This window comes from Enterococcus sp. DIV0901a, from assembly GCF_051711525.1.
Taxonomy (GTDB): Bacteria; Bacillota; Bacilli; order Lactobacillales; family Enterococcaceae; genus Enterococcus_B; species Enterococcus_B faecium.
The window spans coordinates 1,835,172-1,892,842 of sequence record NZ_JBIOMW010000001.1; the positions used below are offsets into that span (position 1 = coordinate 1,835,172).

Genomic DNA, 57,671 nt, shown 5'->3' on the forward strand with positions numbered 1-57,671 from the left:
AAGCAAACGTTGGTTTTGGTGCGGCACGCGAAGGTGTTACTCGTTCTGTATTGAACCAATTAAACAACTACTTTACACCAGAATTTCTGAACCGTTTTGACGGGATCATCGAATTCAGTGCATTATCAAAAGAAAACTTGATGACAATCGTCACACTAATGCTAGACGATGTCAACCAAATGCTGGCAGCACAGCAACTTCACATCGAAGTTCCTACGAATGTCAAAGAAAAATTAGTTGACTTAGGCTATGATCCATCTATGGGTGCTCGTCCTCTTCGACGCACGATCCAAGAACAAATCGAAGATGGTATCGCTGAATTTTATCTTGATCACCCTTCTATCCATGAGTTGAAAGCAAAACTGGATAAAGATGGAAAAATCATCGTTACTTCTAAACCAGAACGTTTGGCTAAAGAATCAGCCGAAGAAACGGCTGAATAAATCCAGTTTTATAGCGTGAGACGGTATTTCTTTGAGAAATGCCGTCTCATTCTTTTTTCAGAAAAGTCAAAATACTGTTCATTTTATAAAAAAGAAATTATAATAAGAGAAACAAGCAATTAAAAATACATAAAAGAGGTGAGCGCCATGAAATTGGTAAATGTAACAAACAGCCATTCCCGTCTTGTATTAAACCAGCTTGAAAACACTGATGCCCATCTAGTCAAGGTCTACACAGCCGGAAATACCACTATTGTCTACACTGAAGCCCCTGAACATAATGAAATTCTGCTGATCAATGACAAACGTAAAATCCAGCCGAAAGAAATCGAAGATGCTAAAAATTATTTCTTAGATAAAATCAAAGACGCCGTTTACCACGAGGATGAAATCAAAGTAATCGAATTGGCAGGCCTTGTTGAAATCTCGATTCCAAAACATGAATTAGGCGCTACATTAGCCGTGTAAACAAATTTTGAACATAATAATTAAAGAGCGTGGGACAAAAGTAAAGAACACTTTTGTCTCACGCTCTAAACACGTATAAACGGCGGAAGCAGAAGCAACTCCTTCGGAAATAAGCTAAAATTCACGAAAATTGCTTTTCAAATTTTTGTGAATTCCAGCTTATTTCTTGGAGTTAAACGCTTCTGTCTCAGCCTCTTTTTCTTTCTAGCTTTTTGATTTTTCTCTTTTCTTTTGTACTTTTCTCTTTTCATTTTCAGTTCTACGTGTGTCTTTATTTTTAACTTTTTCCTCTTTATGGATGATTGATCGTACTTTTTGTGCAATTTGCTCGTTTTTGTCCCAGTCTTTTACATCTAATAATCGACATAATCGTAACATCTCTTCTTTTTTCTGTTTTTTTCTTTCACGTCTTTGCCATTCTGTTTCCATGTGTCACACTCTCCTTTCTTTAATCATATGTACGCAAAATAATTTTTATATTTTTTTGATTAGACATTTCTATGATTTTAAATGGTTCAGTATAAATTCTTGTGTAAATAGAAATTAGATAACAAAAAAAGAAGGGTTGTCCCTTACAATGTTAATAACGACAAAAACATGGGGAGCCCTTCTTACTATGAATTATACAGAACTGTCAGTTACTACTCAAGATGTTATGCCTAACAAAGGTGTCTTATCCTTTAATTCTGGTCTTACCGACTTTATTCAAGTTGGCGAGCCAATTCAAAATGAAGGTGGATTAACCTTTGTAGGAAAGCTAGATGAGCGTGGTGATACCTTCTGTCCTAATTGCTCAAGAAAACTAGTTAAAAATGGGTCTTTAGAATCTACCCTTAAGCACGTCGCTATTGGTGGAGTACACACCAATATCAGAGTGTCCTATGCACGTTTTCGTTGTCTTAACATTGATTGCCAATTCAACACTAGAAGCCAGTCTATCCCTTTTAAAGCTGATGGTTATCGCATCACCAAACCTTTAAAAGAATACACTGAGAAACTGTTAAGCTATGGCCTTACTCTAAAGGCAGTGGCTTGGCTTACTGGCTTGGACAAGATGACTGTAAAGTCAATTCACAAGTCTCTTCTACTGTCTAAATTTACAACTGATGGCAAGACACTCATAAAACCTGAAAGGCAGGCAAAATACTTAGCCATTGATGAGTTTAAGCTCCACGATGGCCATAAGTACGCCACCGCAATCATAGACTGGGAAACAGGGTATATTCTCTACTTAGCCCATGGCAAGAAGAAAGCCGTTGTTTTCGAGTTTATGGATCATGTTGGCGATGAGTGGATGTCAAAAGTTGAGGCGGTGGCTTGCGACATGAATTCAGACTTCGAAGAAGCTTTTAAAGGGCGCTATCCCAAGCTAGACATCGTCTATGATCGCTTCCACATTATCAAGAATTTCAACGATAAAGTGGTTTCAGAGATCAGAAAGGATGAACAAAGACGGCTGGCTGAAGAAGGCTCTCCAGAGGCTGCTAAGTTGCTTAAGAACTCACGTTACATCTTGATGTCTAAGAGGTCCACATTAGTTCAGAAGGACGAGGATGCCCGTCAAGGCAAGCTAGTGTCTACTGCTGGTGAAATATTCAATACACCAGAAATAAAGGCTTATGGCGGTAATGAAGCATGGTATGACGAGCTGTTGGAAGAAAACAAGCTCTTCTTCACAATAGACCTCGTCAAAGACTTGCTAGACCAGGCATACAACTCACATGACGAGGTGGAAATGTGCGTTAGACTTGAAGGGATCATAGACATCTGCAAGGCAACTGAGAATAGCCACTTTATTTGGTTTGCGCGTCTCTTAAATAACCATTTGAGAGGGATCTACACGTTCGCCAAATACGGGATATCAACTGGCAAACTTGAGGGTATCAACAATAAGATCAAGACTGAGAGACGTAAGGGTTATGGGTATCCAGATGATGAATACTTCTTTCTGCGATTAATGGAAATATCCCGAAAGGCATCCTAAATCTCACAGCCGTTTACACAAGAATTTATACTGAACCTTTTAAATAGTAAAAAGAGCCGTCACGGAAAATCCGTCACGGCTCTAAACAAAATATGAGAGGCTGTTTTTGTTTGGCTATTCTTATTACTTGATGCAGGGCAGCTTGTGTCAAGACTTCTTTACATCAAACTTTTTAATTTTACATTAGGATATTTATCCGCAAACCAGCGTTCTGCAAATTGGTTCTCGAATAAGAACAATGGTTGGTCGAAACGGTCACGAGCCAAGATATTGCGACTTGAACTCATCTTCTCATCCAAATCTTCTGGATCGATCCAGCGAGCGATTTTGTGTCCCATTGGAGACATGATTACTTCGGCGTTATACTCATTTAACATACGATATTGGAATACTTCGAATTGTAGCTGACCAACAGCTCCAATGATATATTCTTCCGTTAGATATGTTTTATAAAGCTGAATCGCTCCTTCTTGAACTAATTGATAGATTCCTTTGTGGAAGGATTTTTGTTTCATGACATTTTTTGCAGTCACTTTCATAAACAGCTCTGGAGTAAATGAAGGGAGTTCTTCATAAGCAACTTTTAGTTTTCCTTCGAACAATGTATCCCCAATCTGATAATTGCCTGTATCATATACACCGATGATATCGCCTGCTACTGCTTTTTCGACGTTTTCTCTCGAATCTGCCATAAATTGTGTGACATTGCTTAATTTCAGTTTTTTATTTGTACGTTCCAACCAGACATCCATTCCTCGTTCGAATGTTCCAGAACAGATTCGGACAAAAGCGATTCGGTCACGATGGGCTGGATTCATATTTGCTTGGATCTTGAATACGAAACCTGAAAATTCTTCCTCATAAGGACTTACCATCTGATCATCTTGTGTTTTGTGTCCATAAGGAGCTGGTGCCAATTCAACGAAAGTCTCTAAAAAAGTCTGTACACCGAAGTTAGTCAATGCAGAACCAAAAAATACTGGTGTCTGATCGCCACGAGCAATTTTTTCTTGATTAAATGCATCTCCAGCCTCTTTGATTAGTTCTACTTCTTCTAAGACTTGTTCATATAAGGAATTTTCAGTTAGAGGATGATTTTCGGGAAGCAGTCCATCTTCATCCAATTCTACTAATCGTTCATCCTGATAATTTTCCGGACGATAAAACTCTACACGATTATGGTAGATATCATAAAGACCTTCTAGCCCTTTACCCATACCGATTGGCCAATTCATCGGATAAGATTCGATATCTAATAGCTCTTCTAATTCTTCTAACAATTCCAATGGTTCACGACCATCACGATCTAGTTTGTTGATAAAAGTAAATATCGGGATGCCACGTTTTTTTACAACTTGGAATAATTTCTTTGTCTGTGCTTCGATCCCTTTTGCACTATCGATTACCATGACCGCACTATCCACGGCCATCAAAGTACGATAAGTATCTTCAGAAAAATCTTCATGTCCTGGTGTATCCAAGATATTTACTCGTTTCCCTTGATAATCAAACTGCATAACAGAACTAGTAACAGAAATCCCACGTTGTTTCTCGATTTCCATCCAGTCTGATTTGGCAAAATTACCTGTTTTTTTGCCTTTTACGGTCCCGGCTTGACGGATAGCCCCACCAAACAATAGTAATTGTTCTGTAATCGTTGTTTTCCCAGCATCCGGATGGGAAATGATCGCAAAAGTTCTGCGATTGTCCACTTGTTGCTTTAATTCTGGATTATTCATAACCTAACTCCATTTCTTCCATTCAATTATTTATATTTTCTCTAGGCACAGATTGTCCGATCTCTTAAAGAAAGACAATTTCATATAGGGCTGTGACAAAAGCCGTGTAGCAGTCTCTTTTTCCGAGTAAACGGCGTTCTAGAGACAGCCTATCAGCAATAAGCCCACCCAAGCCAAAAATACGAAAAGCTGTTTTTGCTTGGCTGCTCTTATTACTTAATGCAGGATAGCTTTTTCACAACCTTTGTCAACTACTACAACTGAATCAGTATAGCATGGATTCAGCGAATGAAAAAGCCACCAAACCATAAGAGTCAAATATTTTTTTGTCAGCTGACTAAAAGAAAAGACGTGTTGCTTGTTTATTCAAGCAACACGTCTTTCATAACCAAGTTTCCAATTATCTTCTTGGCTCGTCATCTTCGAATTCTTTTCTGAAGTATCTTCGTTCTTCTTCAGGTTCCGCTTCTGTTTCTTCCGGATCATGAAAAATGACACGGATTTTAAGGATTCGAGAACCTTCCATTTCTTCAGAAACCAACGTAATATTATCGACATCAAACGATAACTTTTCGCCTTCATCCGGAATCATGCCTAATGCTGTAATCAAATAACCAGCCATCGTATCTACATCACTCATATGCAGATCGCTGTCAAAAGCTTCATTGAACTCATCAATCAGCATACGTCCTTGGATGATATATTCGTGTTCATCGATTTTTTCATAAAGATTCTCAACTTCATCTGATTCATCATCGATTTCTCCGACGATTTCTTCTAAAAGGTCTTCTAGTGTTGCTAACCCAACGACGCCGCCATATTCATCTAATAAAATAGCCATCTGATTCTGCGTCTTTTTCATTTCATATAACAGATCATCAATAAAGACCGTTTCAGGAACGAATAAAGGCTCCTGCATGATTTTCTTGATATCTAAATTATCAAAGCCGAATTTATGGGCAGCTTTTAGTAAATTCTTTGTATGAAGGATTCCGACTACTTTATCTTTGTCTTCGTTATAAACAGGGATTCTTGAATAGTTTTCGGATAAAACTTCATTCACATTTTCTTCCACAGTGTCGTTGATATCAATCATAAATGCATCCGTTCGTGGGACCATGACTTCTCGGGCAACTTTCGTATCAAGAGAAAAAACCCCTTGGAGCATTTCTAATTCTTCATTATTCAATACGCCTTCGTTTTCAAGCATATAACGCATTTCATCTCTGGTCATTTTTGAATCTTCATCATCAAAAGTCATCGGCGTGATACGCGCCAATAAACTTGTGGAAGCAGAAAGCAGCCAGACGAAGGGCTTAGCTACTACACCAATCAAGCGTATCAGCCCTGAAGTGAACTTTGCGACTTCTTCTGATTTATTTAAAGCAATACGTTTAGGGTACAATTCTCCAAAAACAATCGATACATAGGTCAAAATAGCCAGCACAATGATATTTGCAATATTTTTTGCCGCTGTGCCGCCACCTAATACCGGAGCTAACCGTTCCGATAAAGTATTAGCTAGTGAAGCACCAGACAAAATGTTGACCAAAGTGATTCCTACTTGGATTGTCGATAGGAAATTATTTGGATTCTGCAATATTTTTAAAAGCTTTTGAGATTTCACATCTCCTTCATCAGCTTTTTGCTCGATTCGATTCTTATTGATCGAAACAACAGCAATTTCGGAAGCTGCTAAAAAAGCATTGATCAATGTCAAAACGATCAATAATAAAATCTGCGCTAACAGCGACTGACTCTCAGGGTCAGCATTCATAATCGCATTCTCTCCTTATAAAATTAATTTTTAGTTTACGATAGAAAAAAACGTGGCACTATAGCCACGTTAAAATGGTATCACAAAGCAATTTTCTTTGCAATAAAAACAAGTGTACTAAAACTACCTACGAGGTCGTAGCAATTTTCTTCTTGTTTTCATTTTGCTTGTCTTCTTTGACGATTTTGATTATATAGGAAATGATCGTCTTGCAGATTGCGTAAAAAGGAACACCTAAGAAGATACCAAGCAATCCGGCAATATTTCCAGCTACTAGAAGAACGATAATGATCGTTAATGGATGGATTTTCAGTGATTTCCCAATTACATTAGGATAAATGATATTCCCATCCAACTGTTGAACGATTAGCACAACCACACAACAAAGTAATGCTTTTACCGGATCATTGAAGACTGTTACTAGAAATGCAGGTGCTAGTCCTAGATAAGGTCCTAAATATGGAATTAGGTTTGTCAATCCCGCAATGACCCCAAATAAGAAAGCATAATCCACACCAATTACCATATATCCTAAAAATGTGAAGGTACCAACGAATAAACATTCGATTGCTTGTCCGCTAATGTAATTAGCCAATGTTTTATTCAGTTGCCCCAATAACTCCACAATTTGGTTTCTTCTTTTTTCTGGGAAAAACTGTTGGATGTTTGGGACTAGTTTTTCTCCGTCTTTCAACATATAGAACAAGATGAATGGTGCTGTAATGATTACTACGGTTGCCGAAGCGATCGTTCCAACGATCGAACCTAAACTATTGGATACTCCACTAAGGAATTGCTGAATGATTGTCCCGTAAGAAATGTCTAATTGCTCAAAATATTTATTGATATCTACTTCCTTGAACAAAGGCAATTCGGCTACCTCTTTTAACCAGCTTTCTACCTGTTTGATGAAATCAGGCATATTAGATGCCAATGAGGAAATTTGCTGTACTAGACTTGGGATGACACTAAGTAAAATCCAAATAATTGCTGCAACTAAAAGGAGCAGCACAATTGCGACAGCCCATATTCTTTTGATTTTTGCTTTCATCAACAGCTTGACAATAGGATTCAATAAATAGTAAAGAAAGCCTGCAATCAGTACAGGTGCAAATAACGTGGAAAAAAATGTCCCGATCGGTTCGAAAATAAAGTTTATTTCTGATGAAATCATGATCAATGCAGCTATGATCAATAATTCAAGCGACCAAAACATTAGTTTAGACTGTCTAAGTTTTTCAAACAATAGATTTCCTCCTTTCTTTCTTACTAGTATATATTATATTCGTTAAAAATTCTTTTATTCTTTTTTTATTTTTCTTAATTGTCAAATTAAGTTAGACAAATCATCAATACTTACGTAACTCAAAAATACTTCCAAAGGTGTTCGATAATTCAGTGATTTTCTAGGAATATTATTTCGTTTCGATGCGACAGATTGAATAAAAGATTCATCTACTGAATTGAAATCCATAGATTTCAATAAACCATCTCTACGTAACAATCCGTTAGAATTCTCGTTTAGGCCTCTTTGAGACGGCGTTCCTGGATCAGCGAAATAAATGGCAATATCATTGGCATTACTGATCTGTTTCCAATTTGAAAATTCCTTTCCACAATCAAAAGTGATGGATTTGAATAGATTTTTCGGTACAGATTCAAACCAATGATTTAATTTGTTTTCAATATCAATCGCTTGTCTACCACACGGTTTCAATGTGATGATAACTTTTGATAATCGTTCAACTAAGGTAATTACAGCACTTTTATGTTTCAAACCTACGATAGTGTCACCTTCAAGGTGACCAAACTCATTTGAGAATTGGCTATAATCTTTTTCACGTTCATGAATAGAGCGACGGAAAGCTTGTTTTCCACGTCTTTCTTGATGTCCATTTGGTTTACGCTTGCCTTTCATCGGTAAGTCAGAAGGATTAAATAGCCCCTTTTTGAACATACGATAAATGGTACGAGCAGAACAACGAATAGGAAACGCTGCACGACCAACAATCACATCGGGTGTCCATCCTTGAACAACCTTTCTTTGAATATATTCTGATTGTTCCTCAGGTAAAACAAGCGGGCGTCTACCACAGTTTGATTTGTTTTTCTTATACTGTTGATAGTACTCTAAGGCTGATCTTCCTTGCTTGAAGAACAGGTATACTTTATGGATCGTTTGTCTTGAACGATTCAAGCAATGCGCAGTTTTCGCAACAGATTGATTTATTTTGAAATAAGACTCTATCATTACAAGTTCATCCGTTGTAAGATGGGTATAGGTCATTTGTACTCACTCCTTATAATTCTTTGGACGGAACTATTTTGAGTGTAGCACAAATGACTTTTTTAGTTGTCTAGCTTAATTTTACAATCGGCGTTTTGAAAACTTGCCATACTTTTTATTTGTTTTATTTTCCAGTATACTATACGAAAGGAAGGTGGCTAGACCATGAAAGTTGTACAAACAAAAGATACAATGAGCAATATTTACTTAGATGCTGTACGGATCAGGCATCAAGTTTTTGTAGTCGAACAGGGTGTGCCTTTGTCTCGAGAAATAGACAAAGATGAAGCCCATTGTATCCACTTCGTCCTGTACTCAGATAAAAAAGAACCGCAAGGAACTGTACGTCTTTTGCCTTTAGAAAACGGAAAAATGAAATTACAGCGGATGGCGATTCTTTCTGAATACAGACACCAAGGGTTAGGAAAAATATTGATTGAAGAAGCAGAAAACTTTGCTAAGAATCAAGGCTATAATACGATTTTATTAGGGGCACAGTCCACAGCTGAAACTTTTTACGAAAAACTAGGATATACAGCTTACGGCGATCCTTTTGAAGATGCTGGCATGCCTCATATTTATATGAAAAAGACTTTATAAAAATTTATTTCGAAAAAAGCAAAAAACAGCAAGCTTTTGAGAAAAATCTCTCACTGGCTTACTGTTCTTTTTTGTGTTTACTTACGCGACAATTGCTTGTAACGGTTATACCAAATATCAATATAGCCTTCCGAGAACGGGCCATCTCCATTATTGATCCAGTCAACCAGAATCTTCACATTTTCTTTTAGGATGAAGTCAATATCGTTCGGATAATTCATCATTTTGCTGTGCATCTCATATTCATCGACATCCAATAGTCGTTTCTCGCCGTCAGGAAATACCTTGATATCCAAGTCATAGTCGATATATTTCAAGGCCTCATCGTCCAGCAAAAAAGGTGAAGCTAGATTACAATAATAGGAAACCCCCTTTTCTCTGATCATTGCTATTACATTGAACCAGTATTTTTTATGAAAATAAACAATCGCTGGTTCGCGCGTTACCCATCGGCGTCCATCAGATTCAGTGACTAATGTGTGATCATTCACGCCGATCATAGAGTGTTCGCTTGTTTTTAATACCATGGTATCTCGCCACGTTCGATGCAATTTGCCGTCGTGCTTGTAACTTTGGATCGTCACAAACTCTCCTTCTTTTGGAACTCCCATAGCAACCCTTCCTTAAGCAGCATTTTGTGCTTTGTGTTTGGGTGTTCATTACACCGACATCATAATTATTATATCAATAAAAATGAGCTTTGCCTAGAAAGGATTCCTATTGTTTCGATTTTTCTCTAACTGATCTACCAGTTTCATTTGGACCTTAGGAAAAACGACCGAATCAAATGCATCAGGCTTCAACCACTTCGAAGTTTTGTTCTCGGTAAATTCTTGTTCTGCTCCCTCGGTTGCCCGTCCGTAAAAAAGGAGAACATGCCATTTCAGATGACTAAAAATATGAGTAACTTCTCCTAAATGTCGTGTCTGCCAAACAAAGAGTTCCTGCTTTTCAAATGGGAGATTTTGCTCTTCTTCTGCTACTAGGTCATCAAACAGATCGATTTCTGGCTTTGTTTCCCATTCTTTTTTCAATCGCTCATACTCCTCTTGTGTCACTTCCATCATTGGAAATGTCCACATATTCGCCAGCAATTTTTGGCTATCTCTTTCTTCAAAATAATACGCTCCAGAATGATTTTGAAGAGCCGCACTGATATAATAAACGTCTTTTGGCTTTGCTTTTTTTGTTTTTACAGGAAAACTCGTTTGGATTCCTCGTTTGTTAGCTAAACAAAAGGCTTGGATCGGACAAGTCTCACACTTTGGAGAAGTTGGTGTACAGATAGCTGAACCTAGATCCATCATTGCTTGGTTGAATTCACCTGGATGCTTTTCATCAATGATTTTCCGCATCGCTTCATCAAAGATTTTCCTGCTAGAAGCTTTTGCGATGTCTGCTTCAATGCAAAACAATCTGCTGACTACTCGCATCACGTTGCCGTCAACTGCAGGTTCTGGAAGTCCAAATGCGATACTTGCAATCGCGCCTGTCGTATATGGTCCTATTCCCTTCAATGAGCTAATTTCTTCAGGCGTTTGCGGCATTTCCCCATCAAATTCTGACATGATCTGTTTAGCAGCAGCTTGGATGTTTCGGGCTCTTGAGTAATAACCAAGGCCCTCCCATGCTTTTAAAAGCTTTTCTTCTGGAGCATTTGCTAGCTCTTCAATTGTAGGAAACCATTCCATGAAACGATAAAAATAATCGATCACTGTGTCTACTCTGGTTTGCTGAAGCATGATCTCAGAGATCCAGATACGATAAGGATCACGATTATAGCGCCAAGGCAGGTTTCTTTTTTCTTGTTCATACCATTGAATGAACTGATCTTGAAATTCTTTTGTTTCTTTATCTGTCCATTTTTCCCATTCTTTATTCACTTTCCTCTTCCTTTTCCGTAATGAATCGCTGGATCATATCCAAATCAAATCCTTTTTGATATAAGCTTTGCTTTACTTTTAGATTTCTTTTTTTAGGTTCAAACCTTAAATTTCTTCGCCATAGTTTATCTCCTTGTTTGACTAAATAATCATATTCTATTTCTTGATCTGCTTCTTGCGGAAGATCAGCTATCGCTTGTTGGATCACTTCTTGAGAAAAGCCTTTCGTCATCAATGTTTGTTGGATTTTTCTCAATAATTCTTTTTGGCTTTTTCCGTGATTTTTTCCAAACGCTTTTTCGGCTGTCTGATGTGCATTTTGAACTTGGTCTTCAAATGTATATTGGCTGAGCGCTTGTTCAATGATTTCAGGTTTCAAACCTTTTTGCTGCATCTGCTGCGCTAATTTCTTTGGTCCTTTGTCACTTAAGCGCATATTCGTACGCACATAACTTTCCCCATAGACCAAATCATCGACAAGGTCCAATTCTTTTAAGCGGGCTACGATTTTATTTCGATCTTCTTGAAGGATTTCCTTTTCTTTTAAGTATGTTCGGATTTCTTTTTCCGATCGCAACTGATAACTTAAGTAATTCATTGCTAGGTGAAAACCGAAATCAGCTCCGCTACTCTTCTTGATCTCTTGGATAGTTTCTTCGTCTAATTCCCGTCCTTTTAATAATCGATAGCGTACTAATACATCTTCAGATACTTGTAAAGCTTCTCCTTCAGATAAATCTACGCGATAGAAAGGGCCTTTGCCTTTACTGATTCTCGTAACGGTTAACATAAACATCCTCCTCGAACATATATTCTCTATCATACCACAGAAAATCCCCGTAATCAGGTATTATATGTTAGAATAAACCACAGAAAAAAGAAAAAGGGAGATACTTATGGCAGAAACAATTGTCAAAACTGGACAAACGGTTCCTTTGAAAATCAAGCGTTTAGGCATAAATGGTGAAGGAATCGGTTATTTCAAACGGTTGATCATATTTGTTCCATATGCACTACCAAAAGAAGAAGTACTAGTGAAAATCACGAAAGCAACTCCTCGCTATGCAGAAGGAGAATTAATAAAAGTCAAAAAAACAAGCAAAGATCGCGTAGTGGCACCATGTCCTGTTTACTATGAATGCGGTGGCTGTCAATTACAACACTTAGCTTATCAAGCTCAATTGGATTTTAAAAAGGATCTGCTTTTGCAAGCATTGGAAAAATTCAAACCAGCAGGCTTTCGATCTTATCAACTTTTGCCGACGATCGGGATGGATGAGCCTTGGCATTATAGAAACAAAGCACAATTTCAGTTACGAAAAAATAAGCAGACTCAAAAAATTGAAGCTGGTTTATACGAAGCAAACTCTCATCAGTTAGTCCCTATAACAGACTGCTTGGTTCAAGAACCTCGAACACAAAAAGTAATGAATACTGTTGTTCAACTATTGAATAAATTTGATGCACCCATCTATGATGAACGGACAAACAGTGGAATCTTCCGCACAATCATGGTTAGAATCGGTGTCAAAACTGGGGAGTTACAAGTTGTTTTTATTACTCGCAGTAAAAAATTCCCGCAAAAAAACGCAATGATCCGTGAGATCAATGAACGACTGCCCGAAGTTGTTTCAATCATGCAAAATGTCCAGGCACAAAAAACGTCTCTCGTGATGGGGGATGAAACGATCCACTTATGGGGAAAAGAAGCCATTGAAGAACAAATCAATGAAGTGACTTTCGATCTTTCTCCTCGTGCCTTCTTTCAACTCAATCCTCAGCAGACCGAATTGCTTTATGGCGAAGGAATTAAAGCATTAGATGTCCAGCCTAATGAAACGATCGTGGATGCTTATTGCGGAGTTGGGACGATCGGCTTAAGTGTAGCAAAACAAGCCAAAGAAGTACGGGGAATGGATACCGTTCCTCAAGCAATCGCTGATGCAAAAAAAAATGCGGAAAGATTAGGATATCACAACACTCGATATGAAGTCGGGACAGCAGAGCAAGTTCTGCCTAAATGGTTGAATGAAGGTTTTCAGCCTGATGGTATCATCGTAGATCCACCACGTACGGGTTTGGATAACGCATTGATCCAATCATTATTGAAATACCCTCCAAAAAAACTTGTTTATATCTCCTGTAATGTTTCTACACTTGCCAGAGATCTGGTTAATTTAAGTAAAAAGTTCAAGATTGAATATTTACAGTCTGTCGACATGTTTCCTCAGACTGCACGTTGTGAAGTTGTCGTGAAGATGACGAGACTCGCTGACTAAATGAAAGAGGTTGTGAAAAAGTCTGCCCTGCATCAAGTAATAAGAACAGCCAAACAAAAATAGCTCTTCATGTTTTATGAATACTGTACTTGTGACCGAAGAGTTAACAGGAGGACACTATTTATTTAAAAAAAGGGTTGTGACATAGTTTTTGTCACAGCCCTTTTTGATTATTATTGGATATTCACGTCTATCACTTGATAAAATGCATTTGTCGTATCGCTGATATTCCATACTGCTAAAATCACATTATATCCTTTTCGATCCTGCGGAAGTGTGATCGTTTGGTTGACTGTTTTTGGTGGAACAGTTGCTTTGTCGTCTATTTTTGTGATCAATTCAAAATCACTAAATTTCAAAGGTTGATTAGGATTCCAAGTTGGTTTGGTAATGTAGTAATCCCAAGTACTTGTCCGATGTTGTGCTGTTAAATTCCAAGTAATATTTAATGTTCCTGGATTAACCATGTTTTTATGCCATCTGTTAGATGTCTGTTCATCTAAAGGCTCAAAGCCGCTGACTCCTGCACTAGCAATTTTTCCATCAATGAATGTATTTTTGGTAGCTTCGATACTTTGCGGTTCCCATTGTGCTCTTCCGACATTTTGATTTAAGTTTCCTGCTGCTGATGTTCCTAGGTATGCACGGCTTCCTGGAGAAGTAATATAACCATGCGCAAAACCTGGAATGCTAAAACCGAACAACCCTAAACTAACTAACCCAATAAACAATAACGTACTAATCTTTTTCATGTAGAAACCTCCTTCATTTGATAACCACATTGTAAACGCTTTATTGCATTAACACAAACATTATGCTTTTATAATTTTATGTTGAAGTAAAAAAGGTGAAAAAAGTAAGATGCAGATTATAACAGAAGTAGACGAGAAAAGTACAAATAGAAAACATGAGAATCAAATCATATGATCTTTTTCAAAAACATCATTCATATAAACAAATGTTCAACTTTTTAATAACAACAATCATCAATTTTTTTCTTACTTCACAAACTAAATACAGGTCTTGCTGTGAGCCTTCATGGTAAACTAATATTATAGAAAGGAGTTAGTAAAATGAAGATGATAAAAGATATTCGTTTTTGGGTTTGTGTTATAGGAATTGTCATATTAGGCTTTTTATCAGGGTTGCTTAGCGGAAATCCCGGAGAATATTACTATTCTTTGCAACTTCCACCATTTGCACCACCTAGCTGGATATTTGGGCCGATGTGGACCTTACTGTATATATTGATGGGTATTTCTCTTTATTTGTTACTTAATCACAACAACAAAAAACAGCGAAACAATCTTGTCGGTCTTTTTGTGATTCAGTTCATTTTTAATTTTATATGGTCTGCTCTATTTTTTAATTTAAGAAATATTTTCATTGCAGCAATCGATATTACACTTTTAGTTATTTTCTTGTCAGTGCTTATGTATCAGTTGTGGCTGCATCATCGCCTGGCAATGTGGCTCATGATTCCTTATTATTTATGGGTACTATTCGCAACTCTATTGAATTATTCAATTTATTTTTTAAACTAAGCGCTAAAAAGAGACGTCCTGTAATTTAACACATAGAAAAAGTGCCACCTAAGTTAGATTTTTTGTCTAATTTAGGTGGCACTCTTTATTAACCAAACTATTTTTTTCTAGTACCCACTTGTTGTTCCATACTCATTATTCTGGTCATAACCATAACCATTTTGTTCCTGTCCAGCGTAAGGATCATAACTTTGAGTATCTTGACTTGGTGTATAGTACTGACTTGTATCTTCTGTTTGCTGATAATAGGTATTCGGATCTTGGTACTGATCATATGTGTTTTCTGAATAGGAAGAATAATCGGTGTACCCTTCACTATTCGATCCATCACCGTTTGTCGAATCGCCATCTTCCGAATCATCAAAGAACATCATTGAAGCATTCTCATTTTTCAAATTAGGTAATGTATCGCTTGTTTTTATATTTAATTGTTTCTTCAGTTCATTTTGGATCGAAAGAAGATCATTTTTTCCTAAAATTTGATAGTAGATATCATTGATCATTTGTCCTTCGCCTTGCAACTGGTCTTGTTTGATTGTTTCAAACGCCGGGGTGTAGTTCGTCGCTACATCAAGCATGTCATCCCAATCTAAGTCCGTCGTCACATTGTTCTCAACTGCTTTTAAAATTTTTCTATAATTGCTTACGCCATCTAAACTTAAAACTTTATTGACGATTTTCGTCACTACTTCCCGCTGACGACGTTGTCGACCGATATCGCCTTCTGGATCTTCGTGTCGCATTCGAGAATAGGCTAAACCTTTTTCTCCATTCAATGTTTGTTCACCTACTGGTACATGGACACCATCCAAAGTAAAGTCAATTTTATTATTCACTTTGATGCCACCGACCGCATTGATCAAATCTTCCATGCCATCCAAATTGATCGTTACATAATGATCAATAGGAATATCGAGCAGTTGCTCAATTGAATCCATGGCCATTTCGACACCACCAAATGCATAGGCATGATTTAATTTATCTACCGTTCCATAACCTACGATATTCGTATAAATATCTCGGTCCAAACTGATGATCGTTGATTTTTTTTGTTTCGGATTAACTGTTACTACCATCATCGTATCAGAACGTCCTTGTTCCGTTCTTCCTAATCCACCGGTATCTAAACCTAATAGCAAAACCGAAAAAGGTTCTTTGTCATCAATGCTTACTCTCTCAGAACGTTTGGAGGATATTCGATTAGAGTTTTTAGAAATTTTGTTTACTGTTTGGCTCGCTTCTCCCATAAATCTGATTCCGTATGCTGATAATCCGGCAATCAGCAAAACGAATACCCCTAACAAGGTTAATAGAACTTTTTGCCATCGCTTCATAATACACCTCTGTTTCACATTTTCTAAAATATTGTCTCATATAACTGTTCAATCAGCAAATTCACTTTTTAATCATAAGAAAACTTTAAAAAACATTTTTGTGTAACGATTATTATTTTTTAAAATTTCTCAAAATTCTTAACTATCATACCATACCGTGAAAAAGATCGAAAGACCGAATACACGCAGTTCGCAATCGTTTTATCTTTTTTTATGTATTTTTTCCAGAAAAAGCGAACAACAAGGTATTTTCCAAATAATCGTGCAGTAAAATGATCGCACATACCTTTCTCATCTTTTTAACAGTCTTTGCCTACCGTTCAGATTATCATTCGATTTCACGAAAATTTCTTCCTATGACTGGTCCTTTTGTTAAACCCATCTTCTATTCGTTTTATTTCCAGCTCACTGCATGGCTATTAAAATGACTCGAACTAGTGATTGCATTACCATCATCTTTTAATGGATAGATATGCTCCTCTTCAAAGTAAAACGATTTTCTTTTAAAGTAATAGAATTGACATGGTAATGAGTATGTATACTAGTGGTTTCACAAATGGTCTTTTATTCAACATCCAAAAAACTGAAATTTCTTTAAAATCTATTACTAACGAAGAAAATGTTCCTTGCTTGATAATTAGTTAGGACATGTCAAGTGAACAAATGCATTTACTTAGCCAAAAAATCTAAAAACTTCATAAATAGACAAAAAGACACGACTCTCTAAGAAGTCGTGTCTTTATTCAACAAATTATTATAATTTAGTCACTTCAGCAGCTTGAGGTCCGCGTGCACCTTCAACAATCGTGAATTCTACTTCTTGACCTTCTTCTAGGCTCTTGAAGCCTTCTCCTTGAATTGCTGAGAAATGAACAAATACGTCATCTCCGCCGTCTACTGTAATAAACCCAAATCCTTTTTCATTGTTGAACCATTTAACCGTTCCGTGTTCCATAAATGTATAGCCTCCAAAAAAGTTCTTGCAAGTAACCTTGCAAGAACATTATACCCAATTTAGAAAACGCTAGCAAGCTTTCGCTCTTTTATTTTCCAAATTATTTTTAAGACTGATATGACGGAGGAAATGGTTATTTTGCTGCTTCGAAACGTTTGTTTACTTCATCCCAATTAATAACATTCCAGAATGCTGCAATATAATCTGGTCGGACATTTTTATATTTCAAATAATAAGCATGTTCCCAAACGTCCAAACCTAGAATTGGTGTCTTTCCTTCCATCAATGGAGAATCTTGATTTGCAGTAGAGGTAATAGCTAATTTTCCATTTTCCATTACAAGCCAAGCCCATCCAGAACCAAATCGTCCAGCGGCTGCTTTTTTGAATTCTTCTTTAAAAGAAGAAAAATCACCAAAAGCTTCATTAATCGCTTCTTTTATTTCTCCTGTAGGTTCGCCACCAGCATTTGGTGCCATGATTTCCCAGAAAAATGAATGGTTAGCATGTCCGCCACCATTGTTACGTACAGCTGTCTTGATATCTGTTGGAATAGCGTCCATATCAGATAATAATTCTTCTATTGTTTTTTCGCCTAATTCTGGGTATTTCTCAATTGCTGCATTTAAATTCGTCACATAAGTATTGTGATGCTTATCATGATGCAGATGCATCGTTTCTTCGTCAATATAAGGTTCCAATGCGTCATATGCATAAGGTAGATCTGGTAATGTGTAAGTCATAAAAAAATTCCTCCTCAATGTTTTCTTAATAATGTCTACATTACAAAGAGTAACAAAGAGAAGGAAATTCTTCAATTGTTATGCCTAGTCGTCTTTTTCACTTTGACCTACTTCTTCTTCAAAAACCTCAGTTTCTTTAAAAATAAACAACTTGCTGAAAATATAGTTCGCAAGGATAACAATAATTTGAGTGATGATTTTCGCCACATACTCATTGCTGTTCATAACATTGATCAACAATACCATTGCCCCCATGTCCAATCCGTAAGAAAGGATACGGTAGAAGAAGAACTTACCGCATTCAATAAGTGCATGTGTAAAATTCGGTGATTTTGAATGGAATACCCAAAGTTTGTTCGTTACAAAAGCAAACAATACAGAACAAAACCACGAAATAGAATTGGATAAGGCCATACTTAAATCAAAATATTGGCGTGCGAGAGCAAAACTAACAAAATTTACAATCGTAGCCAAACCACCAAAAAAGAGATAGACTAGTATCTCCCAATATCCTTTTGCTTCTAAATATCCTTTTAACTGTCGATACTGCTTCATGAGCCAACCTACCTTATTAAAAATTCTTATTTATCATACTCTATATTTCAATAACTTTCATCTTTATTTAAAAAAATTAATTTTTTTTGATCCTTTGCCTTTGTCTCTGCTTGGATCGTCACATGTGAGTCAAGTCCATAATCCTGTGTAAAATACTATACAATGTTTTACCGGTCTCTCATTGATCAAACTTAATATATTTTCTTGTAGAACTGAGCCATTCGTCATGAAGGTCCATAAGGACAGCTCCAATTAATCGATTGGCAGACGTTCGGTTGGGAAAAATCCGAATAATCTTTTCTCTTCTGCGGACTTCCTGGTTCAGTCGTTCAAGAAGGTTGGTGCTTTTTAGCCGATTATGACTATTTCCGATAACCGTGTATTGAAAGGCATCTTCGAAGCCATTATCCAATATTTCGCAGGCTTTTGTATATTTAGGCTGGTCGATATATTCACCGACTAAGGCATTCTTAGCTGTTCGAGCGAGTTCAATATCCGTAAACTTAAAGATCGCTTTTACTGCTTCTCTAAACGGTTTTGAATTCTTTTTTGGAATGGAACTGAAGATGTTTCTTAAAAAATGGACCTGGCATCTCTGCCAACTTGCGTTGGTAAATGACTTACGAATCGCAGACACTAGGCCTTTATGGGCATCAGAAATGATGAGTTCTGTCCCCTTTAGGCCGCGTTCTTTTAAGTATTCAAAGAAGATGGACCATGTGTCATCACTTTCTTCATTTTGAATCATGAAGCCAATGATTTCACGGTCGCCACCTTCTGTTATCCCGATCGCAATATGGCAGCTTTTAGAAAGCACTCGATGGTCCTCACGGACTTTTATGTAGAGAACATCAGTCATCAGATAAGGATAATTCGTACCTGAGAGTGAACGGTTCTGCCATTCGTTGACCATCGGGTCTAACTGCTCAGTCAGGCTAGAAACAAAAGATTTCGATACAGATTTTCCACATAGCTCTTCAACAATCTTTGAAACTTTACGTGTCGAAACGCCCGAAACATACATCTCAAGCATTGAAGCGAGCAGTGCCTTTTCATTTCGCTGATAACGCTCAAACACCGTCGGTGAAAATTCACCATCACGTGTTCTAGGCACTTTTAATTCGAGTGTACCCACACGAGTCGTAAAGTCTCGCTCATAATAGCCATTTCTTTGACTCTGACGACTTTCTGAACGTTCATAGTCATCGGCTTGAATATATTCTGTTCGTTGATTTTCCATCAATTGGTTGAAAACAGTGGTTAAAATATTTTTAGAAATATCATCTTTTACCGAATGTTCAATAATACTTTGAACCTCTTCGTTGTTCAGTGTAAAATGTACTTGGGTCATGTAACGTCCTCCTGGGTATGTTTTTGTGGTTAAAAACATTGTACCGTAAAAGGGCTGTTACATGGCCTTTTATCTTTTACACAATTATATGGACTTTATCCACATGTGTAATACCATATTTTAATTTTAATAAAGAAATTATACGAGGATATATCTTTTCAATCTCGCTTAGTAGCTGATCTTCAAAATCAATATGTCCGTCGAAAATAATTATCTTTTCGCTATACTGCCAAATATGGACATGATGAACATCCTTTACCCCATCGATTGCTTCAATTTCTTGTTCCATTTTTTCATAGTCGATAGCAGGTGCACTTTGTATCAAAATAGCGGCAGCTTTTTTGATCACCATTATCGCTTCTATCAATATATATATCGAAATGATCAGTGTAATAACTGGATCGATCCAGTAGATATCGAAAAAACGGATCAAAATTGCTCCGATAATCACACTTACCGAAGACAGTGTATCACTTAACAAATGCAAATAACTAGATTTTATATTCAAACTTTCATCTGCTTCTTGTCGTAATAATAATACTGAGAACAAATTCGCGAGCAATCCAATAACTGCTACTGTTAGCATCAAATGACTATTTATCTTTTCTGGTGAAGTGAACCGCTTGAATGCTTCAACGGTTAAAAATAAGGATAATATGATCAATATGAATGAGTTGATGAAAGCACTCAATATTTCTAAACGCTGGTAGCCATACGTACGTTTTTTATTTGCTTCTTTTCGGGCCATTTTTTGTGCCCCGTAAGAAAAAATAATTGCCAATGTATCACTAAGGTTATGGAAAGCATCTGAAACAAGAGACAAACTCCCTGACATAATCCCTCCAATAAATTCTGATAAAGTGATCACCGCATTCAAAACCACTACTCCAAATAGTTTTTTTGATGATCTCTGTGGCTGTGTAGGCACTATTCCTTCCTCCATTTTATTTATATTGGATAGTCTTTAGACAAGAATAACATTTTTTTGATATTTCACCAATCATTCAGCTGTTTCCCTAAAGCACTTGTATTTCACTTGATACTTCGCTAGAATTGCAAGTGATGACACTACTAGATGAGGAGTACTTATGACAACAAAACAATTAATTATCAGTTCCTTTATACGATTCAAAGACCTAAAGGAGGCGAGAAATGTCCCATTTTGGAAAGCCATTGTCTATCTTTTAGTTTTGAGTATATTTATGGCTTTGCCAATCTCTTTTCAAGTTTTTCAAGTCTTAAACAACATTCAATTGGATGGGCAAAAGATTGCTATTCGCATTCCTGATTTTACAATCCAAAACGGGCAGCTTCAAACCGAAGAAAAAGAAGGATTCATTTACCAAACAAACTCCATTATCTTCACATTTGATCCAGAGGGAAAACGAACAGAACAGGACATCTCTACTGATTTGATGGGGAATTTTGTTAGTGTCGGGATGTTAAAAAACAAACTTATCATAGCTCTTCCTAATACAGGCACGACTTCTGCTTTGTTGAACAATAACCAATTAGAACTTCCCTACACCAATGAATCTTTAAAAAACTTAACAGGTAAGCAGCTCCGTTCTTTTTTAAGTGAAGCATCTATACCACTTTGGATAAAAGTCCTGACATTTATATTTTCTATTTATCCTAGTTTTCTGAATCTGCTGATCACTTTGCTATTTACCAACATTGCTGCTTTTCTCTATGCACGCTTTCGACTAACAAAAGCTACTTTTCTTGATTGTTTAAAAACATTGATCTATTCAATTTCATTGCCTACTATAATTGCAACAATCTTGATGGTCTTTCTTCCTTCTTTTGACACTAGCGCCTTCATTGCTTTTGCAGGAATCTTTATTTTTGCTCAAGCTGTCAAAGGATGGGCAAAAATATCGATCAATTAAGAAATAAAGACAACTCGTTATTTCTACTTCAATAGACCCTTTTAGAGGTTGTGACATTTTTTTTGTCACAGCCCCTTTTTTATTTGAAAAATATTTCTTTCTCAAAAAACAAGCAAGGCGCTTCAAAGTTCTTCTTGTATGCGCTACACTTAGAGTAAAGAAAGGCGGGAAATTAACTATGTCAGAAAGAATCATTTATGCAGATCGTCCATTTCGTGATGAATTTATCGAAGAAATCCATACTATAGCGCCTGGTTATATCTTTAAAACAGAATTACAACCAGAGGATCTACAAAATGTAGAGATCAGTTTGGGCTGGAACTCAGACTACCAAGAAAAACTATTAGCCTCTTCTACCTTGAAATGGGTCCAATCTATCTCAGCTGGTGTTGATCAGCTACCCCTTGAGACTTTTTCAAAGAAACATATTTTACTTTCAAATGGTAGTGGCATCCACAGTGAATCGATTACGGAGCATGTCTTAGGAATCATCCTTGGGTATTCTCGTGGTCTTTTTCAAGCACAAAAGGCACAGAGTGACATGAAATGGTTAGGTTCATCGGTCCATTACCAATCTATCCAAGGGAAAAAAATACTAATCATTGGAACTGGCCATATTGGAAAAATGATTGCAAAAAAATGCAAAGCATTAGACATGAACTGCTATGGAATCAATACATCCGGTCATCCAGCAGAAGGAATGGAAAAGACTTTTTCTTTAAATCAACTAAAGGAAGTTCTTCCTGAAGTAGATTTCGTAGTCAATATCTTACCTCTAACGGAGGAAACAACTGGGCTCTTTGATCAGCATATGTTTGAACACTTTGATCCAAAATCTGTATTCATCAATGTTGGCCGTGGTGCTTCTGTTAAGACACAAGATCTGGTGCAGGCTTTAAATAACCAGCAACTTTCCTTTGCAGCATTAGACGTTTTTGAGGAAGAGCCTCTTCCACAAGATCATCCTCTTTGGAAAATGGACAATGTACTGATTACTTCCCACATTGCAGGTTTGACACCTGATTTTCAAAAGAAATTAATGGCTATTTTTTTAACCAATCTGAAAAGCTACTTTGCCACCCATGAGCTTCAAACCAATCAAGTAAAATTGTCTGCAGGATATTAATAGCTGAAAACAATATTTTCAAAAGAAAAAAGAGAAGGTGACAAAAATTGTGTCACCCTCTCTTTTTTTATTGTTTTTTAAAGTGATAGGTTGGCTCCTCCAGGTTGGGATCATAATCAACAAGTAAATCATATCCTTTAAAGAACCATTCATCTGCTTCCTCGATAAAAAAAAGTGTCCCATCCATTTCCACTTTCTTTACAGGATGTTCTGGCTGTTCAACTGACATTCCAATCGAAAAACCATCATGAACCTCTGTTTTGCCGTAGACTTTTCCAAAAAAACGTATTCCGTAAGTTTCTGGCAGATCAATTTCTGAGTCAAACCACTTTTGTGCTTTTGGCGTTACCGTTAATTTCATCCCAACAACCTACTTTCTCTTTTCTTTCTATTGATTCATCTTATCGTCTAGAATATCCACATCGCCTGTCTCTCCAATAACCAGTAGATTATCATTTTCACGAACATATTCATCTGCTGCAGGAGAAGCGATAACCGTTTGATCTACTCTTCGTATGGCGACTACTGTTAAGTCAAAACGTTGCCTGAAATTTAATTCAGCTAATGTTTTGTTGAAAAATTTAGGATTGGAGACTCGGATTTCTGCTAAAGAATATTTATCTGACAGCTCTAAGTAGTCTAGAATATTCTTTGATACTAAGTTATGTGCAATCCGTATCCCCATGTCTCGCTCAGGGTGTACGACACGATCTGCTCCGATCTTCTCTAGTACACGGGCATGGTACTCATTTTGGGCTTTTGCTAAAATATTCGGTACGCCCATTTCCTTTACCATCAGAGTAACTAAGATGCTGGCTTGGATATCTTCTCCAATAGCGACAATTACATGATCGAAATTTCTTATACCTAATGAACGAAGTGTCATCTCATCCTGTGCATTTGCCACAACAGCATGAGTGGCTATATTCATATATTCATTGACTCGATCTTCATTACTGTCAATAGCCAGTACTTCTTGTCCAGCTTCGATCAGTGTACGGCAGATGCTTCCGCCAAATCGTCCAAGGCCTACAATTGCAAAATTTTGTTTCACCATTTTCCTCCTTTAGTATCTTCTTTTCTCAGTATAACAAAGCCTTTCCAAAAACAAAAGCAAGCATCATTATTGTAAAAAAGCCAAGAAAAATAATAGTTATTTTCTCAGCTTTTGATTATCCTCTTTATCATCGTTTTTATTTAACCAAACCATGTTTAAACGCATAGATAGCTGCTTGAGTTCGGTCTTCTACCTCTAACTTAGCTAATATATTCGACACATGCGTTTTAACTGTTTTCAGTGTGATAAACAATTCATCCGCGATTTCCTGATTACTTTTCCCTTCAGAAATCAGCATCAAAATTTCATTTTCTCGATTCGTTAATTCTTCATGCAATACTGGATCATTTCGCCGACTCATTTTTTCCATCATTTTTGTTGTCACTTCAGGTTCCAATACTCGCTCGCCGCGTTGCGTAGCCCTTATAGCATCAGCTATTTCATGTGCGGTAGACGTCTTCAATAAATATCCTGCTGCTCCTGCTTCAATTGCAGGATAAACTTTTTCATCATCAATAAAACTTGTGACGATAATGATTTTGGCTTTTGGCCAATCTTTTAAGATTGCTTTTGTTGATTCGATGCCATCCATTTCTTCCATGACTAGATCCATTAAAATGACATCTGGTCGAAGTGCCATCGCCTTTTCATAGCCTTGACGTCCATTTTCAGCTTCTCCAATCACTTCAATGTCTTCTTGGATAGATAAATAAGAAGAGACGCCTAAGCGTACCATTTCATGGTCATCTACTAATAAAACTTTTATCATCTTTATCTATGCCTCCTTCATCAAAGGGACCTTGATCTCCACGCTCGTACCTTGCCCTTTAAAACTAATGATTTTTACTGTTCCACCAATACCAGCTACTCGTTCTTTGATATTGTTCAATCCATAACTTCCCGTTTTGGTTTCATTCATATTAAATCCTGTCCCGTCGTCAATAATACGTAATAAAAGATTGTTATCTATTTTATGCAAATAGACTTCTAATTCATTAGCCTTAGCATGTCTTAATGTGTTTGATAACAATTCTTGAACGATTCGGAACAAGTGATCCTCAATGGAACTAGTTAATTTTACATCTTCTACATCCCATTTTAGCGAAATCTGGATTTTATTCTGCAATTCCTTCAATAACTGCTCAATGCCTTGTTTTAAACTTTTTTCTTCTAAATTGACTGGACGCAGATGAAGAAGCAGCGCACGCATCTCAGACTGGGAAGCGTTGATGATCTCTGCCACCATTTTCAACTGCTTACGGAACATTTCTGTTGTCTCACTTTTTTCTGCTTGCTCCGTCAATGCCGACATCATCATCATCGCTGCAAATAATTGCTGTGAAACTGAATCATGAAGCTCACGAGCTAATCGATGCCTTTCTAATTCTAAAATCTCTTCTTTGGTTTGTCCATCTACATATTGAGGACGGCTAGTCATAATCTGTAATTCACTGGATACTTCGATCATTTTTTCTTTTATTTTAGTAATTTCCATATCAATATCTTTGATGTACAGATCATCCGACGCGCTTGGGATCGGCTGATGCAAAAGTTTGGATTCATAATTGCCAGAAGAAAGTGCACGAAGCTTTTCTTCGATTTTCTCGTATTTTGCCTTTTGAATAAGTGATAACAATAGAAATACGATCAATCCTACACCTAATGAAATTGCCATCAAATGGAAGATAAGCGGAACGTATAATAAACGCGCACGCAGCAATTCTCCCCACCAATGACTTTGGTTACTGGCATAAAAATAAGTGAAAAGTGAAAATAGAATAATAAGGAAAGCCGCAATCCCCGAATAAACAGCTAGCATTGCTTTGGATATTCTTCCCATCATATTCGTATCACCTCGACATCTCCAACCAAGGTATTGGTAATGATCTTCAATCTGCGAGGATTTTCATCATAATCACTGCTGCAGATTTTGATCTGTTCGTTTTTTAAGGAAAACTGCTCTTCTTCAAACAAGACATTTCCTACTAATGTCGCATGCTCTAAACGAATAGCCACTCCCAGGGGTACTAAGATCCGTGTTCTGCCTATCCCTTTTCTTACAATCACAATATTATCATCTTTTGGCAAAAGTGTATTGCCCAAATCGATGATAGTATCACCAGAAATGATGGCAATGTTGATGTCATCCCATTCATAGACGTCGTTTCCAATACGTTGGTTACCAAATAATTGCTGTCTTTTACGCTCATTATTATGTGTTTTTAATTGCTCTGTTTGGACCATCATGATCTGTTTTTTTCGCCAAAAAGCATTTTTTGTCAAATCTATTCCTGAAATCTCTACACCTTTCAGCCCGATAAATAAAACGGCCAATACAACCATCATCCATAAAGCAGGACTGTTGACTAAGCTAAAAAAAATGACCAAGCTCCCTAAGATCAATTGAAAATTTTGAAATTTAGTACGAGGATATTTGCGCATAGCTAGATATATATTGAAAATACCGAATATTACTAAAAGCAAAAGTCCAGTATTGTTTACGATTTGCCAAACAGCAAATAACAGCAGCAGTGCTTCGACTACCACAAAAAAACGCCAAGAACTATTCATCGCTTTTTCTCCCTCCTGACACATTCTCATTTCATCATACCTATTTTTTTGACTGTTGGCTATAGGACTTTAGATGTAAGATCGTTCAGTGAAACCTGCAATACTCAAAGAGAAAAGATCTAGAGTGCGTCATCAGTAAGATGAACTCTCTAGATCTTTCAGTCAGACTACGCTTGTTCTACTTTGACGATTTTAACTAACATATCGCCACCTGGTGTAGCAATGGTTACTTCATCATTTTTACGTTTGCCAATCAATGCTTGCGCGATAGGAGAATCATTGGAAATCTTTCCAGAAAACGGGTCTGCTTCAGCACTTCCGACAATCGTGTACTCTTCTTCATCTCCATCAGGCAACTCGATGAACGTAACTGTTTTACCGATCGATACCTCATCTGCATCTACGCCGTCATTATCGATGATTTGTGCAAAACGGATCATATTTTCAATTGTTGTGATTCTTCCTTCAACAAATGCTTGTTCATCTTTAGCTGATTCGTATTCGGAGTTTTCGGAAAGATCTCCGAAACCGCGAGCGATTTTGATTCGTTCAATGATTTCTCCGCGTTTAACTGTTTTTAGTTCTTCTAATTCTTTTTCTAATTTTTCTTTACCTTCTAGAGTCATTGGATAAACTTTCTCTACCATGTGTAACGTCTCCTTTTTTCGATAAAATACCGCAAAAGGTAATCTTTTGAGGAATATAGTCCAAAAAAGATTACCACGCTTTTCTTAAAATGTAAATGTTTTTCTAAAAATGATCAATGACTAGCCCCTGTTTTTCTAAGAATTATTTACATATTTTTGCACTAGTTCCATATGTTCTTCATACGTTTTAGCGAAATAAACATTTCCAGTGCTCGTATCTGCTACGAAATAATAATAGTCATTTTCTGCTGGTTCTAATACTGCCTTGATTGCCTCTTCGCTTGGATTGTCAAAAGGACCAGGCCCATAGCCGGTATTGGTATACAAATTGTATGGTGAATCTACAGCTGTATCTTCATACGTCACCAATTCTTTATGTTCTCCTAATGCATATAAAACAGAGATATCTGACTGAAGTGGCATATTTGCCTTGATTCGGTTAAAGAAGACTTGTGCAATATTTTTACGATCATTTTCTTTTACGCCTTCTTTTTCAACTAGAGAAGCCAAAGTTAAAACTTCTTGTACAGTCAAATTTTTCTGTTTGATAGCTGAATAATAGTTTTGCATGACCGTATTTGTCTTGTTCACCATCTCAATCACAAGATCCTTAAGCGAAGTACTCGTGTAGTAATCATAAGTAGCTGGGAATAAGTAGCCTTCCAAACGGTATTTTGTGTTCTCAGCTTTAGAGGCACTTTCCAACAATTCTGGGAATTTTTGATACAACTCGTTAAAGAAAGTCTCATCATTTACTAAATCTAAAAATTCTTTCTTGTCTTTACCAGTTACCTTCGCTACCCGCTCAGCAATCTGATCGATGTCGTAGCCTTCTGGAATGGCAATTTTCCCATCTGCAACTTTTGTTGGCTCAGATGTGCCGCCTTCTTGCAACTGCTTGCCAATCTCATCAAGAGTCATATTAGGCGCTAACTGATAATAACCAGCTTGAAAGCCAGTTAAGTTTTTAAATTTTGTATAATAATTGAAAACAATCCCACTTTTAATAATATTGTCTTTCTCCAAAATTTCGCCAATCTGCTTATTAGAAGAGCCGCTTGGGATTTCCACTTGGACTAATTGGTCGTCCGATTTATCTAAAGGCTTCAACCCGCTATCTACATAACGATATACGGTAAACCCGAGAAATCCGCCAATAATCAATAATGTAAGAGCGATCACTAAAATGATCTTCCTCACGATCTTATCTTCTTTTTTACGCAGATTTCTCCGCTTGTCGATTATATCTGCTGTAGCTGCCTTACTGGCTTCTTTTTTGTCTTTGCTTGGGTGTTGTTTGTTTCCTGACAAAACAACTCCTCCTTACTATCATCTTCGTAACTCTGTTTATTATACATGAAATTTCTACTGCCGTGAATTATTTTACCAAATATTATGTCAAAATTGTAAGTGGCAAATGCTCTTTTTGAGGATTACAATGAAAAATAGTTAAAAATGGATAGAAAGGAACTAACATGGCAAAAGGAAAACATCAAAAAAAACAGCAGATCTCTCTTTCTTTTCTCGCAGTTTTGTTGCTGGCTGTCAGCTTCTTTTCAACAGGCATCATTACAGGATGGCAATTAACAAAACAACCTCAACCACAAATTTATAAAACGGAACCCGCACAACTTGCTTCCAATTTAACATCTAATGAGCAGATGCTTGCCAGCAAAATTGATCAATTACTGCAAAAATCAGATTATATCGGTTCGATTTATGTACGCAAAAATAATCGAGTGATATTAGAAAAAGGATATGGGTACGCAAATCTACGCATAAAAGAATCGAATTCTCCTTCTCTTTACTATCAAATCGGTTCGATCCAAAAAGCGATGACTGCTTTACTTATCCTAAAACAAATTCAATCTGGCAAGATAACTTTTGACACAAAGCTATCTGAATTTTATCCTCAGATTCCTGGAAGTCAGCAAATCTCAATCAAAAATATGCTTTACATGCGCTCTGGTCTTCATCGAACCGCTTCTCCAAAAAAACCTATGTCAGATAGTGAGATCATTCAGTTTGCCCTTCATCATTTGAAATTTACTGATTATGATACGTATCATTATGAACCATTAAATTATACATTGCTTACAGGGGTATTGATCAAACTAACGAATCAGCCTTATGAAACTCTTTTAAAAAAAGAAATCATTCGGCCACTCCATCTAGAACATACAGATTTTTATGAAAATGTAAAAAATTCCCCTCAGCATGCTGTATCTTACCAAATGTCTGCAACTGACGATTATTCAAAAGCATTGGTCGAGCCTGAAACAGACATCCGAAATGAATTAGGCACAGGAAATATAAGTATGTCTGTTTATGACTTGAACAAATTCTTTACCAGTGTTCTGTCTGGCGATATTATACCAAAAGAACTACTTTTCTCATTGTGGCAAAATAATGGTGATAAACATCCTTACAGCGGCGGTGTTTACAGTGGAAATGATTATATCCTTGCTCAGGGAAATATCAATCGATTCCATGCAGTAGTGGCAATGAAAAAAGACAAAAAAGATGCAATCGTCATGGAAAGTAATATCCAATCTGATAAAAACATCAAATTGCCGGCCACTGATTTAAGAAATCAGATTTACGAACTGATGGAAGGTGTTAATTTAAAAAGCTAAGTCGAAACAAAAAAACCAGCAGGATGCTGGTTTTTTGTTTTAATCGATTTCTGTCTTTAAATAACGTTCCATTCCGTTCAATATATCAAATTTGGGTTGATAACCTAAAGAACGGATCTTTGAAATATCCGCTAAAGAATCACGAATATCCCCTGAACGCTCCGCTTCATATTTAAGCGCTAGCTCTGTTCCTAAGATTTGATCAATTGAATGAATCAATTCAAGTAGCGTAGTGCTTTTTCCTGTACCGACATTGAATTGCTGTCCTAAAGCTTTTTCTTCCTTAGCAACAAGTAAAAGTGCTTGTATAACATCTTCTATATAAACGAAGTCTCTAGATTGGCTACCATCACCAAATAAAGTAAATTCTGTTTTTTCTCCTGCCAATTGTTTTTTGTATCGGTCCACTAGAATCGAAATAACTCCGCTATATGGAGAGTTAGGATTTTGATTTGGACCATAAACGTTAAAAAATCGGACAGCACTAGTCGGAACATCATATAAATGGCAGTAATCCAAAACATATTGTTCTGCTGCAAACTTATCGATGGCATATGGTGTTAAAGGACGGATGACCGATTCTTCTTTTTTTGGCAACGTTGGTTCATCGCCATAAACTGCAGCTGATGAACTAAATACCAATCGTTTTAAACCAGATTGATATTTTCGTACCAATTCAAGCAATAAAAGCGCACTGTCAAAATTTACACGATGAGTTTCTAGAGGACGTTCTACAGAATCTGCCACACTAGCTACAGCAGCTAAATGAAAAATATAGGCAAACTGATACTGTTTCATGATTCTTTCCATCAATTGAGGATCTGATACATCCCCCTCAATGAAAGTCACTTGTTTCTCCATATCCAAGTTTTCTTTTTTTCCCATTGATAAATCGTCGACTACTACGATTTTGTTTTCTTTTCCCAAATAATTCGCTAGCGTTGAACCGATAAAACCAGCTCCGCCAGTAATCAATATAGTATCCATCAAATTCACTCCAATTATGCATTCTCATACTTAATACAGTTAGTTTACCATTTTTAACCAGGAAAAACTATATAAAGAATATACTGCCAGTATGTGCTGATTGCCGAATTTAACAAATTAATCGCTTCAAAAAATAAAAACAGCAGAGTAAATCCTAATCGGACTTACTCTGCATTATTTTATATTTCAATATAGCTTAGCTTAACGATCTTTTAGTAGAGAGCGGAATTCACCAAAGCTAGCAAGGAAGCTGCGATGTACATATAGCAAATAAATCACATAAATCAAGCTATAGATACCTAGACTAATAAAGTCACCGCCAAACCAGATGTTACTAAAGATAAAAGCAATCGTTAGAATCGTTTCTACCAATTGTCTGTATCCAACAGGTAATTTCATTCCACGACAAAGAAAATATTCTGCTAAATTACATCGAAACGCTAGACTCAACAATATCAAGCCTACTGCTAAATTCAAGTTACCTATCACAAATATAATGACTAATGAAGCCACTAATGAAAAGGATAGCGTCATCACATTGACCATCAATATCGTTTTTTCTTTACGCAAGCTCTTTAAATACGTATTGATAAGTAAAGACATTCTTCCTTCATAAATGACGATTGGAAACAAGATTCCCATAAAATTCAGACTTTCCGTATATTCGGGTAGCCACATGGTCAAAACAATTTTTGCTGGGACGTAAAAAATCAATAAACCATAGGTTAAAGGAACAAATAAGTCCCGTAAGATACGGAAGAGTTCAGGGAGTCTTTGCTGATTTGTCCTTCTTAATAATGGAAACATAACAATTCCTACTGCATTGACAAATGTTAGGAACATATTTGAAATACTCAATGTAAAGGATAGTTTACCAAAAGTTTCAATTGACCATCGTTGTTGTACGAAGAATCGAATAGTTCCAAGAATGAGCATGCTAGCAATACTACTCAACATTAACTTACTACCAATATTGATATTATCAAAAATTTCAGGGACAAGTTCTTTTAGACTAATCATATTGACTTGCAACATATCTTTGATTCGAGACATTCCCCAAAGTGTCACGATCAATTTAGAAGCGATATCCATAATGATCAGCCAATAAAAATCTCTGCCGCCTAAAGCAAAGTAAATAGCAATAAACAAGACATAAAGATAGCGATCATTCCTAGAAAGCTGTGCATATTCTTTTATTCGATTCGTCGACTGGAAAATATACAGAATAAAAGTTTTAACGATCGTAATCACTGAAACAACAGCTGTCAATATTAAAATAAGTGATTGGGAACTGTTTGGCATAAAGAAATAAGCCCAAACAACTATAGCTATTGAAACAAAGAACTCAAAAATCGTTAGATACCAAAACTGTGATCCGAGCGAGCGTTTATCAAGTTTATTATATTCTTCCCCTCCTATTTTTAAATAGATTCCATCAATCCATCCAAAATGCAAAAAGCCTACGTATGAAGAATAGAACACATACAACTGCCAATAACTATACTCTGTTACTCCCAATAGTTTTGGTACAAATAAATTAAGCAAGATTGAGATACCTAATGTAGCAAAATTTGCGGCTACTGTATAATAAAGATTTTTTATAACTGATTTTGCTTTAGTATTCATATTGATATCCTCACTTTTTATACTTATGTTTTAGAAGATGATAGATATCAGTTCCAAAATAAAATTTATGTTTGTATTTCCAGAACGAGAAAATAACTGTTCGTATTTTTTCTTTTTCTAACATGTAAATACGCATTTCTAACTCTTTAATCAAATTATCCAGTAATTTTTTCTTTTTGTCATAATCTACTATAGTCACATTATTTATCAAGTAATTTCTGGCAGCTTCAACACGTTGCAATCTTCTTTGCAAAGTCATGAGCCTTTTGTAGTATAATTGCTCTTTATTTGACTGATCTATTTCTTTTTTAAAAGAACTTTGTCCATGTTTTCTCCATTCTATCAACGGTTTTCTCAATAAATATAAACCATTTGTTAGAACCGCGCTCCCCCACATCGACATATCATGAACCGGGTTTTCCATGTTAGACGCATAGAGATTAACTTGTGGGATAAATTCTTTCCTAACTGCATAGACGCACCCTGGTCTTCGGAGAAACAAATTATTCTCATTAAAAATGACTCGCTCTTCTATTTGTTGCTCATTTTTTTCTGTATCAACTTTTTTCAGTTCTTCACATAAACCGCCAAGTTCTACTAATTCATGATAATCCGTAACTAATACTTGAATTTTCTTATTTCTGAAGAGGCTACTCATCTCTTCAATTTTTGTTTCGTGCCAAATATCATCTTGATCACACGTAAATATGATATCCTGGCTAGCTAAATTTAATAAATGAAAGAAATTTTTTCTCCATCCTAGATTTTTTTCGTTAATTTTTAAATGCCAAGTTGATGACAAATTGTTTTTCTCAATAAAACTACTGATAATATCAACTGTATTATCAGTAGAACAATCATCACAAATCAGTACTTCATTGATTTTTTTTGTCTGGCTTAGTAGTGAATCTAATTGTTCCAAGATATTCTTTTCACCATTGTATGTAGCCATTACAACAGACGTACTTAGTTGCTCATACATAAAATTTCACTCTCTCTAATTTTTAAAAATCTGTGGTTTGTATTTAGATAATCAAATCAGTTGGATCACTTTTCATAAAAATCATAAGGATGGTGTGTTACTCGCTCTTTTTCAGGAGGCATTTCCATGTAGTTTCCATAACGCAACTTCAAGAATTTTTTTCTATCTTTGATAGCCATGACTTTATGACCTTCAAATTCTACATCTTCAAATTCATGAAACCATTCTGTTGGAAAAACACCCCAGTTAATATGAATCCATTCCATATAACCACATGTTTTAGTTTCCCCAAAAGGAATACTTTTGGCCATCTCTTGATACTTATCTCTCCAATATCTATCATTTCCTTCTTTTAATAATTTTCGGTGATATGGATACCGCATAATAAGTTTTATTAAAGCTTTTGAAAAATAAAAACTCCGAGCATAGCACCATTTAAATGTGTCCATCAGATTCAAACGATATTGCTCTGTAATTTCTCTCAATTTTTCTCTTTCTTTTTCTGTATCTGGTATTCCATCAATAGGAAATATATCTACAAAGACACCTAAGTCAGGGTCTTCCCCACCAAAATATTGTTTTGTTTTTGCAATTGTATTGGGATCTATAAGTTTCGCAAAAGGGTAGCGATAGTGTGTTCTAGTTTCAAAAGCTAATAACGTATAATTTTCATCTGTTTTCAATAAATCAATCAGCTTGTTGTAGTCTGGCCTTGGCATAACTATATCAATATCATCATCCCAAGGAATAAAACCTTTATGTCTTTCTACCCCAATCAAACTGCCGTAAAAAATTGTATATTTCAACTCATTTTTTCGACAAATCTTATCAATATACATCAAAATATTCACTGCTCTTTGCTGTACCTCTATCATCGTTAATTTTTTCATTTTTGTACTCTCCTAAAGCCGCCTATATCAAACAACTATTTCTTATTACGTAATTTCACTTTCATCAAATCAAAAGTGTGCTGAAGTTTTCCTAAATACAACCAAAAGACAAAAGTTGCTGTACGCCGTGTAAGAACAATTTCTGTAATCAGTAGGCTTGATACCAAAATAACCAGTACAACCTGATTATCAATAATGAATTCAATATAATCTTTATTGTTATTAGAAAAAAGGATTCGAAGAGAATTCACCATTTTAGTGATTAAAAATACTACGAAAATAATCGTTCCTGTAATACCAGTGGCTGCTAGCAAATAGAAAAAGGCACTGTGCGGTGTTTGCCCAGTTCTTGCTATATGAGTCTCAGGAATTTTTTCTTTAGCAACATCTACAAATCCTTTTGGCGTAACTCCGAATAATGGGTTTAACCTCATAAGTTCTGTTGCACTTTTCCATAATTTAAATCGACTATTTGAAATATCCGTATTCTCTTCTACATCGGGTCTTTTAGCAGACAATTTATTATTTTCTGTGTTAGCTGGCGTTCTTTTTTCAAAACTATCTAACATCTTAGGACTGCTTACATGGATTTCATTCCCCAAAAAAATGTAACCGGATTGAACAAACGACACTCCACCATAAGCAATAGCTGAACAGACTATTGCTGATAATAAAGCTTGAACGAGTTTGGTAGCAACAAATTTACGATTTGTAGAATTCTTATATAAATAAACAAAAAAAACACCAAAGAAGGTTGCAGCCATTAATTGTATAATACCTGATCTAGATCCTGAAAGAGCTACATAACTGAATTGAATCAAAGCTATAAACGAGTATAGTGTTCTTTGAATAATTTTTTTATTTTTAATTATGTTTCTTATAGCAAATAATATACAGATTAAAGAAATAGTGCAGGCATAATTTGGATCAACAAAGATACCATATAATCGGTTTTCATAAAATCCTATTCTCATTCCGTAATACAATGTTTTTACAGGCATTGAAAAATTGACGTGTGCGAAAAACAAATACAAGGCAATACTCGTAAGAACTGTCCAAACGATAAGCAAAACATATTCAAAAATTTTAAAAATACGCTGGTTATTTGTTCTTCCAACTTCAAATACACAAAAGAAAAAAATACATTGCCAAATAATAAGTTTGATATTTTCTGTAAATGCATAAGAGTGATTGATTAAAGTAGTTATAACCAATATAACTATAAATAAGACTAACCAGTATTCAATTTGTATCTTCTTTTTTTTTAGTATCATAGGAAAAAAATGACAAAAAAATACTATTCCTGAAAATACAATGATTATCAATGTAAAAATTGAATCAATTTTTGTTGGAAGTGTCGAATAGACACTAACCATTCTTGCTATTAAAACCAACTCGAAAAAAATGATGTATGGTAATGATAGTTTATTCCCTATTTTTTCTATTCGTTCTAAAACATTACTAGACATATGAACCTCCGATAATCTATATTTATCCATGAAATTTAAAAATCTTTTAGTTAAAATCCAACATTGCTATTTATTATTGGCCAATTTTTTTCTTCTCAACTCCACAGGAAATTTATATAAATGAATACTAAATAGCAATAAAAGCATGGAAAGTTTGCGACTTTTCGTAAAAATTCGATTTCTCATAATAAATAGGAAATTATTTCTTAGATAATGAACGATTTTTTTGGTTTCTGGCAAGTTGGTTGCCTTGGCTGTTACGATTTTATCTAAAACTAAAAAATTGGCAAAACAGACTCTTTGGTGCGCAGCTTCTTCAATTTTTTTGCCTCTTCCTCTTAGCTTATTCTCGTTTATCACCCATGCTTCAATGAACTCAAATTGTTTGGCAGAGAATGTTTCCGTATTTATACTATCTAAACGATGATAGTAATAATATTTTTGCTTTGAATCTATTGCTATTTTTTTGCAACGGTCTAAAAGATCAACAATAACAAAAGAATCTTCATGATATTTTCCCTCAGGATAGCGGAGTGTAGAAAACAGCTCTCGTTTGTATAGTTTATTCACAGCATGAACAGAAATAATATTTCCATGTAATATTAATAACAATCCTTCCGTTGCAGTTACCGTTTTTTTGATAGTTGGTTTATTTACTGGTTTTTTCCCCTCATATACATCATATATCCCACAAATAGAAAGATCTGCTTGTTCTTTGACAATGTTGTCGTACAAAAGTTCATACATATCTTTTTCGATATAATCATCACTGTCAACAAAACCTAAATACTTTCCTCGTGCCACATCAATCCCGGCATTTCTTGCACTACTTAATCCGCCATTTTTTTTATGGATAACACGGACACGACTGTCTTTCGATGCATATTCATCACATATTTTACCGCTATTGTCAGGAGAACCGTCATCTACTAATATCACTTCGAAATCAGTAAATGTTTGTGCTAAGATTGAATCTACACATTTTCTTAAATAAGGTTCTACTTTATAGACAGGAACAATAATACTAATCTCACACATTTTGCTTCTCACCTTTAACTAATTCTACTGTGTGTATCAATGATTCTTTCAATTCAAATATTGGATACCAACCATTTTCTTTGATTTTCTTGTTATCAAGTATCGCTGTGCTAGCTTTTGAGAAACCTTTTTGTTCAATCTCATCCGGCAATTCAAAAATTACTTGTTTGCCGCTGATATCAGCTAGCTGTTGGGCTAATTCTTTTAGTCGTAAATCAAAGTTTTCTGAAGAAACGTTGTACGCCTCTCCTTTTTCTCCTTCAAGCAGTAAATGAAGAATAGCAGAAACAGCATCTCCAACATATACATACGAAAAATATTGGTTTCCTTCACTTTTTAAAACAATATCTTTTTGTTCGACTGCATTTAAAATAAATTGTGAGGATGCTTTCGTATCAGATAAAAGCATCGTCGGACCAAACGTACGGCAAAGCCTTGGAATCACGATGTCGAGGTCGTGTTTTGCGATGTAGGCTTGGCATAATGATTCACTGACTCTTTTTCCTTCAGGGTAGCCTGCTCTCAGTGTATTACAATCGATGTATCCACAGTAATCTTCTGTGAATTTTTCTATATCGCCTCGATTTTCGCCATAGATTTCTACTGTTGATAAAAATAATACTCTAACCGGTTGGGTTGCTACTGCATGTTTCAATACTTGCTCTGTACCTGCAAGATTAGTCATGATCGTACCGATTGGATCAGTTGCGTAAGCCTTAGGATGTGTGTTACTTGCACCGTGTATCAAATAGTCAGCTTGAATTTCTTTTGGTAAGGGTTCTGTGACGTCACCTTCAACAATTTCGAAAGTATCTAATTCAAGATAACTGGCAAACCTTTTTTCAAGCTTCTGACGGTTTCTGCCCATTGCATAAACTTTGATTTTGATTCCTAGTTGTTCATTAGCAGCCATCAAAGTATCAATCAAAAAAGAGCCGATCATTCCAGAAGCACCAATCATCAGAACGGATTTTCCATGTAGCTGTTTTATTTTTGGTGTATGATTGATTACTTTTGCCAAATCTTCTTGGTACATTGGTTGTTTAATCAACGTCATCATCTTTCACCTAGTCTTTCATTTTTAAATATGCTTTGAACAATTCTAGATCATCTGTTGTTGTCAATTTGATATTTTTATCAGAACCAGCAGCAAAATATAAAGTTTCTCCCAAATCTACCATCATGGTATTCGTATAAGAAGAATCAGTCATACCGATGTCTTCTTTCACTGCCCGGTCATATGCTGCCCGTAGTTTTCCGTATTGATAAGCTTGTGGAGTTGAGACACGCCTCAATGTGTTACGATCGACATACTGTTCCGTCGTTTCTTCTGTTTTCTTGATAAAAATTTGTTCGTTGTAAGGTAGAGAGGTTACACCGTTACCAAATTCTTTACATTTAACGATTACATCTGACAATACCAGTTCGTCTACTAGTGGACGGATTCCATCATGGATGATGATCGTATCATCATCTTCAGAATAGTCTTTCAAAAACTGAACACCATTATTGATCGACTCTTGTCCTTTTGATCCACCTGTAATGACCCATTTGACTTTGCTAATATTGAATTCTTTGATATACGCCCACATCGTTTCTTCCCAACCAGATTTGCAAACGACTAAAATCCGGTCAACTTGAGGATGGTGTTGAAATGATTCTAAAGTATAGATAATAATAGGTTTTCCTTCAATTGTAATGAACTGTTTTGGGATATCTTGTCCCATTCGTTTACCCACACCACCGGCAATAATAATAGCTGTAATCATTTTTTTTCTGCTCCTTTAGTTAAATAATATTTTCCTTTGTACATTGTGTATGGATGTTCTGGATCAATATAAACTGCTTCATGATGAGAAACCTGATCTTTTTCAGGCGGAAGCTGCATATAGTCACCAAAAACTTGACTTAAATAATTATCATAACCAACTGGTACTGGCATCTCTGTATCTTCGAATGGCACCCACACAGCAGATTCAAAGTCTTTTGCAGGATAAACATTCCCCATATATCGAGGTCCGACACAAAGTTCTGTAACGAAATTCGTTGGATTATCATTGTATTTGGTCATCTGCTTTTCAGCATATCTCCATATTTTATACTTCGTTTTTGCAGATACACTATTTAACAATAGCTTTCCAGCTAATTCCATCGCTTTCCCATGGTTTTGCGGTACTTGCTGACTTCGATAAATCGCATAGATCATTGCCCATATCTTTTGCTTTTTCCGTTCAGTTTGCTTTTCAGGTGCAGTATCTAACGGAAAAATATCTAATTGGATACCATGAGGGATATCTAAATCTTCCTGATACGTTTTGATAAAGGTCGTATGGACGTTACGGATAGTTGTAAAGGAGTTTCGATCATGATTCGTCAGAGCTGGTCTTAATAAAACAAATTTATCTTTTTGTGGACCGGTTTCCCATAATTCAGCTAATCGATCATAATCCCTTCTAGGCATAAAAAAATCTAAATCATCATCCCATGGGATAAAACCTTTATGCCGGATTGCTCCGATTGCGCCGCCACCACAAAAATAACACAACAAATCGTGACTTTTACAAAAATCTACAAAGTATTGTGCCATTTCGAGATTTACTTTTTGAATTTTTTTTAATTCAGGATCTGTACTGTACATTATAGTTGCCTCAACCATTCTTTTATTAATCTTCCCTATTTTCTCATAAATAGAGGCGGTTTTCAATCTTATGCAAATGGTTCTTTCTTTACTGACCGAAAACTGATAGATAAATAGCTATTTTTTGTTTTTAAAAGGGTTGTGACAAAAGAGGCTCTATACTTTTTGATGTTGGTGAACTTCACCAACATCTTTTTTGTATAAAAAAAATATAGAAAAGATACCCTGAAATCCTTTAGAATTAATTTGGCTACCAATTCATAGGAGGATTCAAGATGTCTCATACTCAGCTTATCAAAGATACCCTAAATATTCTAGACCTAAATATCTATTTCGAGGAAAATTGTTTAACTAAAGAAAAATACAAAGGGCAAATTTGCTTGATTTACAAAGGAACTCTTCTGTACAAGCCAGAAGAGTGTTCCCATTGTCTTTGTGTCGTCCCCTCTAGGATCATTCGTTGGGGGACGACAACCGTTCGGTTGTTACTGAATGATGTGTCTGAGTATCGCACTTATCTGGAGCTGAAGAAACAACGATTTAAATGTAAGTCTTGCCAAAGAACATTCGTAGCGGATACCTCTGTTGCTGAAAAACACTGTTTCATTAGTCAAAAAGTTCGTTGGTCTGTCATTGCTCGCTTAAAAGAGAATACTTCCATGACGGAAATCGCTCGTCAGAAAAATATTTCCACTTCTTCGGTCTATCGTGTCATGAAGCGATTCTACCGCCCATTGAATCCTTTCAAACAGACTTTGCCAAAGGTCTTATGCTTTGATGAATTCAAATCGGTTCGAAGTGTTGCCAGTGCAATGAGTTTTATCATGATGGACGGACAAAGCCATGCATTATTGGATATTGTCGAAAATCGACGCTTGCCTTATTTAGAACGCTATTTTTCTCGGTTTTCATTAGCGACTCGTGAAGCCGTTCAATTGATTGTTATTGATATGTATGCGCCTTATGTTTCGTTGGTGAAAAAGCTTTTCCCGAATGCTCAGTTGATCATCGATCGTTTCCACATCGTCCAACATATTGGCAGAACTTTCTTGAATCATCGAGTGAAAGAAACCACGGTACGACTTAAAGGAAATTCCCACTCTCAACGAGGGTTAGGGAAAAAATTGAAGCGCTATTGGAAACTCCTACAAAAAGAAGAAGCAAAGTTAAACTATGAAAAACGGGTTTGGCGTGCCAGTTTTAAAGATTATTTGACTGAAAGTGAGATTGCCGATCGACTGTTAGCTGCTTGTCCCAACTTACGCCAAGGCTATCAGTTATACCAAGACATTCTTTATGCGGTAAAGAAAAGAGATCAGTCACTATTTGAGGATTGTTTAACTAGAGACATTAGCGGTCTGCCAGAAACCTATACAACCACTTTACGAACGTTTAAAAAGTTTCTGCCACAGATCCAAAATGCGCTTCACTACAGCTATTCAAACGGACCATTGGAATGCTTAAACAACCACATCAAAGTATTAAAACGCAATGCGTACGGCTTTCGCAACTTTTACAATTTCAAACTACGAATTATGATTCGTCATGGCAAAACATTTTTAACCAAATAAACAGAACAGAAAGAGGTTTTCTTCTTTCTGTTCTGTCCAAATTATTCTAAGATTTCTCTTTACCAACATCATTTGACAAAGAGCCACAAAAGACAGTCACAACCCCTTATTCCGACTTTTTTAATAAACTCTCTTCAACAATGCCATGATGCTTGGCATTTTCACTTCCACAAAGCTGCCAGCTTTCACCGCAGATAATAAGAGAGGAGCTGGCAAATTATACAGCCATTTTGTTACTTTTTTCGCGCTAGAATCAGTCAATGCAATCTTTTTAGCTTCTTGGATGGCTGGATCATTCAAAATATGCATGGCTTCTTCTCTTTTTTCTTTAGCAGTTCGCTCAGAATTCTCATAAATAGAAAAAATCACAGAGGTTGTTCCTTTTAAAAGAAGAGAAGCCATACCTGGTTTATCTTTATCACTTGTCACGACATTTGCTAATTCATAAAATTCTTTAAAGGTTTCAAATTTATTCGGTTTATATTGGTTGGTTATCCCTTTTCCACCTTCAAAATGATAGATATACTCGATTCTTGGATTCAATACTACTTGCTGACAATGTTCATAATAGTTCAAATTGAAGATACGGTCTTCACAACTGCTGTAATTTTTGAATAAAATCTGTTTTTCCATCAAGATTTCCCTCTTGTAACATTTGTTCCAAACCACATACATCAGCTGTTGATTCATCAGTTGATACATATCATCCACGAACTGTTTATGATCTGTATATTGGTATTCTGGAACAAGATAGTCCTTTTCCGAAATAATTTCTTCCCCGCTTAACGTACGGAATGTAAAAGAACTGATAAGCAAATCTGCTTCAGGATGCTGTTCAAACAACTGCTGATAATCTGCCAAAATTTCTTTGACTGGCTCATCGTCTGCATCGAAAAATAATACATATTTCCCTGTAGATTGCTTGATGCCTTCATTTCGAGCAAGTCCAGGGCCTTGGTTTTCGGTTGTAAAAAGTTGAAAATGACTATCTCCTTGGATAGCTGATTGAATCAGCTGTTCTGTTTTGTCCGTTGAACCGTCATTGACCAAAATCACTTCATATTCTTCGAATGCCAGATTTTTTAAAACTTCTATTGTATGAGCAATCGTGTCTTCTGCATTATAAATTGGAATAATTATACTAAATATCGGATGGCTCATTTCATTTCTTTCCTCCAGCCTAGCGATAAATTTTCTCTTGTGAAAAGTCGATTTCTGCTAATGAACTAATATTTTCATCTTCATCTAGTCCTTGAGATGACATCTTATCAAATAAGATTTTGATTGTTTGAAGTAAAATCTTCAAATCTAATAGTAATGAATATTTTTTGATATACAACAAATCAAAACGTAGTTTACTGTTATAATCTGATACATATTTTCCGTATACTTGTGCATATCCGGTAATTCCCGCACGTACATTGTGTCTTAAATAATAATAAGGATTTTCTTCATTGAACTGATCAACGAAAAATGGTCTTTCTGGCCTTGGACCGACAATCGACATATCGCCTTTCAATACATTAAAGATTTGAGGTAATTCGTCAAAACGTACAGCACGGATAAATTTACCTACTGGTGTCACACGTGCATCGTTACTTTTAGCCAAGACTGGTCCTGATTTTGCTTCAGCTGTCGCGCTCATGGAACGGAATTTATAGATTGAAAATTCCTTTTGATTTTTCGTAATACGTACTTGTTTATAGATGATTGGTCCAGGTGAAGTTGTTTTTACCAAAATCGCTGTGATTAGCATAAAAGGTGAGGCGAGGATCAGTAAAATAAGCGAAACGATGATATCAAAGAGACGCTTGAATAGTTCGTATTCTGGTTGGATTCTGAACCCAGAAGCTTCAATGATGCTTTCATCTTCAAAATTCATAATATTCGGATTTATCATTGTCAGATTCTCAAAAGTCGTATTTAAAAATAACTTCTTCTCTTTTTTAGTCACTAATTGATAAATGCTGATTTTTTCATCTTCTGGGATTTTAGAAGCCAAATAGACGATATCCATATCATCGATCAATTTTTTTGTATTTTCGTAATAATTATCGATTGCCACTGCTTCAACCTTATGTTTATTGTTTTTCTTAGATTGAAAATTTTGGATAGCTGGTGCGACATCTTTCTCCAAACCTACGATAAGGACTTTCTTATCACGACTGACTCTTAAGTACAGTTTGTAAACGACTATCCGGTAAACACTAAGTAATATCGTACCTAGGATAAACGAGATCAAAATGACGCCACGCGGAAATGCAAACCATCGGCCAGCAAAAGTAACTACCATGATCCCCAATGCTATTAGTACTTGTCCAATAACAGTAATGAAGACAATATCACTGATCATTCGGTTATAGAATACATAAGCTCCTAACAAAATATTCAACGCAATAAAGATGATGGAAATAAAAATTGCTGAATGCTGAAAGGTCTCTAAGTTTCTCACTGGTACTTCTCCCTGGAATTTCAGCAAAAAACTAAGATAGATCGACACATTTAATACAAGTACATCCATAAGAATAATGAATATTCTGCGTGCCGCATTCCACTCCCCATTTTTATTCATATATACACTCCTAACCATAAAATAATGCCTCTATCATCTTACCATAGCAAAGTTTAAAAACCTAGTGAATAACCAAATTGTAAAGGAAATTAAAAGAAACGGGGAAAAGCGTTTATTGTCTGTTTATATGTGTATTTCTGCATAACAGAAAGTTGTCTCAGAAGTCCCATCACTTCCTTTATGCTGAACTAGTATTCTCCTGCTAATTCCTTATTCACAAGTTACAATATTCATATAATTAAATTAAAAGAACTGTATTTTCATTAATAAAAATGAAAATACAGTTCTTTTAATCAATCAGGTCTCAACGAAAAATCGCCGATTCCTTCTTTAGTTAGATTATCGTTATAAAATGGGTCATGAGCAATATAAGAAGGCCACTTATCTTGCATTTTTTTGATTTCCCCAGCAAAACGTCTTTGTTTTTCTGGTGTATCTTCATAACCTCTTGATTTAGATTCGAAATGGTACAATTCTGCTTGATGTGCATAGACATTGTAACGACCCAGTTCATAAACTTTCAAGCACAAGTCAACATCGTTGAATGCTACTTCTAATGTTTCATCAAATCCATTGACAGCATTGAAGTCAGCTGCCTTGACCATCATACAAGCTGCAGTGACTGCTAAGTAATTGACGTCAATGACCAATCGGCCGAAATAACCACAATGTGTTCGATCATAGTTATTCAATGCATGCCCTGCAACGCCACCGATCCCTAATAATACACCTGCATGCTGCGTTGTATCATCCGGATAAAATAATTTTGCTCCTACACAGCCGATTCGATCAAACTGTGCATAAGAAACCATCGCTGTCATCCAGTCAGGTTCAATCACTTCTGTATCGTTATTCAAGAATAAAAAGTATTTGCCGTTAGCTTTTTCTGCTGCCAGATTGTTGATACGTGAATAATTGAATGGAATGTCAATTAATTCGACGATAAATCGGTCTTTCAGCTGATGCTTGTATTCTGCAAATAATTCTTGCATTTTAGGATCTGTACTTCCATTATCTGCAATAATGATTTCATAATTTGGATAAGACGTTTTTTCGATGATCGAATCCACACAAGTTTTTAGATCTTCATAGCCATTCTTAGTTGGAATGATCACACTGACCAAGTCTTCTTGCAAAACATCATAAGTGATTTCATAAAAACCAGAAATTCTCCCAGGATGTACGCTTCCCTTGATATTTCTTCTAGATAGAGCATCTGTCAATGCTTTCACTCCAGAATCATAGATGTAGCTTTTAGCTTCTCCATTGCTTGCAGTTGATCCCGGGATCGTCCGCCAGTGATACAAGACACGGTCAATGTGGTAAATGTGTTCTGCAGGAATTTGTTCTGTCACACGAAGAACCAAATCATAATCTTGAGAGCCTTCATATCCTTTACGGAAACCGCCAAGTTCCTTAACAATGCTTGTCCGATATACGCCTAAGTGAGAGATATAATTATTTCCCATCAATGTATCGGGAGACCAGTCTGCTTTGAAGTGCGGGTCAAAGCGATTCCCATCTGCATCGATTTTATCTTCGTCACTGTAGATCAAATCCAGTTCTGGATGTACGTTTAGCACTTTTGCCACTTCATATAAGGCAAATGGAGGTAATTCGTCATCATTATCTAAGAGCGCTATAAACTCTCCTTCTGCCATTTCCAATGCAGAATTAGTTGCCAGACTGATGTGTCCATTTTCTTGTCGGAAAACGACTTTGATTCTATCATCTTTTGCTTGATAGGATTCTAGACACTTTCGGATAGCTGGATCAGTAGAAGCATCATCACTGATACATAGTTCCCAGTGATCATACGTTTGATCAAGTACCGAATCAATGCATTTTTCGAGCCATTTGATTTCAACGTTATAGACAGGCATAAGTATGGAAATCAATGGGCGGTAGGCAAATCCTTGTACTTCTTTCCTTTGCTCTTTCAGATCAGGTTTCTCATGACGACTGATCCATTCTGCATAGTCGATCGATCCTGGTTTCAATTCCAGTTTGACCCGGCGGATTGCTTTTTTTACGCCATGAGTCCTTGCATAATTTATCCCTTTTTTCAGTAATCTTTTTTTTCTTTCCCATGAAGATTCAATGCCGTCATCATAAGGATATTTACCGTTTAATTTCACAGCTATGCCATTTTGATGTCTTGCTGTTTGGAAGTCTAAGATTGCTTTTCCTCTCATTTTCCCTGATAAACGTACCTTAAAACCGCTTTGGGTCTTAACATCAAGATTATATAAATGATTGATATCCAATCTTACGACATGTGTTGCTTCAGCAATCACATTTTCTTTTTCTACCTTTATCGTAGGGATTTCTTTGGTCACTTCATCAATTGCCCAGCCCACAATAAGCAAATCGCCAGTGGCCCGTTCACGAGTGATTTGATCGATAAATACGGCAATTTCTTTTTTTTGCACGATTCGTTTACTCCTTATCTTTATAAGTTAATCATTATTTACATTTCAATGATCCATGATTGACCATTTTGAGCCACTGCTTCAACTAAGAATGAACGTTCCTTCTCGCAAAGGATCCGCAGTTCAAATCCTGCTTTTGCTCCTTCAGCTAGCTGTTTTGCTTGATTGACTTCTTCTCGTAAAACAGGAATTGCTTCAAAAAATGGTGATTGGTCGGCTGATAACTTATAGGACAATGGTTGGCGATCCGAATTAGCGATTCCCCACCCGATGATTTTCAATATCTTTGTTTCTGCATCCCAGATTTTTTCGTCAATACATAGAGAAAGCTCTTTTTCTTGGATTTTTTTCGATGTTTCTTTCTTACGTCGCCCTAATCTATGTTTGATTGTCCATTCATCACTTTCCAACAACGTGCAATAGCGATTTATGGTTGTTTTCAACGTCTGATCTAATCTTGTATTATTCTCAATAAGATGATGATTTTCTCTTTCTAATTCATCATTTTTCTCAGAAAGTTGCTTTGTAACTTCAGCCATTGGACGGATTGTTTCCAGCAATTCTTTCATTGTTGGTGTCAATTCTCCGATAAAACGATAGTGACAATGGATAGTCACTTCTTTCCCTGCAATATCCGTTAAAAAGAACTCTGGTAAATCTTTACCATCAAACAAATAACAATCATTTACTGTTTTGACTACAGCATTTGAATCGATAAATGTGAGTTTTTCTCCAGCAGCTTCTGCGCTGAATTCGATAAAGCTAGGTTGCTGCGCGAAGCGAAACACCATTCGTTCTGCTAATTCTGATACATGGAAACTTAGTGTCTCATTTTCCCCTGTGAAATTATTGAATGGTATTTGTTGAATTATTTCATCTTGTTTCGTTTGCTGGATTACTTCTAATACTTTCACATAATTAGAATTTTGTGGCTGCGCAATGGAACTTTGTGCTACTGGATGTTTCATCAATGAGAAGAAGTATTGGTAGACTTCGCCAAATGGTCGCATTTTGAAATCATAACGTACAGCTTCCGGCAATTCTTCATAAGTTGATTTTAATTCTGTATCACCTACAGCTAAGTACAAATAATCTTCAATATTGATGTATAATCCTGCTTTTTCAAAAACTTTTTGGAAGCCATCATGAGTATAAAAAGAATTATGGGTTTCATCTAGCAAACCATAAGAAGCCCATGGCAATTGATTATTGAACAAATCAATCATGACAGAATTATGCGCCAAGTTAGGGAATGTAATTAGAATTTCTCCTTCTTCATTCAAAAATTTTCTAACTTTCTTCAACGTTTTTCCAGGATCTACCAAATGTTCTAAAACATCGGCAAACAAAACGTAATCAAATGTTTGTCCAGCATAATAGTTTGCCCATTCAAAACTTTCGATATCTCCATAAAATCCATCTTGGGCAAACTCGCTGACAAAATCGAACAATTCCTTATCTAGCTCGACAATGCTCACTTCACATTGTTTTGCTCCGATCAAATGTTTCGTTAATCGGCCGTTTCCAGGACCAAACTCTAAAACTTTACTTCCTGGTTTGATCTGTGCGGCAATTTTTCCCACACTGCTTTGTTCATCTAGGTCCATTTCAAAATCATATTTCATTGCTATGAGTCCCTTCTTCCCATTTATGGTCTAAGACCACGATGCCTTCTCCGATATAAGAACCGCTGACAAACAAGTTCATGTATTTTGTCTTGTATACCAAAGGAACCGTTGCATTTTCTTCAAAGACCGCAACGTCAAAATAATATTCACCAGCTAACAAACCTAACTTTTCATACTCCAGATAAAAGATATTCTCACCTTTTTTCCAAGGGATCTTGATACCATCTAGTAGAGTATTGAGTCCGCACACATAAAAATTGTCGACTGTACGCAGAGCAATTCCTAAAACTGGATTTTTGATTGTATCGTCTTTTACTTCATAGGTTACTTTAACGTATAGTTTTTCTCCTTGTTCCAGCATATCCACTGGATTTTTATCTTTATCCAACAATTCGGCTTTCGTCACGTCTACGATATCTGGAGCTGCGAAGCGTTCTACTTGGTTTTTATTTCGATCTACTGTTTTAACTGATTTTTTCTTCAAAAAGTTTTCGTAATTCGTCGTTACTTCCATCGTATCACCATATTCGACAACTTCTCCATTTTTCAACCAATAGGAACGATCACAAAAACGGCGAATCGAACTAATATCATGAGAAACGAATAAAATCGTTTTTCCCGAGTTCTTAATTTCTGTAAATTTTTCCATACATTTCAGTTGGAATTCAAGATCTCCTACTGCCAATGCTTCATCCACAATCAAAATATCAGGATTCACATTGATCGCTACAGCAAAAGCTAGACGAACGAACATCCCACTTGAATAGGTTTTTACAGGTTGATAAATATGGTCGCCAATATCAGCAAATTCAATGATATCATCGACCATTTCATCGACTTCTTCTCTTGAAAATCCTAGAACCATTCCATTTAAATAGATATTTTCATAGCCAGAATACTCAGGATTGAATCCTGAACCTAGTTCTAGCAAAGCTGAGATTTTTCCTTCGATTTCCATCGTGCCGGATGTTGGTGTCAGTACTCCCGTAATGATTTTCAACATTGTAGATTTTCCCGATCCGTTTTCTCCCACGAAACCGATCATCTCACCTTTTTTTATTTCTACATTCACGTTTTTCAACGCATAAAATACATCATGATAGGATTTCTTAAAAGGATTGAGGGCTTCACGAAATCGATCCGAAGGTTTTGCGTACATATTATAAGATTTTGTGATATCTTTTAGTCTAATTGCATATTCTGTCATAGCTATTCTCCTTACAGCACATCTGAAAAATGTGGTTTCAATCTACGGAACACTGCAGAGCCGATTACGAACATTACTAACGTGAAAACCCAGAAATACAAAGTATATGTTCCATGCTCCCAGAACCAAGCTTCACTTAAAAATGACTCACGATAACCTTGAACAACATAGTACAGCGGATTTAATTTCAATATGCTTACAAGACCTGAATCAAACTGATTAGGGCTCCATAATATCGGTAATGTCCACATGATCAACTGCAGCACGATCGTAATTAATTGCATGATATCAGGTAAAAATGGTTGGATCGATGCCGTCAGCCAAGTCAATCCTGTCAAGAAAGCACACATGCAAAATAAATAATAAATCAGCTGTAAAGACATTGCTGAAGGATATATACCATTTATAAGCGCGACAGCTATGCCAATCAGAATGAAGAATAAATGGGTGTACAGATTGGATAGGATTTTCGTCGTGGGCAAGATACGAATATTGAATACGACTTTCTTTACTAAATAAGTATATTCCCGAAAAACAACCGTAGTTGATGCAAATGCATCTGAGAAGAAGAACCAGGGAATCATCCCGGTAACTAAATATACGATAAATGGGTATTTTGCATCGATCATTTGTGCTTTCAGTCCAACACCAAATACCAGCCAATAAATCAATACAGTAAATAGCGGATTGATAAACGCCCATAAGATTCCTAAAAACGATCCTGCATATCTTGATTTGAAGTCATTGATCGAAAACTGTAGCAGTAATTTTCTGTTCTGATAAATGTCCTTCATAAATAAATACAAATCTTTAAACATTTGTGTTCCTCCAAGCGATTTTCAGTGAATTACAGTCAAGTGCCATTTTACCATATTTTTGGTACCGAGCTGCGTTCTTATTTCTTTCTTAATTTTCTATGATACAAGATTTTCTCTAACGTTTCTATTTTACAGAAGATGCTAGACAATTGCAATAAACCAAAAAAGGCTGCGACGGTTGTCACAGCCTCTCTCGTATTTTGTGCCTATCAATGATAGCGTTGGATCCTGGAAGAATGAGCGCTATCTGGTTGTTCCTCATAAGATGTATCATCATAAGTCATATCGTCATATGCCTCTTCCATAACATAGAATTCCTCCGCAACTTCTGGTTCATCATATCGATGAACGGCCATAGCCAACAGGATATAAATAATCGGAACCCATGGGTATGAAGTCAATGTATCCTCCATAAATGACTGCATCATCACCGCAAAAAAGGCCCAGATAAAAGTCATCTGCCCGTTGGATAAATCTGCTTTCAACGTTAAGCGACCAATAAAAAGGATAAGCAGCAAAGCAGCAATCCCAAATCCTATCAATCCATAGATATTCAAAATAGAATTATAACTATTGTGGTTTCCTAAAAATTGGTTTCCTCGTTGGAAGATAAATGTTTTCATTCCTAGTAAAATTTGTTCAGATTTTTCTCCTAGCGTCTGATAGAATTTATGCCAAATATCTTCTCGACCGGTAAACAAATTGACTTTTTCAGAGACAGCCGCCAGATAAGAAATCGGCAAAGCTAAAAGAATCGTAACCGTGTAAGCAATAAATGGCGCACGAATGACACGCATCAACGATTTAGGTAAAAGATCCAATATCGCAAAAACAATCAACGCGACTAATGCACCTCTAGATTGGCAGACCCAAATCCCGAGAAAAGCTGCAACAACTGCTACTGCACCGATGATTCGTACATACCATCGTTCAAAAGAACTGGCAAATCCACTGATCAATAAAGCAAGAGTCATCAAAGAACTTCCGATTGTATTCGTATTGATCCAAATATCAGAAAGCGAATTGCCTGGAGCCCAGATGCTTTGTCCTTCTGGTACTTGGATCTCTGTAAATACACGATATAACGTGATTCCGAGGAAGACCGTAAAGACAATCAGATAAATACCGCGATCCCATTTTGTCCACTCGATCCATTTAATTACTAAACAAAATAAAATAATCAAAGGAAACAGTAAGTCTCCAAATAAAGACTCATTTCTTAATTCCCGAAAGTAAGAAAAGAAAAGGAAAAGGGCAAGCGCAACACCTAGATAAAGAAAATCGACGCCTTTTGCTTTATAAACATTTAAAATGAGCAAAATAGCCACACTAAAAGCGATAAGTAATGAACTATTGTTATATATAAACAAAGTTGCTGGAAAACCTAACCCTGCTGTCCAAACAAAAAAGACTAGCGTCAGCAACAAAAGCAAGAAACCGACACTCATTTTGTTGACAAATTTTTGTACGATTGCTTGAATTATCTCCACTCTCCTTTCTACTAACATTTCAGGATTATTCTCAGCTAGCCTATTACTGTACGACTAGCTGATTTTCCTGAGTTTGTGTTTGTGGTACATCTGGATAATCCGGATATTCTACTTTAAAAATCATATAACCGTCTTTATCCGGTCCATATAGCTGCGTGAACTGCGCTTCATATAATTGGTTGTAATCAGTTAATGGTCGTTTACTGATCACATAGTCGATCCCTAATTTTTCTGCGTCTTCAAAATTCAACGTGACCGAAAACATATCTGGACGATCTAAAATGAACTTTGTATCTTCCTTAGCGATAAAAGCTCTTGTATGAGCATACCGATTATAATACTTCTCGTATTCTTGTTTCGGATCGATTTTCTTCCATGCAGCTATATCTGGATAAAAGCGTACTGTATTGAAGGATTTCACTCCCAATGTTGGGGTGAAGTTATATAATTCATCTTCAGACAACCAAACTTTACCAGGATCTTGTTGATCGATTTTTTGGATTTCTTTTGCCAGTGTTTTTTCAAAAATCGCTCCTGTACCTTCTACGACTGGATTGACGAAAAAGCCAGATACGATAACTAAGGCGGCAAAAGCGAGGTAAAACAAGCGTCTCCAGCCAAATAATGCAAAAGCTAAAATCACTGTTCCCAACACAGCAACTGCGATGGTTTCAAAATCCGAAAAATAATTATCCATTTTCGAATGCGTAATCGCATAGAAATAAGACCATGCATTTACTGCCAACAAAATGAATTTATACCAAATAGGAATAACATCTTCTCTCCAAATATAAGCGATAAACCAGATCGATAATAAACAAGCCGCAAAACTAAAAGTAAGGATGGCTCTTAATGGAGGAACATAAGACAGCAGAGTGATTTCTGCTAGCCATTTTGGCAACCCAACGGTAATCCAAAAGATAGAAAACAGACAAAAAATCATCAAAATACGTCCCAGTAACTTTTGTTCGCTATCTTTTTTGCCAAATAACACAAATGGACTTGCTAGGAATACAGTTGGAAAAAAGTGATAGAACAGGGCCACTTCAGAGTTATTCGAATAGTTGATATCTTCAAAAGGAATTTTCCAATTTGTAAGGAAAGAAAAAAATTCGCCAATCGTCCACTTTCCTCCAGTACTTACCCGTTTTCCTGGATATAAGGTATTCAAAGAAGCTAACAATGCGTCTTTTGACGTTAGCCAGAAATGAACCATGACTCCGCCAATAAATAAAACTGCCCCTCCAATCAACACTACATCCAACAGATCCCATGAAACTTTCTTGCTATAGTAAATAAGCAGGCCAACAAAATAAAAAATCAGCAAGTACGCCAGCATCACTTGATGGGCTGGGTAAATCACTAAAATAAACCCAATACCGAAAATAACCACCAAAAGCATCATCAACGTTCGTAGCCATTTTTTATCATGATTGTAGAAATAATGATAAAAAGCAGTCATCAGTCCCAAAGTAAAGAAAATCAAATCGCCCACATGTTGCATGAACCACCACTGGACTGCTGGAGAAAATGTCAGCGCAAATGCACCGATTAGCGATAGAGCTTTTTTTCTCTTCGTTAATATCATCAGTACTTCGAATCCAAGCAAGACCATGACGACTAATTTCATCGCCCAATAAAAGGAAAGTCCTCGATCTCTTCCGAGGAAAAAGAATCCCCAGTTGAATGGTTTTCCGATAACCGTAATATCCTTTACAGGAGAATTATACGCAATGATCATGTTTTGTCCGTTTAATGAATAATCCTCGTTCACCAACGGAAAGTCCTCTTCAGCTTGTGAGAGGTAAAAAGGTGTCTGCACCAGCCATTCGTCTGACCGCACTTCCCGATTCTGTCCAAAAATCACATCAGTTTTTTTCCCATCGTCTCTTTGCGACACATATTTATCCCAAACACCAAGTGAACTTCCGTTTAAATTAAAAGTAACGATGACCACGATGACTAAAACGCCAATAAGATAGCGGAGTTTTAGAAACAGGTCAAGCACCAAATTCGAATCTGCCTGGTTCGCTTTTGGCTTTTCTTTTCGTCGTGCACTTCTTGTTTGTTTTTCCATATCATGCTCCAAATTCTATTTGATAAAAGGAAATTACTTATTCATTTTTTTGGCAGCTTCCAGCATTTGCGCAAGTGCTTCTTGCCAAGTTGGTATGACAAATCCTAACGCTTCTGTCTTTTTCAGGCTCATGACTGAATACTGCGGACGTGTTGCTTTTTGCGGAAATTCTTCTGACGTAACAGGTGCAACTTCTACATCTGTATCTTTCAATATTTCTTTTGCGAATTCATACCAAGAACAGCTATTTTCGTTCGACAAATGATAAATACCAAATGGTGCTTTTTCTTCGATGACATATACCATAAATTCTGCCAAAGTACGTGTCCAAGTTGGTCGCCCAAACTGGTCATTTACTACAGTCAGTTTGTCGCGGGTTTCCGCTAGGCGTTGCATCGTGAAGACGAAATTGTGTCCATAGATCCCGAAAACCCAAGAAGTTCGTATGATATAATAGTCTTCTAAAATCTCTTCTACTGCTTTTTCGCCTAATAATTTCGTACGACCATATTCATTTAGTGGATTCGTTTGGTCGTCTACTTCGTATTCTACATTTTTGTTTTTTCCATCGAAAACATAGTCTGTACTGATATAGACGAATTGAGCATTCACAGCTTTTGCTGCAAGTGCTACATTTCTTGTACCATCAACATTGATCTTCTCATCTAATTCTTTTGCTTCTTCTTCTGCTTTATCTACTGCTGTGTAAGCTGCACAATGGAAAATAACATCAGGTTTTAATTCTGTGATGTAAGCCATTGTTTTCTCGGCATCTGTGATATCCAAGTCTTTTGCATCTGTTGAAACATATGGCAGATTTTTTTCATCTAATAAATGGCGCAATTCTGTACCTAGTTGCCCATTTCCTCCAGTTAATAAAAACATATGATTATCCGCTCCTTGATTTTTATTTTAAAAAAGAGACAGGCGAGCGCCTGCCTCACATGTGTTTTTCCATTAATACAGTGACATTTTCTCTGTATTATTGTCCATTTTTGGCATATGCTGCTTCAACGGCCTCTTTTTCTTTTTTCCACCAGTCTTCATGTTCTTCGTACCATTTGATCGTGTCAGCCAACCCATCACGGAAGTTCGTAAACTCAGGCTTCCATCCTAACTCTTCCCGTAATTTTGTCGAATCGATTGCATAACGCAAGTCGTGTCCTGCACGGTCGTTTACATGGTCGTACGCATCTTTTGGTTGACCCATCATTTCTAAGATCAATTCCATCACGGTCTTATTATCTTCTTCACCGTCTGCACCGATCAGATAGGTTTCGCCAATTCTGCCTTTCGTCAAAATCAGCCACACTGCTGAAGAATGATCATTCGTATGGATCCAGTCACGAACATTCTTTCCTTCGCCATATAATTTTGGACGAATACCGCTTAAGATATTCGTTACTTGGCGAGGAATAAATTTTTCAATATGCTGATAAGGACCATAGTTGTTTGAACAGTTTGAAATGGTTGCACGTAAGCCAAAAGAACGCACCCATGCTTTTACTAACAGATCTGAACCAGCTTTTGTAGAAGAATATGGACTTGAAGGATTATATGGTGTTTCCGCAGTGAATTTTTCTCCTTCGCCTTCCCCATGTCCTGGCAGGTCTTCACGTAATGGAAGATCGCCGTAAACCTCGTCAGTAGATACGTGATGATAGCGTACATCATACTTGCGGCAAGCTTCTAAAAGTGTATACGTACCAATGATATTCGTTTGTACAAATGGGAAAGGATCTTTTAATGAATTATCGTTATGGGATTCTGCCGCGTAATGAACAACTGCGTCCGCTTCTTTTACTAGACGGTCCACTAATTCTGCATCTGCAACATCTCCTACGACCAATTCTACGCGATCGCTAGGAAGTCCAGCCAAGTTCTCTTTGTTTCCTGCATAAGTCAGTTTATCCAAAACAGTGACATGCACTTCTGGATGATTGTTTACCACGTAATGAACGAAATTAGAGCCGATGAATCCGGCACCTCCGGTAACAATGATGTTTTTCATAAGAAAATTTCTCCTTAATTCTTAGATTTCTCCGTAAACAAATGGATTTTCTGCTTCAAATTCTTTTAATGTCGGATGACGGTGATCTTTTTCCGACATAATCGCTCTTGATGGATCAATTGGCCAATCAATCGCTAAATCTGGATCATCAAATGCGATGCCCCCATCTGCTTCTGCATTATAGTAATTATCACACTTATAAAGGAAGTTCACATTTGGTGTCAAAGTAACGAATCCATGGGCATATCCTTTAGGTACAAGCAACTGTCGATGATTATGTTCAGATAAGATAAATCCGTCCCATTGACCATAAGTCGGGCTACCCTTGCGGATATCCACTACTACATCTAAAACTGCTCCAGTGACTACCCGAATCAATTTTGTCTGTGCAGCTTCTCCTTTTTGGAAATGAAGCCCCCGAAGGACACCAGCTTCAGCTGATAGTGAATGGTTGTCTTGAACAAAGTCATATTTCAATCCATGTTCTGCAAATTTTGCTTTTGAATAACTTTCTGTGAAGAAACCGCGATGATCGCCAAAGACGTCCATTTCTACGATTTTGACATCTGTTAATTTTGTATCTGTTACTTTCATCTGTAAGGACTCCTTATTCAGCGGCCAAATTCAATAAATATTGACCGTATTGATTTTTTTTCAATGGCTGTGCAAGGGCCAGCAATTGTTCCTTATCGATGTAGCCCATACGGTAAGCAATTTCTTCCAAACAAGCCACTTTTAAGTTCTGACGTTTTTCAATTGTTTCGATAAAGGTAGATGCTTCAAGCAATGATTCATGTGTTCCTGTATCAAGCCAAGCAAATCCGCGTCCCATAAGTTCTACGGATAGTTTTCCTTTATCCAAATATGCTTTATTGACATCCGTAATCTCTAGTTCTCCACGTTCTGAAGGTTTGATACCTTTAGCGATAGAAATTACCTCATTGTCATAAAAATAAAGGCCAGTTACAGCGTAATTTGATTTTGGCTGAGCAGGCTTTTCTTCAATCGACAAAGCTTGCATATTCTCATCAAATTCTACTACACCAAAGCGTTCTGGATCATTGACATGATAGCCAAATACTGTCGCGCCTGTATCTTTTGAAGCTGCTCGTTGCAACATTTTAGACAGACCGCCACCATAGTAAATATTGTCCCCTAATACCAAGCAGACACTATCATCTCCAATAAATTCTTCTCCAATGATAAACGCTTGTGCCAATCCATCTGGACTTTCTTGTACTGCATATTCGATCTGCAGTCCTAAATCATTTCCGTTTCCAAATAATTCCTTGAAACGTGGTGTATCTTGTGGCGTTGAAATAATCAGAATTTCTTTGATTCCCGCCAACATCAGAGTAGACATTGGATAATAAATCATTGGTTTGTCATAAATCGGCATCAATTGTTTCGATGTTGCCTTTGTTAAAGGGTACAGACGTGTTCCGCTGCCCCCAGCAAGAATGATTCCCTTCATGGATATATGCTCTCCTTTTTGATTTCAAATTTCACTTTGTTATTATCTCATCAATTGTTATATTTGTCATGGAAATATTAAGGATTTAAACATCTTTTATCAACGTTTAAACCATTTTCGTTTGATCAACGCCGTAATCAGATGAACACGCCAAGAAATTTTTTGCCGTAATTTAGAATGTGTTTCAATCTCACTCGCGTTTAAATCATGTCTTCGGTACAGAGTTAACGGTTCTCTTAGGAACCCAGTCTTCTTTCCTCCCAGCAAACCAATCCACATATCATGCATCGGCACTTCTGACGGGATCGGCAAAATATCGGGTTTTAAAGAAGACCGGAAAGCCATACCAGCACCAATATAGTGACTTCTTATCACATTATTAAGCCATCCTTCTTTGGAATTTCGAAACGAAAAATACGAATCATGGATCTCTTGCAGCTCGCTGTCCACAATGATTAAATCAGAAACTACTACTAGCTGATCCGGATTCTGCTCAAAATAGTCAGTGATCTTTTTCACTTTTGTCTCCAACCAAACATCATCTTGGTCTGCCAAAAAGATTAGATCTCCTTTCGTCTGCTGGATCGCATAACCAAAATTAGCGATCAATCCTTGACGAGGCCCCGAAAAAAGCTGGATTCGCTTATCTTTTTCTGCGTATTCAGTTAATATATCCCATGTATCATCTACTGACCCATCATCAGAAATGACTACTTCATCTTCTGCTGAAAGCTGAGATAAAATACTATCTAACTGCTCTCTTAAATATCTGCCTCCATTAAAGGTAGCTATACAAACCGAACGCACGAATTCACACCTTCCAATTCTTAACATATGAGCGCAAAGTCATCCGCCAGATATGCCGGTTTTTGACGGTCAAGAACTGTTTAG

55 protein-coding genes and 1 pseudogene (2 of these 56 cut by a window edge) are annotated in these 57,671 nt (G+C 36.5%); 10 read left to right on the forward strand and 46 right to left on the reverse strand.

What is annotated here, in order from left to right:
* Both IGL70_RS08815 and IGL70_RS08820 read left to right on the forward strand, forming a co-directional pair.
* A protein-coding gene (locus IGL70_RS08815; RefSeq protein ID WP_104857815.1) for an ATP-dependent Clp protease ATP-binding subunit crosses the window boundary here: on the forward strand, positions 1–443 show its 3' portion. The gene continues 1,792 nt to the left of window position 1, outside the view; the window shows 443 of its 2,235 coding nt (coding positions 1,793–2,235); the start codon falls outside the window, past its left edge; the stop codon is at positions 441–443.
* A gap of 147 nt (positions 444–590) precedes the next feature.
* Positions 591–911, forward strand: coding sequence for a DUF1827 family protein (locus IGL70_RS08820; RefSeq protein WP_002290825.1), 321 nt, complete (start codon positions 591–593; stop codon positions 909–911).
* A 204-nt stretch (positions 912–1,115) separates the two neighbouring features.
* Here IGL70_RS08820 and IGL70_RS08825 read toward each other — a convergent pair whose 3' ends face one another.
* Complete coding sequence (locus IGL70_RS08825) at positions 1,116–1,340, reverse strand: hypothetical protein (RefSeq protein WP_002287661.1); 225 nt, start codon at positions 1,338–1,340, stop codon at positions 1,116–1,118.
* 187 nt (positions 1,341–1,527) lie between these two features.
* Here IGL70_RS08825 and IGL70_RS08830 point away from each other — a divergent pair, with 187 nt between their 5' ends.
* Complete coding sequence (locus tag IGL70_RS08830) at positions 1,528–2,895, forward strand: ISL3 family transposase (RefSeq protein WP_043921381.1); 1,368 nt, start codon at positions 1,528–1,530, stop codon at positions 2,893–2,895.
* Positions 2,896–3,053: 158 nt separating this feature from the next.
* On the opposite strand, the gene IGL70_RS08835 is transcribed toward IGL70_RS08830, so the two are convergent.
* From IGL70_RS08835 to IGL70_RS08850, 4 genes are all read right to left on the reverse strand, one after another.
* Entirely contained in the window at positions 3,054–4,634 is a 1,581-nt protein-coding gene (locus tag IGL70_RS08835) for a peptide chain release factor 3 (protein WP_002298237.1), read from the reverse strand.
* Between the two features lie 400 nt (positions 4,635–5,034).
* Complete coding sequence (locus IGL70_RS08840) at positions 5,035–6,411, reverse strand: hemolysin family protein (protein WP_002295395.1); 1,377 nt, start codon at positions 6,409–6,411, stop codon at positions 5,035–5,037.
* 127 nt (positions 6,412–6,538) lie between these two features.
* Entirely contained in the window at positions 6,539–7,657 is a 1,119-nt protein-coding gene (locus IGL70_RS08845; protein ID WP_002290821.1) for an AI-2E family transporter, read from the reverse strand.
* An 81-nt stretch (positions 7,658–7,738) separates the two neighbouring features.
* The gene (locus IGL70_RS08850; protein ID WP_113809460.1) at positions 7,739–8,698 is read right to left on the reverse strand and encodes an IS30 family transposase; all 960 of its coding nucleotides are present in this window, start codon (positions 8,696–8,698) and stop codon (positions 7,739–7,741) included.
* Positions 8,699–8,863: 165 nt separating this feature from the next.
* Here IGL70_RS08850 and IGL70_RS08855 point away from each other — a divergent pair, with 165 nt between their 5' ends.
* Entirely contained in the window at positions 8,864–9,298 is a 435-nt protein-coding gene (locus IGL70_RS08855; protein WP_002290819.1) for a GNAT family N-acetyltransferase, read from the forward strand.
* Between the two features lie 77 nt (positions 9,299–9,375).
* Here the strand turns inward: IGL70_RS08855 and ntdP are convergent, their stop codons facing one another.
* The 3 genes from ntdP to recX form a co-directional block, all read right to left on the reverse strand.
* Complete coding sequence (ntdP, locus tag IGL70_RS08860; RefSeq protein ID WP_002290817.1) at positions 9,376–9,909, reverse strand: nucleoside tri-diphosphate phosphatase; 534 nt, start codon at positions 9,907–9,909, stop codon at positions 9,376–9,378.
* Positions 9,910–10,002: 93 nt separating this feature from the next.
* Positions 10,003–11,181 carry an A/G-specific adenine glycosylase gene (mutY, locus tag IGL70_RS08865; protein WP_002296955.1) on the reverse strand — a complete coding sequence of 393 codons (1,179 nt, stop codon included), beginning with the start codon at positions 11,179–11,181 and terminating at the stop codon, positions 10,003–10,005.
* On the reverse strand, positions 11,174–11,971 hold the full coding sequence (gene recX / locus IGL70_RS08870) for a recombination regulator RecX (protein ID WP_002295398.1): 798 nt from the start codon (positions 11,969–11,971) through the stop codon (positions 11,174–11,176). Before recX ends, mutY begins: the two co-directional genes overlap by 8 nt.
* Positions 11,972–12,077: 106 nt before the next feature.
* Here recX and rlmD point away from each other — a divergent pair, with 106 nt between their 5' ends.
* Entirely contained in the window at positions 12,078–13,460 is a 1,383-nt protein-coding gene (gene rlmD, locus IGL70_RS08875; RefSeq protein ID WP_002295399.1) for a 23S rRNA (uracil(1939)-C(5))-methyltransferase RlmD, read from the forward strand.
* Positions 13,461–13,633: 173 nt separating this feature from the next.
* Here the strand turns inward: rlmD and IGL70_RS08880 are convergent, their stop codons facing one another.
* Entirely contained in the window at positions 13,634–14,212 is a 579-nt protein-coding gene (locus IGL70_RS08880) for a lytic polysaccharide monooxygenase auxiliary activity family 9 protein (RefSeq protein ID WP_002292856.1), read from the reverse strand.
* A 321-nt stretch (positions 14,213–14,533) separates the two neighbouring features.
* On the opposite strand from IGL70_RS08880, the gene IGL70_RS08885 reads away from it, so the two are divergent.
* Positions 14,534–15,004: a TspO/MBR family protein gene (locus IGL70_RS08885; RefSeq protein ID WP_002292857.1), complete on the forward strand. Its 471-nt coding sequence runs from the start codon at positions 14,534–14,536 to the stop codon at positions 15,002–15,004.
* A gap of 107 nt (positions 15,005–15,111) precedes the next feature.
* On the opposite strand, the gene IGL70_RS08890 is transcribed toward IGL70_RS08885, so the two are convergent.
* From IGL70_RS08890 to IGL70_RS08920, 7 genes and pseudogenes are all read right to left on the reverse strand, one after another.
* Positions 15,112–16,338, reverse strand: coding sequence for an LCP family glycopolymer transferase (locus tag IGL70_RS08890; RefSeq protein ID WP_002295400.1), 1,227 nt, complete (start codon positions 16,336–16,338; stop codon positions 15,112–15,114).
* A 754-nt stretch (positions 16,339–17,092) separates the two neighbouring features.
* Positions 17,093–17,293, reverse strand: a complete 201-nt coding sequence (locus IGL70_RS08895; RefSeq protein WP_104873937.1) for a cold-shock protein — start codon at positions 17,291–17,293, stop codon at positions 17,093–17,095.
* A 133-nt stretch (positions 17,294–17,426) separates the two neighbouring features.
* Positions 17,427–18,035, reverse strand: coding sequence for a superoxide dismutase (locus IGL70_RS08900; RefSeq protein ID WP_002298541.1), 609 nt, complete (start codon positions 18,033–18,035; stop codon positions 17,427–17,429).
* An 84-nt stretch (positions 18,036–18,119) separates the two neighbouring features.
* The gene (locus tag IGL70_RS08905) at positions 18,120–18,590 is read right to left on the reverse strand and encodes a GtrA family protein (RefSeq protein ID WP_002292862.1); all 471 of its coding nucleotides are present in this window, start codon (positions 18,588–18,590) and stop codon (positions 18,120–18,122) included.
* Positions 18,591–18,637: 47 nt separating this feature from the next.
* A pseudogene (locus IGL70_RS08910) lies at positions 18,638–18,730 on the reverse strand (cation diffusion facilitator family transporter); the annotation flags it as partial.
* A 38-nt stretch (positions 18,731–18,768) separates the two neighbouring features.
* Positions 18,769–19,941 (reverse strand): IS256-like element IS1542 family transposase, encoded by a 1,173-nt coding sequence (locus tag IGL70_RS08915; RefSeq protein WP_104807992.1) that lies wholly within the window; start codon positions 19,939–19,941, stop codon positions 18,769–18,771.
* 76 nt (positions 19,942–20,017) lie between these two features.
* Complete coding sequence (locus IGL70_RS08920; RefSeq protein WP_113844034.1) at positions 20,018–20,884, reverse strand: cation diffusion facilitator family transporter; 867 nt, start codon at positions 20,882–20,884, stop codon at positions 20,018–20,020.
* Between the two features lie 145 nt (positions 20,885–21,029).
* Here IGL70_RS08920 and IGL70_RS08925 point away from each other — a divergent pair, with 145 nt between their 5' ends.
* Positions 21,030–21,833 (forward strand): DUF1189 domain-containing protein, encoded by an 804-nt coding sequence (locus tag IGL70_RS08925; RefSeq protein WP_104873936.1) that lies wholly within the window; start codon positions 21,030–21,032, stop codon positions 21,831–21,833.
* Between the two features lie 178 nt (positions 21,834–22,011).
* On the forward strand, positions 22,012–22,959 hold the full coding sequence (locus IGL70_RS08930; protein ID WP_002289148.1) for a phosphoglycerate dehydrogenase: 948 nt from the start codon (positions 22,012–22,014) through the stop codon (positions 22,957–22,959).
* Positions 22,960–23,026: 67 nt separating this feature from the next.
* Here IGL70_RS08930 and IGL70_RS08935 read toward each other — a convergent pair whose 3' ends face one another.
* From IGL70_RS08935 to mltG, 7 genes are all read right to left on the reverse strand, one after another.
* Positions 23,027–23,320 carry a HesB/YadR/YfhF family protein gene (locus IGL70_RS08935; RefSeq protein WP_002289149.1) on the reverse strand — a complete coding sequence of 98 codons (294 nt, stop codon included), beginning with the start codon at positions 23,318–23,320 and terminating at the stop codon, positions 23,027–23,029.
* A gap of 27 nt (positions 23,321–23,347) precedes the next feature.
* The gene (locus tag IGL70_RS08940; RefSeq protein ID WP_002289151.1) at positions 23,348–24,013 is read right to left on the reverse strand and encodes a potassium channel family protein; all 666 of its coding nucleotides are present in this window, start codon (positions 24,011–24,013) and stop codon (positions 23,348–23,350) included.
* Positions 24,014–24,152: 139 nt separating this feature from the next.
* Positions 24,153–24,785, reverse strand: a complete 633-nt coding sequence (locus IGL70_RS08945) for a response regulator transcription factor (RefSeq protein WP_002295404.1) — start codon at positions 24,783–24,785, stop codon at positions 24,153–24,155.
* A 6-nt stretch (positions 24,786–24,791) separates the two neighbouring features.
* A complete protein-coding gene (gene liaS, locus IGL70_RS08950) occupies positions 24,792–25,859 on the reverse strand; it encodes a two-component system sensor histidine kinase LiaS (RefSeq protein ID WP_104873935.1) in 1,068 nt (355 codons plus the stop codon).
* Positions 25,856–26,587 (reverse strand): cell wall-active antibiotics response protein LiaF, encoded by a 732-nt coding sequence (gene liaF, locus IGL70_RS08955; protein WP_002295408.1) that lies wholly within the window; start codon positions 26,585–26,587, stop codon positions 25,856–25,858. Before liaF ends, liaS begins: the two co-directional genes overlap by 4 nt.
* A gap of 167 nt (positions 26,588–26,754) precedes the next feature.
* Complete coding sequence (gene greA / locus IGL70_RS08960) at positions 26,755–27,234, reverse strand: transcription elongation factor GreA (RefSeq protein WP_002295409.1); 480 nt, start codon at positions 27,232–27,234, stop codon at positions 26,755–26,757.
* Between the two features lie 135 nt (positions 27,235–27,369).
* Complete coding sequence (gene mltG, locus IGL70_RS08965; protein ID WP_002295410.1) at positions 27,370–28,545, reverse strand: endolytic transglycosylase MltG; 1,176 nt, start codon at positions 28,543–28,545, stop codon at positions 27,370–27,372.
* A gap of 164 nt (positions 28,546–28,709) precedes the next feature.
* Here mltG and IGL70_RS08970 point away from each other — a divergent pair, with 164 nt between their 5' ends.
* Complete coding sequence (locus IGL70_RS08970; protein ID WP_010777078.1) at positions 28,710–29,870, forward strand: serine hydrolase domain-containing protein; 1,161 nt, start codon at positions 28,710–28,712, stop codon at positions 29,868–29,870.
* A gap of 39 nt (positions 29,871–29,909) precedes the next feature.
* On the opposite strand, the gene IGL70_RS08975 is transcribed toward IGL70_RS08970, so the two are convergent.
* The 9 genes from IGL70_RS08975 to IGL70_RS09015 all read right to left on the reverse strand — a co-directional run bounded on the left by IGL70_RS08975 (position 29,910) and on the right by IGL70_RS09015 (position 39,500).
* Positions 29,910–30,857 carry an NAD-dependent epimerase/dehydratase family protein gene (locus IGL70_RS08975; protein ID WP_002295412.1) on the reverse strand — a complete coding sequence of 316 codons (948 nt, stop codon included), beginning with the start codon at positions 30,855–30,857 and terminating at the stop codon, positions 29,910–29,912.
* A gap of 201 nt (positions 30,858–31,058) precedes the next feature.
* On the reverse strand, positions 31,059–32,483 hold the full coding sequence (locus IGL70_RS08980) for a lipopolysaccharide biosynthesis protein (protein WP_002295413.1): 1,425 nt from the start codon (positions 32,481–32,483) through the stop codon (positions 31,059–31,061).
* Positions 32,484–32,493: 10 nt separating this feature from the next.
* A complete protein-coding gene (locus IGL70_RS08985) occupies positions 32,494–33,465 on the reverse strand; it encodes a glycosyltransferase (protein ID WP_002295415.1) in 972 nt (323 codons plus the stop codon).
* A gap of 65 nt (positions 33,466–33,530) precedes the next feature.
* Complete coding sequence (locus tag IGL70_RS08990) at positions 33,531–34,355, reverse strand: LicD family protein (RefSeq protein WP_002295416.1); 825 nt, start codon at positions 34,353–34,355, stop codon at positions 33,531–33,533.
* 35 nt (positions 34,356–34,390) lie between these two features.
* Positions 34,391–35,824, reverse strand: coding sequence for an O-antigen ligase family protein (locus IGL70_RS08995; protein ID WP_010727878.1), 1,434 nt, complete (start codon positions 35,822–35,824; stop codon positions 34,391–34,393).
* Positions 35,825–35,890: 66 nt separating this feature from the next.
* Positions 35,891–36,862, reverse strand: a complete 972-nt coding sequence (locus IGL70_RS09000) for a glycosyltransferase family 2 protein (protein WP_002295420.1) — start codon at positions 36,860–36,862, stop codon at positions 35,891–35,893.
* On the reverse strand, positions 36,855–37,922 hold the full coding sequence (locus tag IGL70_RS09005; RefSeq protein ID WP_002324408.1) for an NAD-dependent epimerase/dehydratase family protein: 1,068 nt from the start codon (positions 37,920–37,922) through the stop codon (positions 36,855–36,857). Before IGL70_RS09005 ends, IGL70_RS09000 begins: the two co-directional genes overlap by 8 nt.
* Before the next feature lie 7 nt (positions 37,923–37,929).
* The gene (locus tag IGL70_RS09010) at positions 37,930–38,631 is read right to left on the reverse strand and encodes an IspD/TarI family cytidylyltransferase (RefSeq protein WP_002297058.1); all 702 of its coding nucleotides are present in this window, start codon (positions 38,629–38,631) and stop codon (positions 37,930–37,932) included.
* On the reverse strand, positions 38,628–39,500 hold the full coding sequence (locus tag IGL70_RS09015; protein WP_010727879.1) for a LicD family protein: 873 nt from the start codon (positions 39,498–39,500) through the stop codon (positions 38,628–38,630). The genes IGL70_RS09010 and IGL70_RS09015 overlap by 4 nt, the downstream gene beginning before the upstream one ends.
* Before the next feature lie 275 nt (positions 39,501–39,775).
* Between IGL70_RS09015 and IGL70_RS09020 the strand changes: the two genes are divergently transcribed.
* Positions 39,776–41,071 carry an ISL3 family transposase gene (locus tag IGL70_RS09020; protein ID WP_002296623.1) on the forward strand — a complete coding sequence of 432 codons (1,296 nt, stop codon included), beginning with the start codon at positions 39,776–39,778 and terminating at the stop codon, positions 41,069–41,071.
* A 120-nt stretch (positions 41,072–41,191) separates the two neighbouring features.
* Here IGL70_RS09020 and IGL70_RS09025 read toward each other — a convergent pair whose 3' ends face one another.
* The 14 genes from IGL70_RS09025 to IGL70_RS09090 all read right to left on the reverse strand — a co-directional run.
* Positions 41,192–42,232, reverse strand: coding sequence for a glycosyltransferase family 2 protein (locus IGL70_RS09025; RefSeq protein ID WP_010777076.1), 1,041 nt, complete (start codon positions 42,230–42,232; stop codon positions 41,192–41,194).
* A 19-nt stretch (positions 42,233–42,251) separates the two neighbouring features.
* Positions 42,252–43,643 carry a sugar transferase gene (locus IGL70_RS09030; RefSeq protein ID WP_010727881.1) on the reverse strand — a complete coding sequence of 464 codons (1,392 nt, stop codon included), beginning with the start codon at positions 43,641–43,643 and terminating at the stop codon, positions 42,252–42,254.
* Between the two features lie 293 nt (positions 43,644–43,936).
* Entirely contained in the window at positions 43,937–46,075 is a 2,139-nt protein-coding gene (locus IGL70_RS09035; RefSeq protein WP_002324412.1) for a glycosyltransferase family 2 protein, read from the reverse strand.
* 38 nt (positions 46,076–46,113) lie between these two features.
* A complete protein-coding gene (locus IGL70_RS09040; protein ID WP_104765415.1) occupies positions 46,114–47,700 on the reverse strand; it encodes a class I SAM-dependent methyltransferase in 1,587 nt (528 codons plus the stop codon).
* Positions 47,690–48,910, reverse strand: a complete 1,221-nt coding sequence (locus IGL70_RS09045; protein ID WP_002289079.1) for an ABC transporter ATP-binding protein — start codon at positions 48,908–48,910, stop codon at positions 47,690–47,692. Before IGL70_RS09045 ends, IGL70_RS09040 begins: the two co-directional genes overlap by 11 nt.
* Before the next feature lie 11 nt (positions 48,911–48,921).
* A complete protein-coding gene (locus tag IGL70_RS09050; RefSeq protein ID WP_002289081.1) occupies positions 48,922–49,728 on the reverse strand; it encodes an ABC transporter permease in 807 nt (268 codons plus the stop codon).
* A gap of 209 nt (positions 49,729–49,937) precedes the next feature.
* Positions 49,938–51,218, reverse strand: coding sequence for an EpaQ family protein (locus IGL70_RS09055; protein WP_104873849.1), 1,281 nt, complete (start codon positions 51,216–51,218; stop codon positions 49,938–49,940).
* Positions 51,219–51,261: 43 nt separating this feature from the next.
* Positions 51,262–53,295, reverse strand: coding sequence for a DUF7657 domain-containing protein (locus IGL70_RS09060; protein ID WP_104873850.1), 2,034 nt, complete (start codon positions 53,293–53,295; stop codon positions 51,262–51,264).
* Between the two features lie 33 nt (positions 53,296–53,328).
* Entirely contained in the window at positions 53,329–54,180 is an 852-nt protein-coding gene (gene rfbD / locus IGL70_RS09065) for a dTDP-4-dehydrorhamnose reductase (RefSeq protein WP_002294531.1), read from the reverse strand.
* Between the two features lie 97 nt (positions 54,181–54,277).
* Positions 54,278–55,306 (reverse strand): dTDP-glucose 4,6-dehydratase, encoded by a 1,029-nt coding sequence (rfbB, locus tag IGL70_RS09070; protein WP_002294532.1) that lies wholly within the window; start codon positions 55,304–55,306, stop codon positions 54,278–54,280.
* Positions 55,307–55,327: 21 nt separating this feature from the next.
* The gene (rfbC, locus tag IGL70_RS09075) at positions 55,328–55,900 is read right to left on the reverse strand and encodes a dTDP-4-dehydrorhamnose 3,5-epimerase (RefSeq protein ID WP_002286442.1); all 573 of its coding nucleotides are present in this window, start codon (positions 55,898–55,900) and stop codon (positions 55,328–55,330) included.
* A gap of 13 nt (positions 55,901–55,913) precedes the next feature.
* Positions 55,914–56,780, reverse strand: coding sequence for a glucose-1-phosphate thymidylyltransferase RfbA (gene rfbA / locus IGL70_RS09080; RefSeq protein WP_002286449.1), 867 nt, complete (start codon positions 56,778–56,780; stop codon positions 55,914–55,916).
* A gap of 99 nt (positions 56,781–56,879) precedes the next feature.
* Positions 56,880–57,587 carry a glycosyltransferase family 2 protein gene (locus tag IGL70_RS09085; RefSeq protein ID WP_002286451.1) on the reverse strand — a complete coding sequence of 236 codons (708 nt, stop codon included), beginning with the start codon at positions 57,585–57,587 and terminating at the stop codon, positions 56,880–56,882.
* Between the two features lie 4 nt (positions 57,588–57,591).
* Positions 57,592–57,671, reverse strand: the 3' end of a protein-coding gene (locus tag IGL70_RS09090) for a glycosyltransferase (protein WP_002286453.1). It continues 748 nt past the right edge of the window; 80 of the gene's 828 nt are visible here — the last part of the coding sequence; its start codon lies off the right edge, out of view; its stop codon occupies positions 57,592–57,594.

What these genes read in the sequence shown, in the direction of transcription:
- IGL70_RS08820 (WP_002290825.1), top strand. Translation starts at nt 591, where the DNA reads ATGAAATTGGTAAATGTAACAAACAGCCATTCCCGTCTTGTATTAAAC.
- IGL70_RS08825 (WP_002287661.1), bottom strand. Translation starts at nt 1,340, where the DNA reads ATGGAAACAGAATGGCAAAGACGTGAAAGAAAAAAACAGAAAAAAGAA.
- IGL70_RS08830 (WP_043921381.1), top strand. Translation starts at nt 1,528, where the DNA reads ATGAATTATACAGAACTGTCAGTTACTACTCAAGATGTTATGCCTAAC.
- IGL70_RS08835 (WP_002298237.1), bottom strand. Translation starts at nt 4,634, where the DNA reads ATGAATAATCCAGAATTAAAGCAACAAGTGGACAATCGCAGAACTTTT.
- IGL70_RS08840 (WP_002295395.1), bottom strand. Translation starts at nt 6,411, where the DNA reads ATGAATGCTGACCCTGAGAGTCAGTCGCTGTTAGCGCAGATTTTATTA.
- IGL70_RS08850 (WP_113809460.1), bottom strand. Translation starts at nt 8,698, where the DNA reads ATGACCTATACCCATCTTACAACGGATGAACTTGTAATGATAGAGTCT.
- IGL70_RS08855 (WP_002290819.1), top strand. Translation starts at nt 8,864, where the DNA reads ATGAAAGTTGTACAAACAAAAGATACAATGAGCAATATTTACTTAGAT.
- ntdP (WP_002290817.1), bottom strand. Translation starts at nt 9,909, where the DNA reads ATGGGAGTTCCAAAAGAAGGAGAGTTTGTGACGATCCAAAGTTACAAG.
- recX (WP_002295398.1), bottom strand. Translation starts at nt 11,971, where the DNA reads ATGTTAACCGTTACGAGAATCAGTAAAGGCAAAGGCCCTTTCTATCGC.
- rlmD (WP_002295399.1), top strand. Translation starts at nt 12,078, where the DNA reads ATGGCAGAAACAATTGTCAAAACTGGACAAACGGTTCCTTTGAAAATC.
- IGL70_RS08880 (WP_002292856.1), bottom strand. Translation starts at nt 14,212, where the DNA reads ATGAAAAAGATTAGTACGTTATTGTTTATTGGGTTAGTTAGTTTAGGG.
- IGL70_RS08885 (WP_002292857.1), top strand. Translation starts at nt 14,534, where the DNA reads ATGAAGATGATAAAAGATATTCGTTTTTGGGTTTGTGTTATAGGAATT.
- IGL70_RS08890 (WP_002295400.1), bottom strand. Translation starts at nt 16,338, where the DNA reads ATGAAGCGATGGCAAAAAGTTCTATTAACCTTGTTAGGGGTATTCGTT.
- IGL70_RS08895 (WP_104873937.1), bottom strand. Translation starts at nt 17,293, where the DNA reads ATGGAACACGGAACGGTTAAATGGTTCAACAATGAAAAAGGATTTGGG.
- IGL70_RS08900 (WP_002298541.1), bottom strand. Translation starts at nt 18,035, where the DNA reads ATGACTTACACATTACCAGATCTACCTTATGCATATGACGCATTGGAA.
- IGL70_RS08905 (WP_002292862.1), bottom strand. Translation starts at nt 18,590, where the DNA reads ATGAAGCAGTATCGACAGTTAAAAGGATATTTAGAAGCAAAAGGATAT.
- IGL70_RS08915 (WP_104807992.1), bottom strand. Translation starts at nt 19,941, where the DNA reads ATGACCCAAGTACATTTTACACTGAACAACGAAGAGGTTCAAAGTATT.
- IGL70_RS08920 (WP_113844034.1), bottom strand. Translation starts at nt 20,884, where the DNA reads ATGGAGGAAGGAATAGTGCCTACACAGCCACAGAGATCATCAAAAAAA.
- IGL70_RS08925 (WP_104873936.1), top strand. Translation starts at nt 21,030, where the DNA reads ATGACAACAAAACAATTAATTATCAGTTCCTTTATACGATTCAAAGAC.
- IGL70_RS08930 (WP_002289148.1), top strand. Translation starts at nt 22,012, where the DNA reads ATGTCAGAAAGAATCATTTATGCAGATCGTCCATTTCGTGATGAATTT.
- IGL70_RS08935 (WP_002289149.1), bottom strand. Translation starts at nt 23,320, where the DNA reads ATGAAATTAACGGTAACGCCAAAAGCACAAAAGTGGTTTGACTCAGAA.
- IGL70_RS08945 (WP_002295404.1), bottom strand. Translation starts at nt 24,785, where the DNA reads ATGATAAAAGTTTTATTAGTAGATGACCATGAAATGGTACGCTTAGGC.
- liaS (WP_104873935.1), bottom strand. Translation starts at nt 25,859, where the DNA reads ATGATGGGAAGAATATCCAAAGCAATGCTAGCTGTTTATTCGGGGATT.
- liaF (WP_002295408.1), bottom strand. Translation starts at nt 26,587, where the DNA reads ATGAATAGTTCTTGGCGTTTTTTTGTGGTAGTCGAAGCACTGCTGCTG.
- greA (WP_002295409.1), bottom strand. Translation starts at nt 27,234, where the DNA reads ATGGTAGAGAAAGTTTATCCAATGACTCTAGAAGGTAAAGAAAAATTA.
- IGL70_RS08970 (WP_010777078.1), top strand. Translation starts at nt 28,710, where the DNA reads ATGGCAAAAGGAAAACATCAAAAAAAACAGCAGATCTCTCTTTCTTTT.
- IGL70_RS08975 (WP_002295412.1), bottom strand. Translation starts at nt 30,857, where the DNA reads ATGGATACTATATTGATTACTGGCGGAGCTGGTTTTATCGGTTCAACG.
- IGL70_RS08980 (WP_002295413.1), bottom strand. Translation starts at nt 32,483, where the DNA reads ATGAATACTAAAGCAAAATCAGTTATAAAAAATCTTTATTATACAGTA.
- IGL70_RS08985 (WP_002295415.1), bottom strand. Translation starts at nt 33,465, where the DNA reads ATGTATGAGCAACTAAGTACGTCTGTTGTAATGGCTACATACAATGGT.
- IGL70_RS08990 (WP_002295416.1), bottom strand. Translation starts at nt 34,355, where the DNA reads ATGAAAAAATTAACGATGATAGAGGTACAGCAAAGAGCAGTGAATATT.
- IGL70_RS08995 (WP_010727878.1), bottom strand. Translation starts at nt 35,824, where the DNA reads ATGTCTAGTAATGTTTTAGAACGAATAGAAAAAATAGGGAATAAACTA.
- IGL70_RS09000 (WP_002295420.1), bottom strand. Translation starts at nt 36,862, where the DNA reads ATGTGTGAGATTAGTATTATTGTTCCTGTCTATAAAGTAGAACCTTAT.
- IGL70_RS09005 (WP_002324408.1), bottom strand. Translation starts at nt 37,922, where the DNA reads ATGATGACGTTGATTAAACAACCAATGTACCAAGAAGATTTGGCAAAA.
- IGL70_RS09010 (WP_002297058.1), bottom strand. Translation starts at nt 38,631, where the DNA reads ATGATTACAGCTATTATTATTGCCGGTGGTGTGGGTAAACGAATGGGA.
- IGL70_RS09015 (WP_010727879.1), bottom strand. Translation starts at nt 39,500, where the DNA reads ATGTACAGTACAGATCCTGAATTAAAAAAAATTCAAAAAGTAAATCTC.
- IGL70_RS09020 (WP_002296623.1), top strand. Translation starts at nt 39,776, where the DNA reads ATGTCTCATACTCAGCTTATCAAAGATACCCTAAATATTCTAGACCTA.
- IGL70_RS09025 (WP_010777076.1), bottom strand. Translation starts at nt 42,232, where the DNA reads ATGAGCCATCCGATATTTAGTATAATTATTCCAATTTATAATGCAGAA.
- IGL70_RS09030 (WP_010727881.1), bottom strand. Translation starts at nt 43,643, where the DNA reads ATGAATAAAAATGGGGAGTGGAATGCGGCACGCAGAATATTCATTATT.
- IGL70_RS09040 (WP_104765415.1), bottom strand. Translation starts at nt 47,700, where the DNA reads ATGAAATATGATTTTGAAATGGACCTAGATGAACAAAGCAGTGTGGGA.
- IGL70_RS09045 (WP_002289079.1), bottom strand. Translation starts at nt 48,910, where the DNA reads ATGACAGAATATGCAATTAGACTAAAAGATATCACAAAATCTTATAAT.
- IGL70_RS09050 (WP_002289081.1), bottom strand. Translation starts at nt 49,728, where the DNA reads ATGTTTAAAGATTTGTATTTATTTATGAAGGACATTTATCAGAACAGA.
- IGL70_RS09060 (WP_104873850.1), bottom strand. Translation starts at nt 53,295, where the DNA reads ATGGAAAAACAAACAAGAAGTGCACGACGAAAAGAAAAGCCAAAAGCG.
- rfbD (WP_002294531.1), bottom strand. Translation starts at nt 54,180, where the DNA reads ATGTTTTTATTAACTGGAGGAAATGGGCAACTAGGTACAGAATTGCGC.
- rfbB (WP_002294532.1), bottom strand. Translation starts at nt 55,306, where the DNA reads ATGAAAAACATCATTGTTACCGGAGGTGCCGGATTCATCGGCTCTAAT.
- rfbC (WP_002286442.1), bottom strand. Translation starts at nt 55,900, where the DNA reads ATGAAAGTAACAGATACAAAATTAACAGATGTCAAAATCGTAGAAATG.
- rfbA (WP_002286449.1), bottom strand. Translation starts at nt 56,780, where the DNA reads ATGAAGGGAATCATTCTTGCTGGGGGCAGCGGAACACGTCTGTACCCT.